General features: G+C 71.0%; 53 protein-coding genes and 1 pseudogene (2 of these 54 cut by a window edge). 21 read left to right on the top strand and 33 right to left on the bottom strand.

Annotated features, from left to right (window positions below; all coding sequences use genetic code 11):
* Nucleotides 1–205, bottom strand: the beginning of a protein-coding gene (locus ABZ833_RS03440) for a YbaK/EbsC family protein (protein ID WP_361040391.1). It extends 290 nt beyond the left edge of the window; the window shows 205 of its 495 coding nt (coding positions 1–205); its start codon is at nt 203–205; its stop codon lies off the left edge, out of view.
* Nucleotides 206–228: 23 nt separating this feature from the next.
* Nucleotides 229–957 carry a lysophospholipid acyltransferase family protein gene (locus ABZ833_RS03435; protein ID WP_361040388.1) on the bottom strand — a complete coding sequence of 243 codons (729 nt, stop codon included), beginning with the start codon at nt 955–957 and terminating at the stop codon, nt 229–231.
* A 318-nt stretch (nt 958–1,275) separates the two neighbouring features.
* Here ABZ833_RS03435 and ABZ833_RS03430 point away from each other — a divergent pair, with 318 nt between their 5' ends.
* Entirely contained in the window at nt 1,276–1,695 is a 420-nt protein-coding gene (locus tag ABZ833_RS03430) for an SSI family serine proteinase inhibitor (RefSeq protein WP_361040386.1), read from the top strand.
* Nucleotides 1,696–1,752: 57 nt separating this feature from the next.
* Here ABZ833_RS03430 and ABZ833_RS03425 read toward each other — a convergent pair whose 3' ends face one another.
* The 5 genes from ABZ833_RS03425 to ABZ833_RS03405 all read right to left on the bottom strand — a co-directional run bounded on the left by ABZ833_RS03425 (nt 1,753) and on the right by ABZ833_RS03405 (nt 6,242).
* Nucleotides 1,753–1,914, bottom strand: a complete 162-nt coding sequence (locus tag ABZ833_RS03425; RefSeq protein WP_190078913.1) for a hypothetical protein — start codon at nt 1,912–1,914, stop codon at nt 1,753–1,755.
* 85 nt (nt 1,915–1,999) lie between these two features.
* The gene (locus tag ABZ833_RS03420; protein WP_361040384.1) at nt 2,000–2,950 is read right to left on the bottom strand and encodes a cytochrome c oxidase assembly protein; all 951 of its coding nucleotides are present in this window, start codon (nt 2,948–2,950) and stop codon (nt 2,000–2,002) included.
* 115 nt (nt 2,951–3,065) lie between these two features.
* On the bottom strand, nt 3,066–4,091 hold the full coding sequence (locus ABZ833_RS03415) for a 6-phosphofructokinase (RefSeq protein WP_361040382.1): 1,026 nt from the start codon (nt 4,089–4,091) through the stop codon (nt 3,066–3,068).
* Nucleotides 4,092–4,234: 143 nt separating this feature from the next.
* Nucleotides 4,235–4,963, bottom strand: coding sequence for a glutamine amidotransferase (locus tag ABZ833_RS03410; RefSeq protein WP_361040380.1), 729 nt, complete (start codon nt 4,961–4,963; stop codon nt 4,235–4,237).
* Between the two features lie 40 nt (nt 4,964–5,003).
* Nucleotides 5,004–6,242, bottom strand: a complete 1,239-nt coding sequence (locus ABZ833_RS03405; protein ID WP_344519320.1) for a MurT ligase domain-containing protein — start codon at nt 6,240–6,242, stop codon at nt 5,004–5,006.
* Between the two features lie 142 nt (nt 6,243–6,384).
* Between ABZ833_RS03405 and def the strand changes: the two genes are divergently transcribed.
* A complete protein-coding gene (def, locus tag ABZ833_RS03400) occupies nt 6,385–6,924 on the top strand; it encodes a peptide deformylase (protein WP_361040377.1) in 540 nt (179 codons plus the stop codon).
* A gap of 21 nt (nt 6,925–6,945) precedes the next feature.
* On the opposite strand, the gene ABZ833_RS03395 is transcribed toward def, so the two are convergent.
* Nucleotides 6,946–7,593, bottom strand: a complete 648-nt coding sequence (locus ABZ833_RS03395) for a TetR family transcriptional regulator (protein WP_361040374.1) — start codon at nt 7,591–7,593, stop codon at nt 6,946–6,948.
* A gap of 167 nt (nt 7,594–7,760) precedes the next feature.
* Here ABZ833_RS03395 and ABZ833_RS03390 point away from each other — a divergent pair, with 167 nt between their 5' ends.
* The 4 genes from ABZ833_RS03390 (at nt 7,761) to ABZ833_RS03375 (ending at nt 11,574) form a co-directional block, all read left to right on the top strand.
* A complete protein-coding gene (locus ABZ833_RS03390; protein WP_249585947.1) occupies nt 7,761–8,987 on the top strand; it encodes an acyl-CoA dehydrogenase family protein in 1,227 nt (408 codons plus the stop codon).
* A gap of 145 nt (nt 8,988–9,132) precedes the next feature.
* Nucleotides 9,133–9,576 (top strand): MarR family transcriptional regulator, encoded by a 444-nt coding sequence (locus ABZ833_RS03385; RefSeq protein ID WP_361040372.1) that lies wholly within the window; start codon nt 9,133–9,135, stop codon nt 9,574–9,576.
* The gene (locus ABZ833_RS03380) at nt 9,573–10,970 is read left to right on the top strand and encodes an MFS transporter (RefSeq protein WP_361040369.1); all 1,398 of its coding nucleotides are present in this window, start codon (nt 9,573–9,575) and stop codon (nt 10,968–10,970) included. Before ABZ833_RS03385 ends, ABZ833_RS03380 begins: the two co-directional genes overlap by 4 nt.
* Nucleotides 10,971–11,025: 55 nt before the next feature.
* Complete coding sequence (locus tag ABZ833_RS03375) at nt 11,026–11,574, top strand: isochorismatase family protein (protein ID WP_361040367.1); 549 nt, start codon at nt 11,026–11,028, stop codon at nt 11,572–11,574.
* A gap of 63 nt (nt 11,575–11,637) precedes the next feature.
* Here ABZ833_RS03375 and ABZ833_RS03370 read toward each other — a convergent pair whose 3' ends face one another.
* The 4 genes from ABZ833_RS03370 to ABZ833_RS03355 form a co-directional block, all read right to left on the bottom strand.
* Nucleotides 11,638–12,426, bottom strand: a complete 789-nt coding sequence (locus tag ABZ833_RS03370; protein WP_361040365.1) for a GNAT family N-acetyltransferase — start codon at nt 12,424–12,426, stop codon at nt 11,638–11,640.
* 123 nt (nt 12,427–12,549) lie between these two features.
* On the bottom strand, nt 12,550–13,590 hold the full coding sequence (locus ABZ833_RS03365; protein WP_361040362.1) for a PhlD: 1,041 nt from the start codon (nt 13,588–13,590) through the stop codon (nt 12,550–12,552).
* 114 nt (nt 13,591–13,704) lie between these two features.
* Entirely contained in the window at nt 13,705–14,526 is an 822-nt protein-coding gene (locus ABZ833_RS03360; protein ID WP_361040359.1) for a helix-turn-helix domain-containing protein, read from the bottom strand.
* 456 nt (nt 14,527–14,982) lie between these two features.
* Entirely contained in the window at nt 14,983–15,870 is an 888-nt protein-coding gene (locus ABZ833_RS03355) for a Gfo/Idh/MocA family oxidoreductase (RefSeq protein WP_361040357.1), read from the bottom strand.
* 222 nt (nt 15,871–16,092) lie between these two features.
* Here ABZ833_RS03355 and ABZ833_RS03350 point away from each other — a divergent pair, with 222 nt between their 5' ends.
* The 3 genes from ABZ833_RS03350 to ABZ833_RS03340 all read left to right on the top strand — a co-directional run bounded on the left by ABZ833_RS03350 (nt 16,093) and on the right by ABZ833_RS03340 (nt 18,782).
* Nucleotides 16,093–17,580 (top strand): MFS transporter, encoded by a 1,488-nt coding sequence (locus ABZ833_RS03350; RefSeq protein ID WP_361040354.1) that lies wholly within the window; start codon nt 16,093–16,095, stop codon nt 17,578–17,580.
* Nucleotides 17,581–17,594: 14 nt separating this feature from the next.
* Nucleotides 17,595–18,200, top strand: coding sequence for a TetR family transcriptional regulator (locus ABZ833_RS03345; protein ID WP_361041330.1), 606 nt, complete (start codon nt 17,595–17,597; stop codon nt 18,198–18,200).
* Between the two features lie 135 nt (nt 18,201–18,335).
* Complete coding sequence (locus ABZ833_RS03340) at nt 18,336–18,782, top strand: cupin domain-containing protein (RefSeq protein ID WP_361040351.1); 447 nt, start codon at nt 18,336–18,338, stop codon at nt 18,780–18,782.
* Here the strand turns inward: ABZ833_RS03340 and ABZ833_RS03335 are convergent.
* Complete coding sequence (locus tag ABZ833_RS03335) at nt 18,755–19,717, bottom strand: DMT family transporter (protein WP_361040349.1); 963 nt, start codon at nt 19,715–19,717, stop codon at nt 18,755–18,757. The two genes, ABZ833_RS03340 and ABZ833_RS03335, sit on opposite strands and share 28 nt — an antisense overlap.
* A 180-nt stretch (nt 19,718–19,897) precedes the next feature.
* Between ABZ833_RS03335 and ABZ833_RS03330 the strand changes: the two genes are divergently transcribed.
* Both ABZ833_RS03330 and asnB read left to right on the top strand, forming a co-directional pair.
* Entirely contained in the window at nt 19,898–20,473 is a 576-nt protein-coding gene (locus ABZ833_RS03330) for a helix-turn-helix domain-containing protein (RefSeq protein ID WP_361041327.1), read from the top strand.
* Nucleotides 20,474–20,649: 176 nt separating this feature from the next.
* Nucleotides 20,650–22,491 (top strand): asparagine synthase (glutamine-hydrolyzing), encoded by a 1,842-nt coding sequence (asnB, locus tag ABZ833_RS03325; protein WP_361040346.1) that lies wholly within the window; start codon nt 20,650–20,652, stop codon nt 22,489–22,491.
* Between the two features lie 3 nt (nt 22,492–22,494).
* On the opposite strand, the gene ABZ833_RS03320 is transcribed toward asnB, so the two are convergent.
* Nucleotides 22,495–22,824: a hypothetical protein gene (locus ABZ833_RS03320; protein WP_361040343.1), complete on the bottom strand. Its 330-nt coding sequence runs from the start codon at nt 22,822–22,824 to the stop codon at nt 22,495–22,497.
* 347 nt (nt 22,825–23,171) lie between these two features.
* Here ABZ833_RS03320 and ABZ833_RS03315 point away from each other — a divergent pair, with 347 nt between their 5' ends.
* Nucleotides 23,172–23,975, top strand: coding sequence for an ABC transporter ATP-binding protein (locus ABZ833_RS03315; RefSeq protein ID WP_361040341.1), 804 nt, complete (start codon nt 23,172–23,174; stop codon nt 23,973–23,975).
* A gap of 3 nt (nt 23,976–23,978) precedes the next feature.
* The gene (locus ABZ833_RS03310) at nt 23,979–25,316 is read left to right on the top strand and encodes an FtsX-like permease family protein (RefSeq protein WP_361040339.1); all 1,338 of its coding nucleotides are present in this window, start codon (nt 23,979–23,981) and stop codon (nt 25,314–25,316) included.
* Between the two features lie 10 nt (nt 25,317–25,326).
* Here ABZ833_RS03310 and ABZ833_RS03305 read toward each other — a convergent pair whose 3' ends face one another.
* The 3 genes from ABZ833_RS03305 to ABZ833_RS03295 are packed head-to-tail and all read right to left on the bottom strand — an operon-like array spanning nt 25,327 to nt 27,640.
* Entirely contained in the window at nt 25,327–25,995 is a 669-nt protein-coding gene (locus ABZ833_RS03305; protein WP_361040337.1) for an SUMF1/EgtB/PvdO family nonheme iron enzyme, read from the bottom strand.
* A complete protein-coding gene (locus ABZ833_RS03300; protein ID WP_361041325.1) occupies nt 25,992–27,227 on the bottom strand; it encodes a sigma-70 family RNA polymerase sigma factor in 1,236 nt (411 codons plus the stop codon). Before ABZ833_RS03300 ends, ABZ833_RS03305 begins: the two co-directional genes overlap by 4 nt.
* Nucleotides 27,224–27,640, bottom strand: a complete 417-nt coding sequence (locus ABZ833_RS03295) for a YciI family protein (RefSeq protein ID WP_361040334.1) — start codon at nt 27,638–27,640, stop codon at nt 27,224–27,226. The genes ABZ833_RS03300 and ABZ833_RS03295 overlap by 4 nt, the downstream gene beginning before the upstream one ends.
* A 199-nt stretch (nt 27,641–27,839) precedes the next feature.
* Here ABZ833_RS03295 and ABZ833_RS03290 point away from each other — a divergent pair, with 199 nt between their 5' ends.
* The gene (locus ABZ833_RS03290; protein WP_361040332.1) at nt 27,840–28,646 is read left to right on the top strand and encodes an isocitrate lyase/phosphoenolpyruvate mutase family protein; all 807 of its coding nucleotides are present in this window, start codon (nt 27,840–27,842) and stop codon (nt 28,644–28,646) included.
* A gap of 4 nt (nt 28,647–28,650) precedes the next feature.
* Here the strand turns inward: ABZ833_RS03290 and ABZ833_RS03285 are convergent, their stop codons facing one another.
* Together ABZ833_RS03285 and lpdA are read right to left on the bottom strand one after the other, a co-directional pair.
* Nucleotides 28,651–30,828 carry an MMPL family transporter gene (locus ABZ833_RS03285; protein ID WP_361040329.1) on the bottom strand — a complete coding sequence of 726 codons (2,178 nt, stop codon included), beginning with the start codon at nt 30,826–30,828 and terminating at the stop codon, nt 28,651–28,653.
* 175 nt (nt 30,829–31,003) lie between these two features.
* Entirely contained in the window at nt 31,004–32,407 is a 1,404-nt protein-coding gene (lpdA, locus tag ABZ833_RS03280; protein WP_361040326.1) for a dihydrolipoyl dehydrogenase, read from the bottom strand.
* A gap of 254 nt (nt 32,408–32,661) precedes the next feature.
* Between lpdA and ABZ833_RS03275 the strand changes: the two genes are divergently transcribed.
* From ABZ833_RS03275 to ABZ833_RS03265, 3 genes are all read left to right on the top strand, one after another.
* On the top strand, nt 32,662–33,510 hold the full coding sequence (locus tag ABZ833_RS03275) for an SAM-dependent methyltransferase (protein ID WP_361040324.1): 849 nt from the start codon (nt 32,662–32,664) through the stop codon (nt 33,508–33,510).
* A gap of 153 nt (nt 33,511–33,663) precedes the next feature.
* Nucleotides 33,664–34,623: a TauD/TfdA family dioxygenase gene (locus tag ABZ833_RS03270; RefSeq protein WP_361040321.1), complete on the top strand. Its 960-nt coding sequence runs from the start codon at nt 33,664–33,666 to the stop codon at nt 34,621–34,623.
* 30 nt (nt 34,624–34,653) lie between these two features.
* On the top strand, nt 34,654–35,886 hold the full coding sequence (locus tag ABZ833_RS03265) for an epoxide hydrolase (protein ID WP_361040319.1): 1,233 nt from the start codon (nt 34,654–34,656) through the stop codon (nt 35,884–35,886).
* Between the two features lie 26 nt (nt 35,887–35,912).
* On the opposite strand, the gene ABZ833_RS03260 is transcribed toward ABZ833_RS03265, so the two are convergent.
* The 6 genes from ABZ833_RS03260 to ABZ833_RS03235 form a co-directional block, all read right to left on the bottom strand.
* Nucleotides 35,913–36,470 (bottom strand): GNAT family N-acetyltransferase, encoded by a 558-nt coding sequence (locus tag ABZ833_RS03260; RefSeq protein WP_361040317.1) that lies wholly within the window; start codon nt 36,468–36,470, stop codon nt 35,913–35,915.
* Entirely contained in the window at nt 36,467–37,702 is a 1,236-nt protein-coding gene (locus tag ABZ833_RS03255) for an RNA polymerase sigma factor (protein ID WP_361040314.1), read from the bottom strand. Before ABZ833_RS03255 ends, ABZ833_RS03260 begins: the two co-directional genes overlap by 4 nt.
* The gene (locus ABZ833_RS03250) at nt 37,702–38,052 is read right to left on the bottom strand and encodes a YciI family protein (RefSeq protein ID WP_361040311.1); all 351 of its coding nucleotides are present in this window, start codon (nt 38,050–38,052) and stop codon (nt 37,702–37,704) included. The genes ABZ833_RS03255 and ABZ833_RS03250 overlap by 1 nt, the downstream gene beginning before the upstream one ends.
* Before the next feature lie 134 nt (nt 38,053–38,186).
* Complete coding sequence (locus ABZ833_RS03245) at nt 38,187–39,092, bottom strand: aminoglycoside phosphotransferase family protein (RefSeq protein WP_361040308.1); 906 nt, start codon at nt 39,090–39,092, stop codon at nt 38,187–38,189.
* Between the two features lie 158 nt (nt 39,093–39,250).
* Complete coding sequence (locus ABZ833_RS03240; RefSeq protein WP_361041322.1) at nt 39,251–39,640, bottom strand: subtilase-type protease inhibitor; 390 nt, start codon at nt 39,638–39,640, stop codon at nt 39,251–39,253.
* A 422-nt stretch (nt 39,641–40,062) separates the two neighbouring features.
* Nucleotides 40,063–42,501, bottom strand: a complete 2,439-nt coding sequence (locus ABZ833_RS03235; RefSeq protein ID WP_361040305.1) for a polysaccharide lyase 8 family protein — start codon at nt 42,499–42,501, stop codon at nt 40,063–40,065.
* Between the two features lie 137 nt (nt 42,502–42,638).
* Between ABZ833_RS03235 and ABZ833_RS03230 the strand changes: the two genes are divergently transcribed.
* The gene (locus ABZ833_RS03230; RefSeq protein ID WP_361040302.1) at nt 42,639–43,322 is read left to right on the top strand and encodes an alpha/beta hydrolase; all 684 of its coding nucleotides are present in this window, start codon (nt 42,639–42,641) and stop codon (nt 43,320–43,322) included.
* 94 nt (nt 43,323–43,416) lie between these two features.
* On the opposite strand, the gene ABZ833_RS03225 is transcribed toward ABZ833_RS03230, so the two are convergent.
* Complete coding sequence (locus tag ABZ833_RS03225; protein WP_361040299.1) at nt 43,417–44,244, bottom strand: hypothetical protein; 828 nt, start codon at nt 44,242–44,244, stop codon at nt 43,417–43,419.
* 275 nt (nt 44,245–44,519) lie between these two features.
* A pseudogene (locus ABZ833_RS03220) lies at nt 44,520–45,302 on the bottom strand (slipin family protein); the annotation flags it as partial.
* Nucleotides 45,303–45,443: 141 nt separating this feature from the next.
* Here ABZ833_RS03220 and ABZ833_RS03215 point away from each other — a divergent pair.
* Nucleotides 45,444–46,172 (top strand): class I SAM-dependent methyltransferase, encoded by a 729-nt coding sequence (locus ABZ833_RS03215; protein WP_361040296.1) that lies wholly within the window; start codon nt 45,444–45,446, stop codon nt 46,170–46,172.
* A 63-nt stretch (nt 46,173–46,235) separates the two neighbouring features.
* Here ABZ833_RS03215 and ABZ833_RS03210 read toward each other — a convergent pair whose 3' ends face one another.
* Nucleotides 46,236–47,174, bottom strand: coding sequence for a helix-turn-helix domain-containing protein (locus ABZ833_RS03210; protein ID WP_361040294.1), 939 nt, complete (start codon nt 47,172–47,174; stop codon nt 46,236–46,238).
* A gap of 295 nt (nt 47,175–47,469) precedes the next feature.
* Between ABZ833_RS03210 and ABZ833_RS03205 the strand changes: the two genes are divergently transcribed.
* Entirely contained in the window at nt 47,470–47,979 is a 510-nt protein-coding gene (locus ABZ833_RS03205) for a hypothetical protein (protein ID WP_361040292.1), read from the top strand.
* 129 nt (nt 47,980–48,108) lie between these two features.
* Nucleotides 48,109–49,107: a D-2-hydroxyacid dehydrogenase gene (locus ABZ833_RS03200; RefSeq protein WP_361040290.1), complete on the top strand. Its 999-nt coding sequence runs from the start codon at nt 48,109–48,111 to the stop codon at nt 49,105–49,107.
* 35 nt (nt 49,108–49,142) lie between these two features.
* Here the strand turns inward: ABZ833_RS03200 and ABZ833_RS03195 are convergent, their stop codons facing one another.
* The 5 genes in view from ABZ833_RS03195 to ABZ833_RS03175 are tightly spaced (each overlapping or abutting the next) and all read right to left on the bottom strand, a layout consistent with a single transcriptional unit that may run on beyond the window.
* Nucleotides 49,143–50,345, bottom strand: coding sequence for a type III PLP-dependent enzyme (locus ABZ833_RS03195; RefSeq protein ID WP_361040287.1), 1,203 nt, complete (start codon nt 50,343–50,345; stop codon nt 49,143–49,145).
* Nucleotides 50,342–52,159, bottom strand: a complete 1,818-nt coding sequence (locus ABZ833_RS03190) for an IucA/IucC family protein (RefSeq protein ID WP_361040285.1) — start codon at nt 52,157–52,159, stop codon at nt 50,342–50,344. The genes ABZ833_RS03195 and ABZ833_RS03190 overlap by 4 nt, the downstream gene beginning before the upstream one ends.
* On the bottom strand, nt 52,159–53,385 hold the full coding sequence (locus tag ABZ833_RS03185) for an MFS transporter (protein WP_361041319.1): 1,227 nt from the start codon (nt 53,383–53,385) through the stop codon (nt 52,159–52,161). The genes ABZ833_RS03190 and ABZ833_RS03185 overlap by 1 nt, the downstream gene beginning before the upstream one ends.
* Complete coding sequence (locus ABZ833_RS03180; protein WP_361040282.1) at nt 53,385–55,496, bottom strand: IucA/IucC family siderophore biosynthesis protein; 2,112 nt, start codon at nt 55,494–55,496, stop codon at nt 53,385–53,387. The genes ABZ833_RS03185 and ABZ833_RS03180 overlap by 1 nt, the downstream gene beginning before the upstream one ends.
* Nucleotides 55,493–55,544, bottom strand: partial view of an ATP-grasp domain-containing protein gene (locus ABZ833_RS03175; protein WP_361040279.1) — the end only. It continues 1,172 nt past the right edge of the window; 52 of the gene's 1,224 nt are visible here — the last part of the coding sequence; its start codon lies beyond the right edge, outside the window; its stop codon occupies nt 55,493–55,495. Before ABZ833_RS03175 ends, ABZ833_RS03180 begins: the two co-directional genes overlap by 4 nt.

Below are 55,544 nucleotides of genomic sequence, written 5' to 3'. Positions count from 1 at the left end.
GCACCACCGCGAGGACGTACCGCTTCGTCTTCTTGCCGATCTTCACCATCACCACGATGCACTTGGCGGCCTGCTGGAGCGTGTTGCCCCGCAGCGCGCTCACCGCCTCCGTGGCGCCCTCTTCCTCGTGCTCGATGACGCGGTACGCCGCGCCCCGCTCCTCGAGCAGCCCGATCAGCTTGGTGTACAGGTTGTGTTCGCTCATGTGCAGGACCGTACGTCAGGACGTCAACTCAGCGGCATCCGGGGGAATTTCCGCCTGCTCGCGGCTGCGGCCCGCTCGGCCTCCTCCGCCTTCACGACAGCGGCGTACTTGTCGACGTACTCCTGCCCCGAGAGCCCGAGGATCGCGTACATGATCTCGTCCGTGACCGCGCGCAGGACCGCCTTCTCGTTCTCCATGCCCGCGTAGCGCGAGAAGTCCAGCGGTGCGCCGAAGCGGATGGACACCTTCTGGAAGTTCGGCATCTTCTGTCCCGGCGGCTGCGCCTCGAACGTGCCGATCATCGCGCACGGGATCACCGGCACCTGCGCCTTGAGCGCCATCGCGGCGACGCCGACCTTCCCCTTGTAGAGGCGGCCGTCGTGCGAGCGCGTGCCCTCCGGATAGATGCCGAGCAGCTCCCCCTTGCGCAGCACGCCGAGCCCCTCGCGGATCGCGGCCTGGCCCGCCTCCTTGCCGGTGCGGTCCACCGGGATCTGCCCGGCGCTGTGGAAGAACGCGGCCGTGAGACGGCCTCTGACGCCGGGGCCCGTGAAGTACTCGGCCTTCGCCAGGAAGGTGATCCGCCGCTTGATGATGGCGGGCATCAGGAAGTGGTCCGAGAACGAGAGGTGATTGCCCGCCACGATCGCCGCGCCGGATTCCGGAATGTGCTCGAGCCCCTCGATGCGCGGCCGGAACATGAGCCGCAGCAGCGGCCCCAGGACGACGTACTTGAGCAGGTAGTAGAACACCCGTTGCTCCTTGACGTAGGTGGACCGGCCTGGGTGCTGCGTCGTCGCAGGTCACGGGTCCTCGCGCAGCGGTCAGTTTAGGTGCGACATCCCTAAGGGAGAAGGGAGCGAAGCCGGGTGGACCCGGTCCCTCGGCCGACGGGAACGGCGGACAGGACGCCATCCGGGCCCCGCTCCGGCCTCGTACGGGTGAGCGCCCGGCGTGTCGACCGGGCGGGCGGCGCGTGCGGGGGGTGGCCTGGCGTCTCTTTGACGCAGTCCGACGCAGCTCTCCACGCAGCTCTCCGACGCAGCACGTCACCGTCCCAGGAGGTCCCCATGAGGTCTCGTCCCACGTCCCGCCTGCGCCCGGTCGCGGCCACCGCCGTCGCGCTGATCTCCCTGGCCGCGGCCGCGCCCGCCCACGCGGCCGAGGGGACGGCTCCCCCCGCCCGGTCGAGCGGCATCTTCCTCACCGTCACCGGTCAGGACAACGCCTGGGTCCGCGGGGTGCTGCTGGACTGCGTGACCCGGCAGCCCGGACACCATCCGCACGCGGCAAAGGCCTGCGCGGCGATCGACAAGGCGCGCGGCGACTTCGACGCCCTGCCCGCGAAGTCGGGGATCTGCACCAAGCAGTACGCCCCGGTCACCGTGAGCGCGACGGGGGTCCACCGCGGCAAGCCGGTCAGCTGGAACAAGACATACGGCAACGCCTGCGAGATGGGGTACGCGATGGGCGCCGTCTTCCGCTTCTGACAGGCTTTCGCCTCGGACGGGCCCGACGCGGTCCCCGGTGTCCCCGCGCGGCGCCCCTCAGGGGGTGCTGCGCGAAAGCACCATCGCCAGTGTGAGCATCCCGATGACGACCCAGCCGAACCACAGCCAGCCGTTGCTTCCGAGCGCGACCGTGTACGCGGTCACCGCGACCAAGCCTCCGATGGTGAATACACCCATCGTCTTCGTAGAATCAGGCATCGCCCTGCCTCCTCCCGGCAGCCCCGACGCCTCGACGCCAAGACCGCGGCCTGAGACCATCCTCGCCTGCGAAGACCCTTTGCCGCTAGCGGCCGCGCGCGGCCAGTGATGCCAGATAGGCGTTGTACGCCTCCAGCTCCTTGTCGCCGTCACGGTCCGCGGCCCGGTCCGTACGCCGTGCCTGGCGCTGTTCGGAGCGGTACCACTGGAAGAGCAGCGCGAGCAGCACGAGCACCGAAGGCACCTCGCTGAACGCCCAGGCGATGCCGCCGGCGGCGGTCTGATCGGCGAGTGCGTCGATGCCCAGGGAGGCGGGCGGGTTCTTGTACGTGCCCACCATCGGCTCGGATGCCATCATCAGCGCGATGCCGAAGAACGCGTGGAAGGGCATGCCCGCGAACAGCTCCAGCATCCGCATGATGTAGCCGGGCCGGTGCGGGCCCGGGTCGACGCCCATGATCGGCCAGAAGAAGACGAGGCCGACCGCGAGGAAGTGCACCATCATCCCGATGTGGCCCGCCTTGGACCCCATCAGGGTGTCGAAGATCGGCGTGAAGTACAGCGCGTACAGGCTCGCGATGAACAGCGGGATGGTGAACGCGGGGTGCGTGATGATCCGCATGTAGCGGCTCTGCAGGATCCACAGCAGCCACTCGCGCGGGCCCTTGTGGCCGCGGGCCGCGACCGGCAGCGCGCGCAGCGCGAGGGTGATGGGGGCGCCCATCAGGATCAGGATCGGCGAGAGCATGCTGATGACCATGTGCTGCACCATGTGCACGCTGAACATGACCATGCCGTAGTCGTTCAGCTTGGTGCACATCACGAGCAGGATGGTCAGGACGCCCGCCACGAAGGAGATGGTGCGGCCGACCGGCCACTTGTCACCGCGCCGTACGAGCCGGACCACGCCCCAGCCGTAGAGCGCGAGCGCCACCAGGCAGCTGATCAGGAAGAAGGGGTCGGCCGAGAGCTCGAGCCCGCGCCCCAGCGTGAACGGCGGCAGATCCATGTTCATGCCGTGCCCGCTGTGATCCATCCACTGGCTCCTGATTCGTGCGGTTGTGCGCTGTGTGTCCGCACCAGACTAGAACGGCCCCCGGACGCCGACGCGTCCGGGGGCCGTTCCTTGAGCCGTGAAACAGAGTCTGTCTCTAGAGGACGCACTCCGCCTCGGCGTAGCGCTCTTCCGGCACCGTCTTCAGCGTCTCGACGGCCTCGGCCAGCGGCACCATCGTGATGTCCGTGCCGCGCAGCGCCGTCATCTTGCCGAACTCGCCGCGGTGCACGGCCTCCACGGCGTGCCAGCCGAAGCGGGTGGCGAGCACACGGTCGTACGCGGTGGGGGTGCCGCCGCGCTGGACGTGCCCGAGGATCACCGGGCGCGCTTCCTTGCCCAGGCGCTGCTCCAGCTCGCCGGAGAGCCGCGTGGCGATGCCCGCGAACCGCTCGTGGCCGTACATGTCCTTGGCGCCCTCGTCGAACTCCATCGTGCCCTCACGGGGCTTGGCGCCCTCGGCGGCCACGACGATCGCGAACTTCTTGCCCGCCGAGAACCGTTCGCCGACCTTCTGCGCCAGTTCCTCGATGTCGAAGGGACGCTCCGGCACGACGATCGCGTGCGCGCCCGCGGCCATGCCCGAGTGCAGCGCGATCCAGCCGGTGTGCCGGCCCATGACCTCGACGATCAGGACCCGCTGGTGCGACTCGGCGGTCGTCTTGAGGCGGTCGAGGGCCTCGGTCGCCACGCCGACCGCGGTGTCGAAGCCGAAGGTGACGTCGGTGACCGCGATGTCGTTGTCGATCGTCTTGGGCACCCCGACGATCGGCAGACCCGCGTCCGACAGGAGCCGGGCGGCCTTCAGGGTGCCTTCGCCGCCGATCGGGATGACCGCGTCGAGGCCCAGGTCGGCGAGGTGGCCCTTGGCCCGCTCGACGCCGTCGCGCAGATGCGCGGGCTGGACCCGGGACGAGCCCAGAATCGTTCCGCCACGCGCCAGAATGCCGCCCACCGCGTCCAGGTCGAGCTTGCGGTAGTCGCATTCGAGCAGACCACGCCAGCCGTCGTGGAAGCCGATGACCTCGTCGCCGTGGTCGACGACGGCGCGGTGCACGACCGAACGGATGACGGCATTCAGACCGGGGCAGTCGCCGCCGGAGGTGAGGACACCAATGCGCATAGCCCGGGAAACCTTTGCAACGTGGGCCGAAGTCCGGACCACGTCGTCCGGCTGGAACCCCGCCACCCTATAGGCGGGAGGGGGCGGGGCCGCATCGGGCGTCCGACTGCTGGACTGTGCCGCTCACCTGTGCGGCACGGGCTTCAGGCGGGCTGCTGCGCCGCGTTCATGCGCTCGGCGCGCAGCGCCTCGTACCAACGGTCGTCCGTCGGCGGCAGCGCGTTCACGTCGAGGGCCAGCTTCAGGAGCAGGTCCGCGATCAGCGGGTTGCGGGCGAGGACGGGGCCGTGCATGTACGTGCCGAAGACGGTGCCGTTGTACGCGCCCTCGGTGCCGTCACCCGTGCCGTTGCCCCGGCCCAGCGTGACGCGGGCGAAGGGGCGCGCGGACGGGCCGATGTGCGTGATGCCCTGGTGGTTCTCGAAGCCGGTCAGCGGGGGCAGGCCCAGCTGCGGGTCGATGTCGCCCAGGACGTCGCCGACGCACCGGTCGCCCTCGCCGCGGGTGGAGATCACGTCGAGCAGGCCGAGGCCCGGCTCGCGCTGGCCGAGGTCGTTGATGAACTCGTTGCCCAGGATCTGGTAGCCCGCGCACACCGAGAAGACGATCGCGCCGTTGCCGACGGCCCGCTGCAGACCGCCGTCGCGGCGAAGCCGCTCGGCCGCCAGGCGCTGCGGGCGGTCCTCGCCGCCGCCGATCAGGTAGATGTCGCCGGAGGTGGGCACCGGCTGGTCGCTGCGCACGTCGTAGCGCTCGACCTGGAGGCCGCGCTGGTGGGCGCGGCGCTCCACGACCAGGGCGTTGCCCTGGTCTCCGTACGTGCTGAGCAGGTCGGGGTAGACCCACACCAGCCGCAGGCTGTTGTCGCTCATGCTCATTCGTCCCTACGAGGGTCTAGAGGGTCCGGTGGTCTCAGTTGCCGACGCGGCGGCGCAGGTCCTGGAACGCGGTGTAGTTCGCGATCGTCTCGATCCGTCCGGGCGGCGCGAGCTGCACGGCCTCGTCGAGGGACTCGCAGACCCGGAAGTCCAGGCCCGCGACCTCAAGACGCACGGCGAGGTCCAGCTTGCGGTCGCCGAGCACGAAGATCGGGTGACCGGCGAGGCGGGTGTAGTCGACGTCCCACAGCCAGGAGGTGTCGGTGCCGTCGGCGCCACGGGCGTTCACGGAGAGCACCACCGGCGTGGGCGGCGGGTCGATCAGCGAGAACGTCTCGAGCCAGCCCGCGGGGTTCTTCGCGAGCAGCAGCCGCAGGTCGCGGCCCTGGAACTGCACGACGTCATAGCGTCCCGCGACGGCCTGCACCTGGTACATCCGCTCCAGGGCGACCTGCGGCGGCACGCCGAAGACGGCGGCGACGGCGGCTGACGTGGTCGCGTTCGCCTTGTTCGCCCGGCCCGGCAGCTGCAGATGGATCGGCCAGGCCGATCCGTGCGGGTCCAGGACGTGGTCACCGGAGAGCACCCAGCTGGGCGCGGGGCGGCGGAAGCCGCACTCGCCGCAGAACCAGTCGTCCCCGGGGCGCTGCATCACACCGCCGCAGGAGGGGCACGACCAGGCGTCGTCCTTCCACTCCTGGCCCGCGGCCACCCACACCACGTTCGGCGACGAGGAAGCCGCCCAGACGACCAGCGGGTCGTCCGCGTTCGCGATCACGACCGCCTTGGATCCCGCCAGGCCCTCGCGCCAGTTCTCCGCCATCATGCGGGTCTCCGCGGCACGGTCCAGCTGGTCGCGCGAGAGGTTGAGCAGCGCGATCGCCTTCGGCTCCACATCACGGGCGACACCGGCGAGGTACTTCTCGTCGACCTCGATCACGCCGAACCTGGCGTCCGAACCGCCCGCGAGGGCCGAGGTGATTCCCGCCGGCATGTTCGCGCCAAGCGCGTTCGACACCACGGGCCCACTGGCGCGCAGCGCCTCGGCGAGCAGCCGGGTCGTGGTCGTCTTGCCGTTCGTGGCGGAGACGAGCACCACGTCCAGGTGCGTGGCAAGACGCCCGAGCAGGTCGGGGTCGAGCTTGAGTGAAACGCGGCCGCCGATCACCGATCCGCTGCCGCGGCCCGCCGCGCGCGACACCGCCGCGGCCGCCTTGCCCGCCGTCACGGCCAGCTTGGCCCGCGGCGACAGCGGGTCCGTGTTGCCTGCCATCAGTTCTGGATCCTCCTTGCGTACGGCGCCGCGTCTGCCCCCGGCAACGCGATGAACCTCAGCCTATCGAGATCCATTGTCAAGGCCGAACCGCGGCACCACCCCGACCCCGGGGCTTTCCAAGGACCGTACCCTTGCGGCCATGCGAAGCGGCTCGATCCCGGGCGCCTCAGGGCGCGTACGACCCCTGACCCTGCTCGGTGATCCCGTGCTGCACAAGGCCTGTGAGGAGGTCACCGACTTCGGTCCCGAACTGGCCCGGCTCATCGAGGACATGTACGCCACGATGTACGCCGCCCAGGGAGTGGGCCTGGCGGCCAACCAGATCGGCGTGAACCGGCGGGTCTTCGTGTACGACTGCCCGGACGACGACGATGTGCGCCACCTCGGGTACGTGGTGAACCCGCGCCTGGTGGAGGCGGACGGCATCATCGTGCGCGGCCCGGAGGGCTGTCTCTCGCTGCCGGGCCTCGAAGCGAGCACCCCGCGCTTCGACCATGCCGTGGTGCAGGGGGTCGACGCGCTCGGTGAGCCGGTGCGGGTGCACGGCACGGGCTGGTTCGCGCGCTGCCTCCAGCACGAGTGCGACCACCTGGAGGGCGGCGTGTACACCGATCACGTCACGGGCTGGCGGCGGCGCAGGGTGCTGCGGGCCGCCGCCAAGGCGCCCTGGAACGGCTGACCTTCGGCGGCCCGCCGGTCCTCAGAAGCCGGGGCCGCCGATGCGGTTGCCCGCCGCGGCGAGCCGCCCCCACAGCAGGTCGGCCAGGCTGCTGACCAACTCCGCGCGCGGGCACGGCCGTTCGCCGAGCCACCAGTCGCCGGCCGCGTGCATCATGCCGACGATGCCGTGGCCCCACACGCGCGCGAGCTGCGCGCTGCCGGGGCCGAGGTCGACCCGCTCCTCGATGACCTGGGCGAGCTCCTCGCCCATGCGGCGAAGGACGGGGGCGGAGTGGAGCCCCACGTCGAAGCCGCCCTCACCGGGTGCGGAGCCGTCCGAGGGGTGCATGAGGAAGCGGTAGACCTGCGGGCGGGCCTCGATCGCCGCGAGGTAGGTGTCAAGGGTCTGCTCGACCCGCTCCCTGCGCTCGGCCGGGGCGTCCAGGGCGGCGCGCAGCGATTCGAGGAGTGCGTCGGTGTGCCGCTTGGCGAGCGCGGCGTACAGTCCGCCCTTGTCGCCGAAGTGCCGGTAGAGGATCGGCTTGGTGATGCCCGCCTCGGCGGCGATGGCGTTCATCGAGGCGCCGGGCCCGTCACGAAGCACCACCCGGTCCGCGGCCTCGAGCAGCTCGCGCCGCCGGCGCTCGGCAGACCGCTGCTGATCGGTCTGCTGTGTGGTGGTCTCCATAGCGTTTCTCTCCCCGCCCGTGCGATTGCGCCCCGCACGCGCAACGTAACACCCCGCGCGGTGCGCCCATCGAACGGGCGGCCGGGAGTTGACATCGGCTACCGGCCGGTAACAGACTCCAGTTACCGCAAGTAACGTACGTCTTCACCGCAGGTCCTGGAGGGGTCATGGCCGAGTTCACCATGGAGCTCAACGACGAACAGAAGGAGGTCCGGGACTGGCTCCACGGGTTCGCCGCTGATGTGATCCGTCCGGCGGCCGCCGAGTGGGACGAGCGCGAGGAGACCCCGTGGCCGATCATCCAGGAGGCCTCGAAGCTGGGGATCTACTCCCTGGACTTCTACGCCCAGCAGTTCTTCGACCCCACCGGCCTCGGCATCCCGATGGCGACCGAGGAGATCTTCTGGGGTGACGCGGGCATCGGCCTGTCCATCATGGGCACGGGCCTGGCCGCCGTGGGCGTCCTCGCCAACGGCACCGAAGAGCAGATCGGCACCTGGATCCCGCAGATGTACGGCGACGTGAACGACGTCAAGGTCGCCGCCTTCTGCTCCTCCGAGCCCGACGCGGGCTCCGACGTGGCGGCGATGCGCACCCGCGCCGTCTACGACGCGGCCAAGGACGAATGGGTCCTCAACGGCACGAAGACCTGGGCCACCAACGGCGGCATAGCCAACGTCCACGTCGTCGTCGCGGTCGTCGACGCGGAGCTCGGTTCCAAGGGTCACGCCTCCTTCATCGTCCCGCCGAACACCCCCGGCCTCTCCCAGGGCCAGAAGTTCAAGAAGCACGGCATCCGCGCCTCGCACACCGCCGAGGTCGTCCTGGAGGACGTCCGCGTTCCCGGTCACTGCCTGCTCGGCGGCAAGGAGAAGCTCGACGAGCGCCTCGCCCGCGCCCGTGAGCGCGCCAAGACCGGCGGCGAGCGCGTGAAGAACGCGGCGATGGCCACCTTCGAGGCGTCCCGCCCGGCCGTCGGCGCCATGGCCGTGGGCACGGCGCGTGCCGCGTACGAGGAGGCCCTCGAGTACGCCAAGACGCGTACGCAGTTCGGTCGCCCGATCATCGACAACCAGGGCATCGCCTTCCAGCTCGCCGACATGCGTACGCAGATCGACGCGGCCCGTCTGCTCGTCTGGCGCGCCTCGTGGATGGCGAGCACGGGCAAGAAGTTCGAGTCGGCCGAGGGCTCCATGTCGAAGCTGTACGCGAGCGAGGTCGCCAAGAAGGTCACCGCGCAGGCGGTGCAGATCCTGGGTGGCAACGGCTTCACGCGTGAGTACCCGGTGGAGCGCATGCACCGTGACGCCGCCATCTACACGATCTTCGAGGGCACGAGCGAGATCCAGCGTCTGGTGATCGCGCGTACGTTGTCGGGAATGCCGATCCGCTAACGCGCGGTCCGTACGTGAAGCATCCGCCCCTGTCGCTCCCGCGGCAGGGGCGGTTCTCGTGTGCGGCCCCTGGCGGCTCCCGCCCTCGGGAGAGATGGACAGGCAGACTTGCAAGGTAACCTGTCTATCTCGTACGGTGGCGCACATGAGCGCACCCTCTGACGACACGGATCCCGAGCGGATCGCCGCCGATCTGTCGAACGTCGTGCGGCGACTCGTGCGGCGCCTGCGCGGCGTGACACCGGCGACCGGACTCAGCCCCACGCAGCGTTCCGTGCTCGCCCGCCTCGACCACGCGGGCCCCGCCACCACCGCGAGCCTGGCCCGCGAGGAACTCGTCCGGCCCCAGTCCATGCGGCTGACCGTGGGCGCCCTGGAGGAGATGGGGCTCGTCGAGCGGGCCCCCGATCCCGACGACGGGCGGCAGTCCGTCGTCTCCGTGACCGATCAGGGGCATCGCACCCTCACCGAGATGCGGGCCGCCAAGCACGACTGGCTCTCGACGGTCCTCGCCGACGGACTCGACCCGGCGGAGCGCCGCCAACTGGCCGATGCCATCGTGCTGTTGGAGCGGTTGGTGCAGAAGTGAGGGCGGAGCAGGACGCCCCGGCCCGCCCGGCGGCGGGCGGGCGTCCCGCCTTCGGGGCACGGCTCACCGCGCCCCTCCTGCTCGGCTCGCTGCTCAACCCGCTCAACACCACGATGATCTCCACCGCCCTGGTGGCGATCGGGCACGACTTCGGGATCGGCGCCGCCGACACCGTCTGGCTCGTGTCCGTCCTCTACCTCGCGAGCGCCGTCTCCCAGCCGGTGCTAGGCAAACTCGCCGACACCATCGGGCCGCGCCGGGTCTTCCTCGGCGGGCTCGTGGTCGTCGTCGCCTCCGGGCTCGTCGGCACGCTCGCCCCGGGCTTCGGCTGGCTGCTCGTCTCCCGGCTGCTCCTGGGCATCGGCACCTCCGCCGCCTACCCCGCCGCCATGGCCGTCCTGCGCGACGAATCACGCAGGCTCGGCAGCCCGACCCCGCGCACCGTCCTCGGCAGGCTCTCCTTCGCCGCGCTCGGCAGCGCGGCCATCGGACCGACGCTCGGCGGGCTCCTCGTCGCGACCGCCGGATGGCGCGGCATCTTCGCCGTCAACGTCCCCGTCGCACTCCTCGCGTACGGCGCGGCGCTGCGCTGGATACCCGCGGACCCGCCGCGCGGGCAACGGGCGGGAAAGAGCGCGGCGGGCGGCCTCGACCCGCTCGGCACCCTGCTCTTCACCGGGGCGCTGACCTGCCTCGTCTTCTTCCTGCTCGACCTGGCGCACCCCCTGTGGTGGCTGCTCGCCCCCGTGGCGGCGCTCTCCGCCGTGCTGACCTGGTGGCAGCTGCGCCACCCGCACCCCTTCATCGACCTGCGCATGCTCGGCCGCAACCACGCCCTGGCCCGCACCTATCTGCGGCACGGCCTGAGCTACCTCGTCGTGTACTGCGTGATGTACGGCTTCACCCAGTGGCTGGAGGAGGCGCGCGGCCTCTCGTCCCTCCACACCGGGCTCGTCATGCTCCCCATGTCCCTTGCCGCGCTGGCCTGTTCGCTGCTCGGCGCCCGCACGAAGGGCATCCGCGCGCCGCTGGGCATCGCCTCCGTCCTCCTTGTCGTGGGCGGCGCGCTGCTCTTCTTCACCTCGGGCACCACACCGCTCGCGGTGCTCCTCCTGGCCGGCGCCTGCTTCGGCATCCCGCAGGGCCTGATGGGCACCAGCAACCAAGCGGCCGTGCAGAGTTTCGCCCCGGCCGACGCGATCGGCTCCGCCGCCGGGCTGCAGCGCACGGCCCAGTACATCGGCGCCATCGCCGCGTCCGGCCTGATCGGCCTCGCCTACGGGCAGCGGGCCGACGACGCCGGACTGCACCTGATGGCCGCCGTGGGCGCCGTCCTCGCGCTCGCCCTGGTCGCCCTGACCTTCACGGACCGGGCCCTGCGCGCCCGCCCCTGACCAACTCCCCACTCCCGACTCCCGGCCCCACCCACGCAAGAGAGAGATCCGCACCATGACTGCCACCACCCTGGACCCCACCACGGCCCTCGTCCTCGTCGACCTCCAGAAGGGCATCACCGCCCTGCCCACGGCCCACCCCGCCGCACAGATCGTCGAACGGTCCGCCCGCCTCGCCGACGCCTTCCGCGAGCGCGGTCTGCCCGTCGTCCTGGTCCGGGTCACCGGCGGCGCCCCCGGCCGCACCGAAGGCCCCGCCCGCGGCGGCGACGTGCCAGCGGACTGGGCGGACCTGGTCCCCGAACTCGGCCGCCGGGACAGCGACATCGTCGTCACCAAGCAGCAGTGGGGCGCCTTCTACGGCACCGACCTCGACCTCCAGTTGCGCCGCCGCGGCGTCACCCAGGTCGTGGTCGCCGGTATCGCCACGAGCATCGGTGTCGAGTCGACGGCCCGCGCGGCACACGAGCACGGCTACCACGTCACGGTCGCCGTCGACGCGGTGACCGACATGGACGCCGACGCGCACGCCAACAGCGTGGAGAAGATCTTCCCGAGGCTCGGCGAGACCGACACGGCGGAGGCGATCGCGAAGCTGCTGTAGGCGGCTTTACGGCGCGTACACGTCGCTAAGGAACGTGCACGACGCTACGGCGCGTACGCATTTCTACGGCGCATACACATACGGCGTCGTCACACTCAGCGGCACGAACCCGAGGCGCTCGAGGATCGGGCGGCTGTCGTCCGTGGCGTCCACCTGGAGGTAGCGGAAGCCGCGTTCCGCGGCGATGCGGGCGCGGTGGGCGATCAGGGCCCGGTAGATGCCCTTGCCCCGCCACTGTGGCGCGGTGCCGCCGCCCCAGAGGCCGGCGAAGTCGGTGCCCGGGCAGAACTCCATCCGCGCCGAGCTGACCGGTTCGTCGCCCGCCATCGCGACCACCGCGACGATGGTGTCCGGGGTCTCGGTCAGCTGGGTCAGGACCCGCTTGGCGAGGCGTTCGCCGAGTCCCGAGCCGTCCTCGCCGAACGCCACATCGTGGGCGTCCGCCATCAGTTGCACACCGGACGCGTCCGTCACCGGGAGCAGACGTACCCCTTCGGGCAGTACGGGCTCCGTGGGCAGGTCGGCGACCTCGGCCACCAGGACGGTCTCCGGCGGCTCGGGGACGAAGCCCGCGGCCCGGAGGCGGTCGGCGAGGTCGGTGGGGCGGTCGTGGGAGTGCAGCTTCCACTCGAACTCGCGGCCGAGAGCGGTGTAGTGGCGCACCTGCTCGGCGATGACGGCATCCGCCGTGGTCGCGTCGACGTCCGCCCAGTGGACGCCGTTCCAGTCGTGTTCCGCGCCGGTCTGCCGGACGACGGCCCCGGCTCGTTCGACGCGCGCGCCGGGACTGTCCGTGTGGGCGTCGCGCCGGAGCTGCCGGTCGTACGCCGCGAGTACCGCTTCGTGGTCCATGCGGGCACTTCAGCAGCGACTGCGGGGCGCGGCAACCGAATTAGCACTGGTGGCGCTCTGGTCCGCGCGGATGAGGGGGCACGTGGGCGAGCCCATGGCCATGGTGGGTGGGGAAGCTTCTGGTCACGCCTGCCAGTGACAGCGCAGCGCCGCGGTGGCGAAGCCGGGCCCGAAGGCGACCATGATGCCGCTGGCGCCGTCGGCGGGGGGAGCGGCGTGGGTGCGCTCGAGGACCCTCAGGACGCTGACACCGCCGAGGTTGCCCTCGTCGGCGAGGGTGTCGGTGGCGTGGCGGGAATCGTGCGGGGTGAGGCCGAGGGCGGCGGCGGTGTCGGAGATGATGCGGGGGCTGCCGGGGTGGATGACCGCGAAGTCGGGCTTCTGGGCGCCGTGCCAGTCCAGGACAGCGGGCAGCACGTCATCGGCGGCGGTGAGGGCCTTCTTGGTGGAGTCGAAGTGGAATCCGTCGGTGGCGATCCGTCCCTGGTAGCGGTCGAGGCTGTCCGGCAGGACGTACTCGAGGCTGTCGTGGATCGCGATTCCGGGCTCTGATGGTTCGCTGGTGAGAACAGTCGCGGCTGCGGCATCGCCGAACAGCGCCTTGTAGATCATCGATTCGATCGTGGTGTCAGCATGGTTGTAGACAGTGGAGATGACCTCCGCGGCAACCACCAGAACCTTGCTGCCAGGACGGGCGGTCACGAGGTCGGCGGCGCGGAGCAGGGCCTGGGCGCCCCCGGCGCAGGCCAGGGTCGTCAGCGCGATTCGGCGGACCGTGGGGCGCAGTCCCAGCCGGGCGACGAGGTGTACGTCGAGGTTCGGCACGGCCCAGCCGGTGACATGCGCGGTGACGATCGCGTCGATGTCCTGCGCCACCAACCCGGCGGTGTCGAGGGCCGCGTGGGCCGCGCGTTCTGCCATGGTGACGGCGTCCTGGAAGGCGGTCTCGGCCCGCGCGCTGATGTCGGATCTGCCCGTGATGACGGGGGAGTCGATGGGGCGCGTGAAATAGCGAGTGTGAACACCGCAGTTGCCCACGACACGGAGTATCGCGGCTAGCCGAGGGTGGTCGGGGTGGTGCACACGTATATCGTCCGCGATCTCGGCGGTGGTGACCTTGTGATCACCGAACACGGTCTGGGGTCTTGACGCATAGGCGGGCACGAGGTGACTCCCACTTGGCTGGTTCGGATGTGGGGGGCGTGCGGCACAACGTACTTCACCGCGCTGAACTGGTCCCCCTCCGGCAACCGGAGTCTTCGAGGATGTGCTGTGTCGTCAGCGAGCCCTCAACATGGGAGCGCGCGTGTGGGCACGCTTCTCGCCGGGGTGGAACACCATGATGATCAGCCGGGCGCCGGGCGCCGTCATGGGCTGCGCCGCGCACATGGTCAGCCAGCCGGGCCCTTGTTGGGCATGGTGCAGGGGACGCTCGTCGCCGTCCGGGTGCGAGAAGAAGTCGCTGGCTCCATAGAGGGGAGCGGCCTCAGGGTCTTCGAGGACTTCCTTCTCTATCTGGCGCAGGACTTCGTCGTCCGGTTGCGCCGCGAGCGCGGCACGCAGCTGGGGCAGGACCATGGGTGCCCAAGCCGTGTGCCAGTTCGTCAAGGTCTGGCGCCCGACCGAGTCGAGGAGCATCCAGCGCATCGTGTTGCCGGGCACGTTCCCGCGGGGGAACAGCTCGGCGAAAGGCTTGTTGTAAGCGAGCATGTCCCACGACGAGTCAGTGACGTATGCCATGTGCCCGATGCTCTCGACGGCCTCCTGCCACACCCCGGGGATCTCCTTGCCCGACGATGCGTGGAGCGGCCCTGGAGGCTCTTGCAGCAGCGCGAACCGGCAGAGCGACACCCACTCCTGCTCGTTGATCCCGAACAGCAGCGCTACGTCCCGCAACAGCGAGACAGGCGGATTGGGGTAACTGCCCGACTCCAGACGGTGATACGTCCCGATGGCGCGGTGCAGCAGCTGGTCGACCTGGTGCTGGGAGAGGCCGCGGGCCCGTCGCCCCTGGCCCGTGGGGCGGCTGAAGCCGTGCGATTCGGGGGCAATGAGGGCGCGTCGTTCGCGGAGCAGAGCGCGGAGCGCCGTCTTGTTCATGGTGGGTAATCCCTCTTGGTACACGCCGAGTTGAGCATCAGCAGTCTAAATATTCTCACCAGCTTTGGTAGTAAAGATTGCCCGAAGAAAAACGATCAGTCGATGCTGCATCATGGACGGAGCGGGACCACCGACCTGCGAGTTCCATCGTCGGTGGGCACGCGGACACAAGTGTGGGGCATCTTGACCGGGGAGCTTGAAATTGGCTGAAATTCCTCGGCGTTGGGTACCCCCTAGGCCCATTGGGTCGCTGCGGGAAGAGTATGGATCGGTTGTTCGTATTCCGATGTGTGTGGTCGGAAACGTCGCACTCGGGACGTACGACGCATGACTTCCCGCATCGGTTCCTGGGTCCACTGGCTGCGGCCGGTGCCGTCACTCGCCATTACGTAGCGGCCACGGTACCGGCCGCCCGCGGTTGTCCCGGGCGGTTCGGCCAGGTGGTGGGTCATCGGCTCATCCAGCCGGAAGCTGCTCCTCGGCCTGGGCCAGGATCTCCGTCACGCGCAGTCCGAAGCGCACGTCGCAGGCGTGCGGCTGTCCGGACCGCACCGAATCGACGAGCGCGCCGACCGCCGAGCCGAACGCGTCGAGCGCCCCGCCCCCCGACGGCATCAGCGCAATTCCCGCCTCGCCGCGCAGCTCCACCGTCACCCCCGAAGCCTTGGCCGGCGTGGTCAGGCTCAGTGTCGCCGTGCTCGAAGCCCCGCCGCTGTGCCGCAGGATCAGATGGACCAGATCCGCCTGGCCGGCCGCGGCCGTCACGTCCGTGACATCGCCGAGCACCGGCATCAGGACGGACAGGGCGTGCGGGCCGACGTCCCACAGGCCACCCCGCTGCGCCCGCCACGGCGAGGAGAACGGGCTGGTCCCGTCCGGTGAGTAGAACGAGCCGTACCAGTCGGCGCGCCCCGTGAACCAGCCCTCCGTCGCCGCCTGCTCCGACACCCAGGCCGACGTCGGCCCCGCGAAGCGCAGCGTGAAGAAGACCACGGACGCCACCTGGGCCGCCTCGGCCGCTGCCGCGAGGTCATGTGCCGCGGCCACCGTCGTCGCCACCGGCTTGTCCAGGAGCAGATGACAGCCCGCCGCCGCGGCCCGTGCGGCCAGCGGCGCCTGCACGTCCGGCGGCACGGCGAACGCCACGGCGTCGCTCGCGGCGAACAGCTCGTCCACGTCCGCGTAAGCCGTGGTCCCGTGCGCGGTGGCCAGAGCGTCCGCCGCGTCGGGCCGGCGACCCCATGCGCCGCTGAACTCCACGTCCGGGTGCGCGGCGAGCGCCGGAGCGTGCGTGGACGAGGCCCAGGGGCCCGTGCCGACCAGTCCAATTCGCAACATCTTCATGGGCCGCATTATGGCTGACTCCATACCGTCGCGGGCCGCGACGGCCAGTGCCCACAAGGCGGTTGGCCGCTCTTCGCTGTTGTGTCCACATCGCGGATGGCTTGATTTCGTATCCGAACTCAGCGGCAGTGAAAGCCCATTCACCCGCTATGGTGAATTCTCATTCACTTCGTTTCGTCCGTCATTCGCTTCTCTGCACTTCGTGTCCGCGCTGGAGTGATCATGAAGCTCGTCCCGATTTCTTCCGCAGATAGCGCAGGCATATGCGCCCGCCTGACGGTCCCGGTCCTGGCCTTCGGCGGCATTCTCATGGCGATCACGCAGACGGTGGTCGTGCCGCTGCTCCCCGATCTGCCCCGCCTGACGGGCAGTTCACCGGGCGCGGTGTCCTGGCTGGTCACCGCCACGCTCCTGGCCGGCGCCGTTCTCACGCCCGTGCTGGGCCGGGCGGGCGACATGTACGGCAAGCGTCGGGTGCTGCTCGCCGCGCTCGGCCTGATGACCGTGGGCTCGACGCTGTGCGCGCTCACCTCCGACATCCGGCTGCTGATCGCGGCCCGCGCGCTGCAGGGGGCCGCGGCGGCCGTCGTACCGCTGTCGATCAGCATCCTGCGGGACGAACTCCCGCCGGAGCGCACCGGATCGGCGGTGGCGCTGATGAGCTCGACGGTCGGGATCGGGGCGGCGCTCGGCCTGCCGCTCGCCGCGCTGATCGTGCAGTACGCGGACTGGCACGCCATGTTCTGGGCCACGAGCGCGCTGGGCGCCATCGGACTCGCCCTCGCCTGGTGGACCGTACGCGAGTCGCCCGTCCGCTCGCCCGGGCGCTTCGACACGTGGGGTGCGCTGGGTCTGGCCGCGGGTCTGGTCTGCCTTCTGCTCGCGGTGTCGCAGGGCGGTCAGTGGGGGTGGGGCAGCGCGCCCGTGCTCGGCCTGTTCGGCGGTGCCGTCGTCGTCCTCGCCGTGTGGTGCCGACAGCAGCTCCGGTCGAAGCAGCCCCTGGTGGATCTGCGTCTGGCCGCCGGACGGCGCGTGGCGCTGCCGCACGTGGCGGCGCTGCTCGCCGGGTTCGCCTTCTACGCCAACTCGCTGGTCACCGCCCAGCTGGTGCAGGCGCCCGTCGCCAGCGGCTACGGCCTTGGCCTTTCGATCGTGGCGACCGGGCTCTGCCTGCTGCCCAACGGCGTGATCATGCTGGTGCTCTCGCCCGTGTCGGCCCGCGTGTCCACCGCGTACGGCGCCCGCGTGACGCTGGCCATCGGGGCGGGCGTCATCGCGCTCGGCTATGTCGTGCGCATCGTCGACAGCCGTCACCTGTGGGTGATCATACTGGGGGCGGCCGTGGTCTCGGTGGGCACGACGTTCGCGTACTCGGCGCTGCCCACCCTGATCCTGCGGGCGGTGCCCCTCGCGCAGACCGCGTCGGCGAACGGTGTGAACGTCCTGATGCGCACGATCGGGCAGAGCGTGTGCAGCGCGGCGGTCGCCGCCGTGCTCGTGCGGCACACCACCGTGCTCGACGGGGTGCATGTGCCGACCCTGCCCGGCTACCGGCTGGCCTTCGCCATGGCCGGAACCGTCGCACTCGTCGCCTGTGCCGCGGCCGTCGCCATACCCTCGGACCCATCGCCGGACGACCCCGCAGCGGACCGCCGGCCGGCCAGGACCCCTGCACGAGACGGCCCTGGAAGGAAGAAGCTGACGCCGTGAACATCTCTGACGCCATGACCGCAGCGGCCTCCGGCGCGGCACCGGAACCCGGGGCGTGTGCCACGGGACCCGCCCGCCGCGACGCCGAGGCGACGAAGGCCGCCATCATCCGCGCCGCCCGCTACCTCCTCGCCCGGCACGCGCACGCCGACATCACGCTCAAGGCGGTGGCCGAACGGGCCGGTGTGAGCCCGCCGTTGATCCTCAAGTACTTCGGCAACAAGGACGCGCTCTTCGCCCGCATCATGTCCTTCGAGGCCGACGCCGATGCCCTGCTCGACGCGCCCCTCGCCGCACTGGGCCACCACATGGTCCACCACCTGCTGACCGGCCAGGCGGAGCACGGCGCCGACCCCATCCTGCGGATCGTCTTCGCCCCGCTCCACCGTGAACAGGGCGACACCCTGCGCACCAACTTCCGTACGCAGGTGGTGGAGCGGCTCCGCGAGCGCCTCGAAGGGCCGGACGCGGGCGTGCGCGCGGAGCTCGCGGTGGGCACGCTGCTCGGTCTGGGCGTGATGTACGGAATAGCCCGCGGACCGCACGTGCGCGGCACGCCGATCGACGAGATCACCGAGCGGTACGCGCCCACCGTGCAGGCCTTCCTCACCCCTCCGTGAGGACCCCTCCGTGAGGAACCCCCGTGAGGACGACGTCCGCCGCGCGCCTCCTCGCCACGCTCCGGGTGCGCCCGCTCGTCGACGTACAGTCCCTGGAGGCGAGGAATCCGACGACCTCCGGAACGGAGAGCACGCATGAGTGACGCGACTGAACGCCCGGCCCTGGCGCGCGAGTTGGGCATGGAGCCGCACCCTGAAGGGGGCTGGTTCGTCGAGACCTGGGTGTCGGACCACTCCTTCACGCCCCGGGGCTACCCCGGTCTGCGGTCCGCGGCCACCGCCATCTACTTCCTGCTCTGCCCGGGAGAGGAGTCCCGCTGGCACGTGGTGCGCTCCGGCGAGATCTGGCTCTGGCACCGCGGCGGTCCGCTGGACCTGCGTCTGGGAGGTGACGGCGAACTCCCCAAGGAGGGCGCGGCGCCCATGCGGCTGGGCCCGGGGGTCGAGCACGGCGAGCGCCCGCAGATCCTGGTGCCGGGCGGTGTGTGGCAGGCGGCGCGCCCGGCCGGTGACGATCCCGTCCTGGTGAGCTGCGTCGTCGCGCCCGGCTTCGACTACGCGGACTTCCGGCTGGCGGACTGACGCGGCGCGGCCGGGGCTGCTTGCGCGGTCGTGGACGCGTCCCGAGGCGAGCACACCACCGTGGCCGCCGGTTCCTTCCCCCGGTGCACGACGGCGACCGCCGCGAGCCCGACCGCGAGGCCCAACGCCGTCTGTACGCCGAAGGGTTCGCCGAACATCAGGGCGCCCCACAGCGCCGTCACCGGAGCCATCAGGAACATGAGCGTGTTGACCTGCGTGACCCCGGAGCGCCGCAGGATCAGCCAGTAGAGCCCGTACCCGCCGAAGGTGGAGAGCGTCACCAGCCAGCTGATCGCCACCCAGAACGACGCCTCCGCCGGCGGCACCGCGGCGCCCGCGCCCACGGCCAGCGCCGTGAAGATGACGGCGCTGGTCACGCAGTGGACCGTCATGGAGACCGCCGGGGCGACCTGACGGGGGGAGCGGCGGTCCAGGAAGGTCGCCGCGACCAGCGAGAACATCCCGAGGAACGGCACCAGATAGGCCCACCAGGGAGCGTCCGTGCCGCCCGTGGCGTCCGCCGCGGTCACGATGACGACCCCGGTCACACCGAGCCCGAGGCCCACCCACTGCGTGCGCGAGACGTACTGGCCGAGCAGCGGCCCGGCCAGGGCGCCCGCCACCAGCGGCTGGGTGCCGTCGATCAGGGCGGTGGTGCCGCTGGAGACGCCGAGCTGTATCGCGTAGTACACGGTGAGCAGATAGCCGCTCTGTGACAGTGCCCCGACCGCCGCCTGCCGCAGCGCGTCGCGTGCCGTGAGCCCGCGCCAGGACGCCCGCGCCACCGTGAGGGCGACGAGGGCGAGCACGAGGGCCAGCGGCAGGAAGCGCCACATCAGGACCGTCACCGCGGAGGCGCTGCCGGCGCCCAGTTTGGCCCCGATGAAGCCGGAGCTCCAGGTCAGTACGAACGCGATCGAGAGCAGGACGTTCATGGCGTTCCTCCGATGGCGGCTGAGGTCCCGACAGTGCCGTCGGGAGCGGACGGCGGAGTAAACAGATCTGTCTACTCCCTTCGACTATACAGATCGGTTTACTATGGAGGTATGGGTGACAGGGTGAGTGAGATCGCGAAGGCCGCCACGGGCTCCGGAAGCGCGCCGCGGAGGATCGCCATGACGCCGGGTGCGCGGCGCGCACTGGACGCCGCGAGCGCGCTGTTCTACGACCGCGGCATCCATGCCGTCGGCGTGGACCTCATCGCCGCCGAGGCCGGGGTCACCAAGAAGACGCTGTACGACCGGTTCGGCTCCAAGGAGCAGATCGTCGTCGAGTACCTGGCGGCGCGTGACGAGCGCTGGCAGGCCTTCCTCGCTCCGTACGTCGAGGCCGCGGCCACCCCGCGGGCCAGGATCCTGGCCGTTTTCGACGCCTCGCGCGACTGGGCCGAAGCGAACAGCGTCAAGGGGTGCAGCATGGTCAACGCGCACGCCGAGATCAGCGACTCCGCGCACCCCGCGTATCAGGTCATCACCGGCCAGAAGGCCTGGATGCTCGCCCTGTTCACCGGCCTCGCCCGCGACGTCGCTCCCCGGGGAGCGACGAGGCTCGGCCGGACGCTCATGCTGCTGCACGAGGGCGCCCTGGTCGCGCACGGTCTGCGCATCTTCCCGGACGCGATCGGCCGGGCCCGCGACGACGCGGCGGCGCTGCTGCGTGACGCTCGCCGCGCTGCCCCCAATGCCGAGTAAAAGTGCAGGTGAGAGCCCCTTTGGGGAACTCTTTGCCGTTGGCCGGAATCCGCCGTTCCGTGTTACCGGCTCATTGACCGTACGCAGTCGTGAGGCACACGCTTGCCATATAGCTGCTGTCTACACCTAGTTCGTCGGGTGGAAGCGCAGAGGCAGCGTGAAGCAGGAGGTAGCGCATGTGTGGCATTACTGGCTGGGTCTCCTTCGACCGTGATCTGCGGTCCGTCTCCGGCACCTTGGACGCGATGACCGAGACGATGTCCTGCCGCGGCCCCGACGACCGCGGCACCTGGATCGAGGGCCCCGCCGGACTCGGGCACCGCAGGCTCGCCATCATCGACCTGCCCGGCGGGCGCCAGCCCATGACCGCGCGCATGCCGCGCGGCACCGTCGCCCTCGTCTACTCGGGGGAGACCTACAACTACACCGAACTGCGCCGCGAACTGACCGGGCGCGGCCACCGGTTCACCACCGACTCCGACACCGAAGTCGTCCTGCGCGGCTATCTGGAGTGGGGCGAGGCGGTCGCCGAACGGCTCAACGGCATGTACGCGTTCGCGGTGTGGGACGGCAGGGACGACAAGCTCGTCATGATCCGTGACCGGATGGGCATCAAGCCCTTCTACTACTACGAGACCCCGGACGGCGTCCTCTTCGGCTCCGAGCCCAAGGCGATCCTCGCCAATCCGCTGGCCCGCGCCCGGGTGACCGCCGACGGTCTGCGGGAGCTCTTCACCTTCGTCAAGACGCCCGGCCACGCCGTGTGGGACGGCATGCACGAGGTGGAGCCCGGCACCGTCGTGACCGTCGACCGCTCCGGTCCGCGCCGGCACGTCTACTGGCGGCTCGAGACCCGGCCGCACCCCGACGGCCGGGATGAGTCCATCGCCAAGGTGCGCGAGCTCCTCGACGACATCGTGCGCCGCCAGCTCGTCTCGGACGTGCCGCGTTGCACGCTGCTCTCCGGCGGCCTCGACTCCTCGGCGATGACCGCGATCGCCGCGCGTCAACTCGGCGAAGCGGGCGAGACCGTACGCAGCTTCGCCGTCGACTTCGTCGGCCAGAGCGAGAACTTCGTCGCCGACGCGCTGCGCTCCACCCCGGACACGCCCTATGTGCACGACGTGGCCAAGGCCGCCGGCACCGATCACCGCGACATCGTCCTGGACTCGCACGCCCTCGCCGACCCCGAGGTCAGGGCCAAGATGATCCGCGCCCGCGACCTGCCCATGGGCTTCGGCGACATGGACGCCTCGCTCTACCTCCTCTTCCGGGCCATCCGGGAACACTCGACGGTCGCGCTCTCCGGGGAGTCGGCGGACGAAGTCTTCGGCGGCTACCTCCAGTTCTTCGACGAAGAGGCGCGCGACGCCGACACCTTCCCCTGGCTGGTGAAGTTCGCCGAGCACTTCGGCGACGACGCGGACGTCCTGCGCCCGGACCTGACCGCGGCCCTCGACCTTCCCTCGTACATCCAGAAGAGTTACGACACGGCGGTCGCCGGCATCCAGCGCCTCGGCGGCGAGAGCGACTTCGAGTACCGGATGCGGAAGATCTCCCATCTGCACCTGACCCGGTTCGTGCGCGTCCTGCTCGACCGCAAGGACCGCGCGAGCATGGCCGTCGGCCTGGAGGTGCGGGTGCCGTTCTGCGACCACCGCCTTGTCGAGTACGTCTACAACGCGCCGTGGTCCCTCAAGTCCTTCGACGGCAGGGAGAAGAGCCTCCTGCGGGAGGCGACCGCGGACGTCCTGCCGCGCTCCGTGTACGACCGTGTGAAGAGCCCCTATCCCTCCACGCAGGACCCCAAGTACGCGACCGCCCTCCAGGAGCACGTCAAGGACCTCCTGGCCAAGCCCGGCCACCCGGTCTTCGATCTGGTCGACCGTGACCGGGTGGCGCGGGCCGCGGGACGCGACGTACCGCAGATCACCCAGGCGTCCCGGCGTGGCCTCGAACGCACGCTGGACCTGGCGCTCTGGCTCGACCTGTACAAGCCGGAGATCACCTTGACCTGAGCGTCACTGCCCCGAGCAGCTGCGGACCGTCGGCTGCGGTGGCACCCGCTCCTCGTCCGGGGCGGGCTCCACCGCGGTCGCGAGCGTGTCCAGGAAGCGCTGGAGCGCGGGTGCGCCACCGGGGCCCAGGCTCCGGCGGACGGGCGGCACGGCAGCCGGTGCGCCGGAGCCGCGCCGGGCGCCGGTGGTGGGGCAGGGGAGTTCCGTGGCGTCGACGGTCACGGCCCGGCGTATGAACTCATCGACCGGGAGGCCGAGTTGGTCCGCGTTGCGCTGGACCGCTTCGTACTCGTCGGGTGTGAACAAGACCTGCACAGGCTTGGCACCGTCCATGAACGCATGATGCCGTCCGGGGGGTGCGCCGCGCGGTGCGGTTGGCATATTCGCGCTCGAAGGCGTGAAACGGAACGGGATGGACATGTCCGGTCGGAAATAGAGGTAGGCCCCGACCGGACGGGGGAATCGCGATCGGGACCTACGTACTGTTCAACGGTGAACCAATAGCTTGTGTTCCCAGGTCGGACCCTTGTTCCTGTGAGCTGCATTACGTGCCGGTCGGTGTCGGGGGGTGTACTTACCGCCACCTCGATCTCGGGTCGTACGCCCAATGTGCCGGGCCCCGGCCGTCCGTAACTTCTGAGGCATGGCGCACCAGGCGCCCGCACGGAAGGGACGTGGCCATGTTTCGTCGTACGAGCAGAGCCGGATCCGCCAGGAGCGCCGAGGCCTTGCGGCTGGTCAAGGTCAGCAAGACCTACGGAGCCGACGAGAGCGCCGTGACCGCGCTCGACGGCGTGACGCTGAGCCTGCCCGCGGGGAGCTTCACCGCGGTGATGGGCCCCTCCGGGTCCGGCAAGTCGACCCTGCTGCAGTGCGCGGCGGGACTCGACAGGCCCGACTCCGGCATCGTCGTGGTGGACGGCGAGGAGATGACGGGCGGCAGCGAGGCCGAGCTGACCAAGTTCCGGCGGCAGCGCATCGGCTTCGTCTTCCAGCAGTACAACCTGCTGCCCACCCTCACCGTCGCCCAGAACACGACGCTTCCCCTGAAGCTCGCGCGCCGCAGGATCGACCGGGACAGGGCCCGCGCCGTCCTCACCCAGGTCGGCCTCGGCGACCGTCTCGGGCACCGCCCCGACCAGCTCTCCGGCGGCCAGCGCCAGCGCGTGGCCATCGCGCGGGCCCTGGTCACCGAGCCGAGCGTGATCTTCGCCGACGAGCCGACCGGCGCCCTGGACACCCGCAGCGCGCGGGACGTCCTGCGGCTGCTCCAGGAGACCGTGCGCGTGCACGGCGGAACGGTGGTGATGGTCACCCACGACCCGGTCGCCGCCTCCTACGCCGACTCCGTGCTGTTCCTCGCGGACGGCCGCCTCGCGGGACACCTGGAGTCCCCGACCGTCGACGCCGTCGCCGAGCGCCTCGCACACCTGGGCGACGCCGTGGCCGGCGCGCGCTCCGACACGATGCCGCTGGGGGTCTGAGCCATGTTCACACTCGCCCTGCGCTCCGTCCGGCAGCGCCCCGGACGCTTCATCGCCACCCTGCTCTCGGCCTTCCTCGGCGCGGCGATCATCATGACGTTCCACTCGATGCACGACACCGCGGGCGCCCGGGGCGTCGACGACGTCAGCGCGGACACTCTCACCACGGCGGCGAGCGTGGTCGGCGGCTACGGAGCACTCCTGGTGTTCTTCGCCATCGCCTCCACCCTGACCGTGAACGTACGCCAGCGCGGCGAGGAGATCGGCCTGCTGCGCAGCACCGGTGCCACTCCGGCGCAGATCAAGCGGATGGTCGTCGGCGAGGCCGCGGTCGTCGCCCTGACCGGGGCGCTGCTCGCCGTCGGCCCCGGGATGCTCGGCGGCCGGGCGCTGCTCGGACTGTTCAAGGACGGCGGGCAGGTCGCCGACGGCGTGGACTTCTCCTTCGGGCCGATCGCCCTCATGTCCGGGATCGGCATCACGCTGCTCGCCTCGGTGGGCGCCGCGTTCCTCGCGGTGCGCCGCGCGACCAGGGCGGCCGCCGGTGCGCCCCGACGCCGGGGCAGGCTGCGGAACATGGCTGCCTACGGCGCCGTGGTGGCCGGTGCGGCGTCCGTGCTCTCCACCTTCGCCTTCGACGCGACGGCGCCCGCCCTGATGGCGACCCCCGCCTACGGCGCCATCCTGCTCTCCGTCGGCTTCGCGCTGCTCTCGCCCAGGCTGCTGCGGGCGCTGCTCGACGTCCTCGCCGGACCGCTGGAGGCGATCGCCGGGCCGAGCGGCTATCTGACCGTGCGCACCATGCGGCGGCGGGCCGACGAGCTCGCCGGTGTGCTGATGCCGCTTGTGCTCTTCACGGGGATGGCGACCGCGACGCTCTACATCCAGGCCGTCGAGAGCGACGCGATCAAGGCGTCGGGTCTTACCAAGTCCGTCGAGGACAAGAACCTGGAGACACTGAACTTCACCGTCGTCGGCATCATCGTGGTCTTCTCCTGCATCATGCTGATCAACAGCCTGTACGCCGCGACCTCCTACCGGAGCCGCGAGTTCGGCCAGCAGCGCCTTGCCGGGGCCACTCCCGGACAGGTGCTCGGACTGGTCGGCGTCGAGAGTCTGGTCCTCACCGCGACCGGCGTGTTCCTCGGAACGGTGGCCGGGCTCGCCGGCATCCTGCCGTTCAGCTCCGTGCGGGCCGACGCGCTCCTGCCCGACCAGGGAATCGGCATCTGGCTCGCGATCGTCGCCGTCGCCACCGCGGCCACGATGATCACCAGCATCGGCACGGCGCGCCGGACGCTGCGCACCCCGGCGGTGGAGGCGGTGACCCTGGCCGCGTGACGGCTCCGGTTCAGGCGGCGGGGGAGCGCGCGACGCGGAACCCCACGTCGTCGATCCGGAACGTCGGGTGGCTGCGGCGCCGCACCGAGGCCCGGCAGCTCCAGTGCTCGTCGAACCAGCCACCGCCACGGAGCAGCCGATACGTGCCGTACACCTCGGGGTCGTAGAGGTCCCAGCACCACTCCCAGACATTGCCCAGCATGTCGTGCAGACCCCACGCGTTGGCCTGCTTGCCGCCCACTTCGTGGATCCGTCCGGAGCCGTTGCCGCCGTGCCAGGCGATCTCGTCGAGCGGCCCATACCGCGCACCGGCCGTACCGGCCCGGCACGCGTGCTCCCACTCGGCCTCGGTCGGCAGCCGGTAGCCGTCGGCGGACACGTCCCACTCGGCGCCTTCGCCATCGGCGGGGAGACGGTAGGCGGGTGCCAGCCCCTCACGCAGGGACAGGGCGTTGCAGAACCGGACCGCGTCCAGCCAGGAGACGCCCTCGACGGGCAGCCGGTCGCCGTGCGCGGTGCTCGGCCGCTCGCCGGTGACCTGCGCGTACAGCTCCTGGGTGACGGGGAACGCAGCGAGTTCGTGGGCCGCGACCTCCACCGGCCAACTGCGCTGTGTCCGCCGGTCCGACAGCGTCACCTGACCGCCCGGGACGCTGATCATCTTGCTCTCCGTGCTCATGTCGACGACAGGCGAGCCGCACGCATCTGCAGGTAGCGGGTCTCGGGGATGCTCAGCGTACGCTTGGCCGCCAACTGGTAGGCCGCCTGGGCCGCTTCGGTGTCGCCCGCCCGCTCCAGGAGATGGGCGCGCACGGCGTCGAGCCGGTGATGGCCCGCCAACCGGTCCTCCAGAGAAGCGACTTCGGCGAGACCGGCCCGCGGCCCGTGCACCATGGCGAAGGCCACGGCCCGGCTGAGTTCGGCCATGGGGTCGCGAGTGCGGCGTACGAGGATGTCGTACAGGCCCAGGATCTGCGGCCAGTCGGTGTGGTCGGCGCGCGCCGCCTCGTCGTGCAGCGCGGCGATCGCCGCCTGCAACTGGTAGGCGCCCGCGGAGCCTTGGGACAGGGCCTTCTCGACCAGCGCGCAGCCCTCCTCGATCGCGCGCCGGTCCCAGCGCGAGCGGTCCTGTTCGTCGAGCGGGATGAGCTCCCCGTGGGGGCCGGTGCGGGCCGCGCTGCGGGCCTCGGTGAGCAGCATGAGCGCGAGAAGGCCGGTCACCGCGCCCTCCTCGGGCAGCAGGGTGCGCACGGCCCGGGTGAGCCGGATCGCCTCGCGCGCCAGGTCGGAGCGGTGCAGGGCGCTGCCCGATGTCGCCGTGTAACCCTCGTTGAAGATGAGGTAGAGCACCTGAAGGACGGCCGCGAGCCGCTGATCACGGTCCTCGGGGCCCGGCTGCCGGAAGGGCACCCCCTTGACCTTGGCCTTCGCCCTGCTGATCCGCTGCGCCATCGTCGCCTCGGGCACGAGATGGGCGCGGGCGATCTCGGCCGTGGTCAGACCGCCGACCGCGCGCAGCGTCAGCGCGACCTGAGCGGCCGCACTCAGCCCCGGATGGCAGCACAGGAAGAGCAGCGTCAGGGTGTCGTCGTCGGAGGGCGCGCGGCTCTCGCCCGGCGCGGGTGCCGTGAAGGTGTCCCGGGGCGACAGCTGGGCGGCCTCCTCCTCACGTTTGCGCCGCGCCTCGTCACTGCGCAGCTGATCCGTCAGCCGCCGCGAAGCGACCCTGATCAGCCAGCCGCGAGGGTTGTCGGGAACGCCCTGCTCGGCCCACTGCCGGGCCGCGGCGAGCAGCGCCTCCTGCACGGCGTCCTCGGCCTCGCCGAAGTGTCCGTACCGGCGCACGAGCGCGCCGAGGACCTGCGGCGCGTGCAGGCGCAGCAGGTCCTCGACCGAGGCTTCGCTGTTCAGGACGCGTCGTCGGGGACACCCATGATGGGGCGGATCACGACGGGGTAGTTGGGCGCGCCCTCGGGGATCGGGCACTGCTGGATGCGATTGGCGATCTCCGTGACCCGGTCGAGGCTCGCGCAGTCGAGGACCCAGTACCCGGCGAGCACTTCCTTCGTCTCGCCGTAGGGACCGTCCGTGATGACCGGGCGGCCGTCCTTGTCCACGTCGACCAGGCGGGTCTGCGCGGGCTCGGCCAGGCCCTGACCGTCGACGATCTCGCCGGACTCGGCCAGATCGTCGTTGAGCGCGCCCATGAAGGCGAACATCGCCTGCAGGTCCTTCTCGCTCCAGGCCGGGCTGGTCGCGTTCCCCTTGCCGCTCTGCGCCTCGTAGTCCGCCTGCGTTCCCTGAACCATCACCAGATACTTCATGATGTCGCTCCTCCGCTGTGCGGTGGTCACCCCTTGTGGGCAACTCTCACAGGGGACGTCGGAGCGGACGACCCGTTCTCGACATTACGCCGGAACAATTTTCCTGCCCTGTCGGAAGGGCCGGACGGCCGCCGCCCCGCCCGTCGCCCACCAGGACGTTTCGGTGGTCGCCGAATCGACGCGCGGCTACGGTCCGGGCATGACGTACGCACAGCGAGCCGACCAGTTCCGCGCCCTGCACCGCACCGGCGAACCCCTGCTGCTGCCCAACGCCTGGGACCACGCCTCCGCCGCCGCGCTCGCCCACGGCGGCTTCCCGGCGATCGGCACGACCAGCCTCGGTGTGGCGGCAGCCGCCGGCAAGGCGGACGCCATGGGCGGCACACGGGAGGAGACCCTGCGCCTGGCCCGCGGCCTGGCCCGGCTGCCCGCGCTGATCACCGTGGACATCGAGGGCGGCTTCGGCGAGCGGCCCCAGGAGGTCGCGGCCCTCGCCGCGGAACTGGTCAGGGCGGGTGTCGTGGGCGTGAACATCGAGGACGGGCGCCCGGACGGGACGCTGGCCGACACGGCTGTGACGTGCGAGCTGATCCGTGCCGTCAAGGAGACGGCCCCCGATCTCTTCGTCAACGCGCGCACGGACACCTACTGGCTGCACGCCGGGGGAGAGGGGGAGACCGAGCGCCGGGCCGACGCCTATCGGCAGGCGGGCGCCGACGGCCTGTTCGTCCCCGGGCTCCAGGACGAGAAGGTCATCGCGGGTCTTGTCGAGGGGATGGCCGATGTACCGCTGAACATTCTCTTCGCGTCCGGCGCCCTCACCTACCGGCGTCTGGCGGAGCTCGGCGTGCGCCGCGTGAGCAGCGGCTCGCTGCTCTTCCGTGCCGCCCTGCACGGAGCCGTCGAGGCGGCGCGCTCGATCGCCGGGGGTCTCGCCGTGCCGGACGGCATGCCCTCGTACGCGGACGCCCAGGCGCTCTCCGCGGCGTACGGCAAGGGCGACTAGGCGGCTAGGGGCGCACCCCGTCCGCGTCCGACTCGCCGCCCGCGTCCGACCTTTCGCCCTCTCCGTGGCGCGCGCCCCCGCCGTTGCGCTTCTCGTCCCCGTGGCCCGGCCACCACGCCGCGTGCCCGATGAGGGCCGTCAGTGCGGGCGTGAAGATCATCGCCATGACGAAGGCGGCGATGAGGATGCCGAAGGAGAGGGAGAAGCCCATCTGGGAGAGCGTCGAGTTGCCCGCGAGCATCAGCGTCGCGAACGTGCCCGCCAGGATCACGCCCGCCGAGCCGATCGTCGGGCCCGAGTGGCGCACCGCCGTGCCCGCCGCGTCGTGCGGGGTGCGGCCCTCGCGGGCCTCCTCGCGCAGGCGCGACACCATCAGGATGTTGTAGTCCGTGCCGAGGGCGACCACGAACAGATACATGATCACCGGCAGCATGAACATCAACCCCGGCTGGCTGCCGATCTGTTGGAACAGCAGTGAGGTCGCGCCCAGGGTCGCGCCGAAGCCGAGGGCGACGGACAGCATCAGGTACCAGGGCGCCACCAGGCTCCGCAGCAGCAGGCCGAGGATGACCATGATGGCCAGCGCCGCCACCGGGAAGACCACCGAGTAGTCGCGGTCCACCGCCTTGTTGATGTCGACGTACACCGCCGTCGTCCCGCCGACGAGTGCCTCGGTGCCGGGCGGGGCGTCCTCGTGGGCGGTCGGGCGCAGGCGGTCCTTGACGGTCTCCAGGGCCTTGTCGGACGCGGGCGGGTCCGAGAGCACCACGGAGAACGACGCCGTGGAGCGGTCCGTGCTCAGACGGGGAGCGGAGACCTCGCCCACGCCCTGGATGTCGTCCAGCTGTCCCCGGAAGGCGGCCGTGCGCGCCGCGGGGAGCGGTCCGTCGTCCGTCGACGTGAGGTAGACGAAGGTCGGGTCGGTGGTGCCCGCGGGGAAGCCCTTCTGGAGGTCCTTCAGGGCGACCATCGACTCCTTGTCCTTGGGCAGCGAGGAGCCCGCCAGGTCGAAGTTGGCCCGGTATCCGAGCGCGCCGAGCGTGAGCGCGCCCATGAACAGCGCCGACACCAGGGCCCATACGGCGGGCTTGCGGGCGATGGCCTTGCCGAGCCGCGCGAATCCGGTGCCCTGCGGCTCCCGCTGCCACGACTTGGAGGGCCAGAACACCTTGGTGCCGAGCAGCGAGACGACGGCGGGGACCAGCGTGAGCCCGGCGAGCAGCGTCACGAAGACCGCGATGGCCAGGGCCGGGCCCATCGACCGCAGCATCCCGAGCGAGGAGAGCGTGAGCGCGGCGAACGCGACGATGACGGCGCCCGCCGCCGAGGTGATCGCCTCCCCGACCCGCTCGACGGCGTGCACCATGGCGCCCTTGGGATCCTCGCCCGCCCGCAGGGCCTCCCGGTAGCGGAAGAGCAGGAACAGGATGTAGTCCGTGCCGACGCCGAACAGGACGACGGTGAGGAGTTCCTGGATGGAGGAGTCGGCCTTCATGTCGAAGGCCTTGTTCGCGGAGGCGATCAGACCGGTCGCCATCGGCGAGATGAGGCCGATCAGGACCACGGGGAGCAGCGCGATGATCGGGCTCCGGAAGATCACCAGGAGCAGCACGATGATGATCACGATCGTGCCGACCCCGACGAGCAGTCCGGCCCGCTCCGAGGCGTCGCTCTCGTCCAGCGCCTGCGCGGCGGAGCCGGTGATCCCGGCCGAGAGGTCCGTGCCCTTCAGCTCGGGCTTGAGGTCGGACCGCAGGTCTTCGACCGCGTCCTGCTGTGCGGTGTCCTCGGGGTTGGTGATCTTCGGCATCGCGACGACCGACGTCTGCACCAGCTTGTTCGGCGAGACCGCCCCTGGCACGACCGCCTGCACCTCGGGGATCTTCTTGGCCTGGAGATCCTTGGAGATGCGGGCGACGTCCGCGGAGTCGGCGGCCGTCAGCTTTCCGCCGTCGGAGCGCTGGAAGACGATGATCGCGCCGACGTTCTGCTGTTTGGGGAACTCCGCTTCCTGCACGTCCGCCGCGCGGATGGACTCGTAATGGTCCGGCAGGAAGCTTGCCTCGTCGCTGCTGGAGGTGAGTTTCGGCGCCAGGGAGATCACGGCACCGGCCGCCACGACCCACGCCAGGATGATCCACCACGGGCGACGGACCACGAATCGGCCCAGGCCAGAGAACATGCTGCTGCCTCTCCTCGCCCCCGAGGCGTAGCGATGCGTTCTGACCAAGGATCTTCCGGACCGGGCGGCCCCGCCACTTGAGCCGTTCGGCGCAACGGCGGGGCGCGCCCTGGGAGGCCCGAGGGGGCGCGCCCGGAGGACCCGAGGGGGCGCGTCCGGGCGGGCCCGGCTGCCGTCAGAAGTTGATCATGTGTCCGGCCAGGCCGTGCACCGCTTCCTTGACCGCCTCGCCGAGCGTCGGGTGCGCGTGCACGTTGCGCGCGACCTCGTGCACCGTCAGGTCCCACTGCTGGGCCAGGGTCAGCTCGGGGAGCAGCTCCGTGACGTCCGGGCCGATCAGGTGGGCGCCGATGATCTCGCCGTACTGCGCGTCGCTGATGATCTTGACGAAGCCGACGGTGTCGCCGAGGCCGTGTGCCTTGCCGTTCGCCATGAACGGGAACTTCGCGACCTTGACGTCGAAGCCCTTCTCCTTCGCCTGCGCCTCCGTCCAGCCGAAGCTGGCGATCTGCGGCTGGGAGTAGGTGGCCCGCGGGATCATCGGGTAGTCGAGCTCCATCGTCTCGGCGCCCGCGATCGTCTCGGCGGCCACGACACCCATGGACTCGGCGGTGTGCGCGAGCATCAGCTTCGCGGTGACGTCACCGATGGCGTAGATGTGCGGCACGTTCGTCCGCCCGTGCCCGTCGATGTCGATGGCGCCGCGCTCGGTCACCGCCACGCCCGTCGCCTCCAGGCCGAAGCCCGTGACGTTCGGCGCGAAGCCGATGGCCTGCAAGACCTTGTCCGCCTCCAGGACCTCCTGCTTGCCGTCCTTGCCGGTCACGGTGACCTTGACCTTGGCGCCGGACTCGTCGATCGACTCGACGCGGGTGGAGGTCTTCACGTCGATGCCGAGCTTGCGGTACTGCTTGGCCAGCTCCGTCGAGACGTCCGCGTCCTCCAGGGGCGCGATGCGGTCGAGGAACTCGACGATCGTGACCTTCACGCCGTAGTTGTGCAGGACATAGGCGAACTCGATGCCGATGGCGCCGGCGCCCGCGATCACGATCGACTCCGGCACGCTGTCCGCGAGGATCTGCTCCTCGTACGTCACGACGCGCTCGGAGCGCCGCGTGCCGGGCAGCAGCTTCGGCGTCGCGCCCGTGGCGATGATGCAGTTCTCGAACGTGATCGTGTCCGTGGTGCCGTCCGACTTGGCGACCTGGAGCGTGTTCGCGTCGAGGAACGTGCCCCGGCCGTCGAACTCCGTGATCTTGTTCTTCTTCATCAGGAAGTGGACGCCCTTGACGCGGCCGTCCGCGACCGTGCGGCTGCGGTTGAACGCCTCGCCGTAGTCGAAGGACACGTTCCCGTCGACCTTGATGCCGTACGTCTTCTGCTCGTGCGTGAACAGATGGGCCAGCTCGGCGTTGCGCAGCAGTGCCTTGGTCGGGATACAGCCGACGTTGAGGCAGACACCTCCCCAGTACTTCTCCTCGACGACCGCTACCCGCTTGCCCAGCTGGGCGGCGCGGATGGCGGCCACATAGCCGCCGGGTCCTGCTCCGAGCACGACGACGTCGAAGCGGTCTTCCATGGGGAGGTCCTCTCTGGTGGTACGTATCCGGTGGTACGTGACTCGCGCACGTCCGATCATGCGGCATCCGGCCGCGTCGCGGGCGGTCGGGTGGCCGATGTCATGCCACCCGCCCCGGGCCAAGGGCTCAACCGCCGCCGCGGGCCGGTGGGTTGACGCTCCATACCGGATTCACCCGGCCGAAGGTCACGGGATAGTGTCGCCGCGACGGAGCAGAAACCCATGTTCCCTCTGGGAGAGGTGGAGAACGCGCTGTGACCGCAGACGAGCAGACCGGGATCACATCCATACCCTTCGACGTGCCGACGTCGGCGCGCGCCTACGGCTGGATGCTCGGCGGCAAGGACAACTACGCGGTCGACCGCGACTTCCTGCTGCAGACGCTGCCCGACTTCCCCGAGTGCGTCGACATCGCCAGGCAGAACCGCGAGTTCCTCTTCCGCGTCGTGCGCCATCTGACCCGGGCCGGGATCCGCCAGTTCATCGACATGGGCTGCGGCCTGCCGACCGACGACAACGTCCACCAGGTCGCCAAGCGCTTCGCACCCGACACCCGCGTCGTCTACGTGGACATCGACCCGATCGTCCTCGCGCACGGCAGGGCGCTGCTCGCCGACGACTCCACCACCACCGTCATCCACGGTGACATGCGTGACCAGGACGCCGTCCTCGGCCACCCGGACGTGACGCGCCTCATCGACTTCGACGAGCCGGTCGCGGTGCTCTTCCTGTCGGTGGTGCACCACCTGACCGACGCCGACAACCCCCGCCGCGTACTGCGCACGATCATCGACCGCGCGGCCCCCGGCAGCTACCTGGGCCTCTCGCAGGTCGTCGCCGACGACCCGCACCGCGGCGCCGCGATGAGCGCGCACATCTCCGGCGGCGGTGTCCCCTGGCAGACGCGCACCCCCGCCGAGCTCGACGCGCTCCTGGACGGCCTGGAGCCGGTCGAGCCCGGCCTGGTGAACCTGGTCGACTGGCGCCCGGACGCCGACCAGCCCCCGCTCGCCCCGGTCCACGAGGATCTGGCCCCCTACCTGGGCGCCACCGAGCAGAGCAAGGGCATCTACGAGTACGGGGGTTTGCTCCGCAAGGCATAGCCATACACAATGGCGTGCATGATCCAGCACCTGACCGCCGCCGTGAGGACCTTCGGGGTTCCGTGGCGGCGCGGGTGCGAGCGATCGGGTCGCTAGCTGCCCGGGGATCCGTCTCCGTACCGCCACCCGTTCACTCACCACCGAAGGATCACCATGGCTGTGGTTTCCCCTGCCGTCCCCTCCGCTGCTCCTGCCGTCCCGCCCGCGCTGCGTGACGCCCGCGTCCCCGCCGACGGCATGTACGAAGGCCGCCGCACCCTGCGCCGCGTACCCGAAGGCTGGGAAGAGCGCCCCTACGACCTGATCGACGTCGTCCCCCAGGGCCGCCTCATCGGCGCCGAGATCCGCGGCGTCGACCTCGCGCAGCCGCTCACCCCCGCACTGCGCGAGGAGTTGAATCGCGCCCTCCTGGAGTGGAAGGTGCTCTTCTTCCGGGGCGCGGGGATCACCTCCGAGCAGCAGCGCGCCTTCGCCCTCAACTGGGGCGACCTGGAGACCAATCCGCTGCTCGCGCGCGGCTCGGCCGACGACGTCGTCCGCTTCGACAAGGGCGGCAGCGCCACCCCCACGTACGAGAACGTCTGGCACGCCGACGTCACCTTCCGCGAGCGGCCCGCGCTCGGCGCCGTCCTGCAACTGCGCGAGGTCCCGCCGGTGGGCGGCGACACCATGTGGGCGGACATGGCGGCCGCGTACGACAACCTCCCCGACGAGGTGAAGGCACGCATCGAAGGGGCCCAGGCGGTGCACGACTTCATCCCCGGCTTCGCCCGCTTCTACGGACCCGAGAAGCTGATCCCGCTCCAGGAGCAGTTCCCGCCGGTCACGCACCCCGTGGTGCGCAGGCACCCGGAGACCGGGCGGCGGATGCTCTTCGTGAACACCTCCTTCACCACGCACATCGTGGGCATGGAGCGCGCGGAGAGCGACCGGCTGCTGAGCTATCTGGTGCGCCAGGCGCAGGTCCCCGAGTACCAGGTGCGGTTCCACTGGCAGGCCGGTGACGTCGCCTTCTGGGACAACCGCTCCACCCAGCACTACGCGGTCGACGACTACGCCCCGCACCGTCGCGTGGCCGAACGTGTCGCGATCGCGGGCGACCGCCCGTACTGACCCCCGCCCTCGGAAGGAACCCGATTCCTGATGTCAGCCGCAGCGCGCTTCCCGTTGACTCCCGAGCCCATCCACGTCCCCGACGCGGTGCTCGACGACCTCAGGGCGCGGCTGCGGCTGACGCGGTGGCCCGACGACGTGGGCAATGACGACGGGTACTACGGCGTCCGCCGCGGCTACCTCCAGGAACTGGCCGAGTACTGGCTCCATCACTACGACTGGCGCAAGGCCGAAGCGGCCATCAACTCCTATGAGCACTACCGGGTGAGCATCGACGGCGTGCCGGTGCACTTCATGCGCAGGCCCGGCGTCGGCCCCGCCCCCACCCCGCTCGTCCTCACGCACGGCTGGCCCTGGACCTTCTGGCACTGGTCCAAGGTCGTCGACCCGCTCGCCGACCCCGCCGCGTTCGGCGGCGACCCGGCGGACGCGTTCGACGTCATCGTCCCCTCCCTGCCCGGCTTCGGTTTCTCCACGCCGCTGCCGGACCACCCCGACATGAACTTCTGGAAGGTCGCCGACCTCTGGCACACCCTGATGACCGACACGCTCGGCCACGAGAAGTACGCCGCCGCGGGATGTGACATCGGCGCCCTCGTCACCGGTCAGCTCGGCCACAAGTACGCCGACGAGCTGCACGGCATCCACATCGGCTCCGGCCAGAAGCTCACCATGTTCAACGGCGACCGGGGCTGGGACCTCAGCGGCGGACAGCCGATCCCGGAAGGGCTGCCCGAGCCCGCGCACCGGCAACTCCTGTCCCTGGAACGTCGGTTCGCCGCCCACCTGGCCGTGCACGTCCTCGGCCCCAGCACCCTGTCCTACGGGCTCAGCGACTCACCGGTCGGGCTGCTCGCCTGGATCCTGGAGCGCTGGGACAAGTGGAGCGACAACCGGGGCGATGTGGAGAGCGTCTTCTCCAAGGACGATCTGCTCACGCACGCCATGATTTTCTGGGTGAACAACGCCATCGGAACGTCGGTGCGCTACTACGCGAACGCCAACCGCTACCCCTGGACGCCCTCCCACGACCGCAGGCCGGCCATCGAGGCCCCCACCGGCATCACCTTCGTCGGCCACGAGAACCCGCCCGGAGTCACCACCACCGAGCAGCGGATCCAGAGCTGGCTCGCCGGTGACCGTGCCGACTGGTACCACCACGTCAACCTCGCCGCGCACGAGAGCGGCGGTCACTTCATCCCGTGGGAGATCCCCGAGGGCTGGGTGGGCGACCTGCGCCGTACGTTCCGCGACCGGCGCTGAGCGAGACAGGGCACGGCCGGATCCGCTCAACGCTCCAGCATCCGCTGCCACTTGACCTCGCCGTCCTGCCACTCGTCCGTGGGGGAGAGCCCCGCGGCGGTGGCGACGGCGGCCGAAGCCAGGTGGTCCGGGTGGACATGGGCGACGACGCCGCGCACGGCCCGCTGCCCCGCGAGCCAGTCGACGAGGCCGCGGGCAGCCTCCACCGCGATGCCCCGCCCCTGCCAGGGAGTTCCCACGACCCAGGCGATCTCCGCGACCAGCGCGCTGTCGCTGCTGTCGCTGCCGTCGGCGGCGGGACCGACCGTGGCCTGCACCGTCCCGGCCAGGCAGTCCTCGCCGCGCAGCCGCAGCACCCAGTTGCACCAGGAGACCGCCGGGTCGGGGGAGCCCGCGGTCATCCGCAGGTAGCGGGCGCGCAGGGCCTGTGGATCGTCCGGAGAACCGCCGATGAAGGTGTGCAGGGCGGGGTCGGCGAGGACATCGGCCATCTCGTCCGCGTGCTCGACCCGGAGAGGTACGAGGACGAGGCGGGCGGTGCGGATCTCCTGGGCGTGGATCGCGGTCAAGGACGACTCCCTCATCTCTCCTCCTGGCGGCGGCCGAGCAGGAAGTCCCGCTCGGCGGCGTTCTCGGTGCGGGCCAGCGCGGCGTCGTACGCCCGTGCCGCCTCATCGGTGCGGCCGAGGCGTCGCAACAGGTCCGCGCGGATGGCATGGAACACGTGGTAGCTGTCGAGAGCCAGCTCGTCGACCAGGGGCAACGCCGCGCCGGGCCCCTTGACCTCGGCCACCGCCACCGCGCGGTTGAGGGCGGCGACCGGGCTCGGGGCCACGGCAAGGAGCTGGTCGTACAGCTGGAGGATCTGGCCCCAGTCCGTGGCGGACGCGGTCGGCGCGTCGCTGTGCACGGCGTTGATCGCGGCCTGGATCTGGTACGGCCCGGGGCTGCCGCGGCGCAGGCAGCGGCGGACGAGCGCCTGGCCCTCGTCGATCAGCGCGCGGTCCCACCGGCCGCGGTCCTGCTCGGCGAGGAGGACGAGCCCGCCGTCGGCGGTGGTCCTGGCGGCCCGCCGCGACTCGGAGAGCAGCATGAGCGCGAGCAGGCCCAGGGCCTCGGGCTCGTCGGGCATCAGCTCGGTCAGGAGCCGTCCCAGGCGGATGGCCTCCGCGCAGAGGTCGTCGCGGACGAGCGCGTCACCCGCGCTGGCCGTGTGCCCCTCGTTGAAGACGAGATAGACGACGGCGAGGACCGCGCGAAGCCGTTCCGGCAGATCGGCGTCGCCGGGGATCCGGTACGGGATGTGCGCGTCGCGGATCTTCCCCTTGGCCCGCACGATCCGCTGGGCCATCGTCGGCTCCGGCACCAGGAAGGCGCGGGCGATCTCCGTGGTGGTCAGACCGCCCAGGAGACGCAGGGTGAGGGCCACCCGCGCCGCGGGGGCGAGCGCCGGATGGCAGCAGGTGAAGATCAGACGCAGCCGGTCGTCGCGCACGGGTCCCTCCACGGCCGGTGGCTCCTGGGCATGCAGCAGCGCGGCCTGCGCATGCCGGTCCTCGCGGGACGCCTCCCTGCGTAGGCGGTCGATCGCGCGGTTGCGGGCGGTGGTGATGATCCAGCCCGCGGGGCTCGGCGGCAGACCGGTGGAGGGCCACCGCTGCACCGCCGTGGTGAACGCCTCCTGGACCGCCTCCTCGGCGATGTCGATGTCGCCGAAGACGCGGACCAGGACGGCCACCGCGCGCCCGTACTCCGCACGGAAGACCCGCTCGATGCTCCCCGCCGTGACCGTGACCTCCGGGGGACCCGCTGCCACTAGCAGGATCCGTGCTGCAGCGGCCTGACCTCGATGGGCAGGGTGATCGCGCGGGCCAGCTTGCGGCCCCATGCGAGCGCCTCGTCCAGATCGGCCGCCCGGATGACGGTGAAGCCGCCGAGATGCTCCTTGCCCTCGACGTACGGGCCGTCGGTCGTGAGCACCTCGTTGTCCTTGAGGCGCACCACGGTCGCCGTGCTCGGCGGGAAGAGGCCCCCGGCGAACACCCAGGCGCCCGCCTCCCTGAGCTCGGCGTTCACCGCTTCGACGTCGCGCATGATGGGCTCGAGGAACTCCGGATCCGGCACGCCGCCGTCGGGCTGGTAGATGCTGAGCAGGTACTGGTTCATGGTCGTCGCTCCTTGGCGGATCGTCCCTGGGGCCGGCCCTGTGCCGCCCTCTCACTGTCCATACGAACGGCAATCGGCCGGATCGACAGGGGGAGGCGAAAGATCCGCCGAACATTCTCGCCGGGCGTTCTCGGCTAATGATCGGTGATGATCGCGTCGAGGTGCCGCAGCGCCGCCTCCACCCGCGCCGGATCGTCGAAGAACGGGTCGTCCGGGACGGGCAGCGAGCCCGCGAGGGCGATCCCGCGGCCCCGCGCCCACGTCGCGTCATCGACGTCGACCGCCGCGCGGAAGGCGCCCCGGGCCTCGTCCGGCAGGAACAGCCACGCGGGCAGCAGGTCGACCGCGGGGTCGCCCACGGCCAGCGTCCCGAAGTCGATGACGGCGCTCAGGCGGCCGCCGACGGACAGCAGATTGCCGGTCGCCAGGTCGCCGTGGACCCACGAGGGCGGGCCGTCCCAGGCGGGTGCCGCGAGGGCCTCGTCCCACACGGCGGTCACCGCGTCACTGTCGACGAGCCCCGCCACCTTCAGCTTCGCGATCTTGGAGCGTACGAGGGAGTCGGCGAACAAGGAGTCGCACTCGGTGCCCACGCGTTCCCCGCGGAAGGCATTGCTGAGCCGGGGGCCCGGACCGCCCGTGGGGTCGATGCCCCGCAGGGCGGTGACGAATCCGGCGAGGTCGGCCGCCGCCCGGAGCGGATCCGTGAGGGAGCCGGTGGTCGCGGTGTCGCCCTCCAGCCACCGGTAGACGGACCAGGGGAAGGGGTAGCCCTCGCCGGGTTCGCCCCTGCCCAGCGGCTCGGAGACGGCGAGCGGCAGCTGCGGGGCGAGCCACGGCAGCCACCGCTGCTCGGCCTCCACCTGACCGACCCACCTGCGGTGGCGCGGCAGCCGTACGGACATGTCGTCGCCGAGCCGGTACGTCGCGTTGTCCATGCCGGACAGCGGGACCGGCGCGAGCGGCAGGTCCGCCCACCGGGGGAACTGCGCTGCGAGCAAGCGGCGGACCAGGTCCGTGTCGATGATCGGATCACTCATGGGCAACTCCCCGCGCACGAACTGCGCCTTGGACGACGCTGGGGCGTCGTCCAAGGCGCAGTGGTGGATGTCGAGGCCTCATCCCACCGTCACGAGAGAGGCCACGTCCACCCAATTACCGTCGGCTGCGCGAAGGAAGACCGCACGGCAGGCGGAGCTCAGAACGCGAGGGCCGCGCCTCCCGCGAGGCCCGCCCGCATCTCGCAGCTGTTGCCGAACGTCTGGGACCACGCGACTCGTCTGCCCTGCCACACGCCGTCGACCGCGACCACGACGGGCTTCCACTCCTTCGTGCAGGCCATGCCGGGTGACGTGCCGACCAGCTGAGCGAACTGACCGTCGACCGAGCGCAGTTCGGCGCAGGCGGCGGACGGCGTGGGGTGGGTTCCGGAGGCCTTGGGCAGACAGTTCAGGGTCACGGCGCGTTCCATGATCGCGGTGTCCGCCTCTTCGCCCTGGCCGACGGCGAGGACCAGCGACGAGGGCGCGTAGAGGCCGGCGGCGGCGGCCTTGGGCTGGGCCTGCGCCGTGCCAGAGGTTCCGGACATCACGCAGGCGGCCACGACAGCGGTGGCGCCCACCGTCTTGAGGAAGAAACGCACGTCAACTCTCCTTTGATGCGGGTGTGTTGCTGGTTGCAGACGGGAGTCTTGCCGGTGCGGAGAGTGAGTTCCAAACGCATGGTCGATTTCCGGATGCATGTGTCCGCTGAGCGGTCACCGCATGACCGTTCGGGCAGCTCAGGGCGGGCGAGAGGGATGCGGAACGTCACGCGAAGGGTGTCCAACATGTGGACCGGAAGCGATGGTGCAAGTCAGAACAACTGTCTGACCTGCGGAAACAGTTGATTTGATTTTCTACCGGAATCGATGGTCGACCGGAAAGCATCGGTGCTAAGGGCTCAGGCCGGACCGCCGCAACGCAAAGCGGACCGCCGCAGCGCAAGGCGGCGCGCCGCGGCGGCCACGCCTCAGCCGAGCGTGACGCTGATCCGCTGACTGGCGCCCTTCGTGCCGCTGAGGTCCCCGAACGTCAGCTTCAGGGAGGCGCCGGTGACCGCCGACGTGACCGTGGCGGGCTTGGCCGTCACCGCGGACACGGCGCGGTTCCAGGTGAGGGTCAGGGAGGTCTGCGCGCGCATCGGGTCGCTGACGCAGATGACGGCCGTGCCGTCGCTCTTCTCGCTGATCTGCACGGAACAGGGCGCGCTCGCGGTGAGCTTGCCCACCGTGCCGCCGAACCAGAAGTTGACCCCGGTGAAGCCGAGCGAGGGGACCGAAACACCTTGCTGGTTGTCGGAGTTGGCGAGGATCTGGAGCCATCCGGTGTCCGCCGACCGGGCCGCTGTCTGCGCCGCGCTCGCCCCCGGCATCAGGGCGTAGGCGTACGTCCCGTTCGTCGGTGCGGTGCCGTGGTCGACGTACATCGTGAGGTACTTGCGGGCGATCGCCGTCGTCGCGCCGCCCTTGTTGATGTCGCTCCACTTGCCGCTGCGCTCCTCGCGCAGTGCCTTCACCGTCGCGCCGCCGGGGAAGACATAGCCGCCGTGGCCCCCGATGTGCGCCCATTTGGCGCCGGTGAGGGTCGCGGACCAGGGGGAGCCGGTCGGCTTGGCCGCGCCGTCCACCTGGAACGAGGTGGTGCCCGTCGGGCCGAGGTTGCGGTTCTCGACGGTCGTCTCGACCGCCGCGCCGTCCGTGCAGACGATGCCCGCTCCCAGACAGACGATCGCGTCGTCCAGGCAGAACCACGACTTCTTCGCGCGCAGGGTGCTCTGCAGTCCCTTCAGGTACTGCCCGATGGAGGCCCGTTGGCCGTCGCTCGCCCCGCCCACCCACTTCACGTCCGGCATCGAAGCGCCCCAGTCGCCGCCCGCCGCGTCCGCGAGCGCCTTGCGCGATGCCGTGACGCCGGGCAGCCGGTACGGGTCGACCGTGGGCCAGAAGGCGTCGCTGTACTGCCCGTTGGCGTAGGTGTCGCCCCACCAGTAGAGCATTCCGGAGCCGGTGTGCCAGCCGCGCAGATTCTCGCCGTTGCCCGTCTCGTAGTACGTGATGCGGGGATCGGCCATGCTGATCGAAGCGGCCCAGCCGGGGCGCCGGTGCGTCGCGCGGGCCATGTTCGGGAAGAGCCGGTGGCCGGTGGGCTCGGCGATCGCGGTCACCGACGTGTCGCTCTCAACCCCTTGCAGGCGGGCCAGACTTGTCAGGCCGAGCGAGGCGTCGCTCAGCGGCGGACTGTAGTAGTCGCGCCGCATCCAGCCCTTGACCAGGCCGCGCCACCGCGCGTTCTCGGCCGCGCTCGCGCCCTGACCGAGGAGTACGACGGCGGACATGATGGGGTGGCCGCGCCGGTGGTCGTCGGCCTGGATCCTCTTGGCGTCGGACGTGGCCAGACCGCGGCTGATGGCACGGCCCGCCACGCCGTCCATGACGAGGCCGTTGTAGATGAACGGAGCCCACGCCTTCTCCACGGCGTCGAAGATGATCTGCTTCTTGGCGTCCGTGACCTCCCAGCTCGATCCGCGCAGCAGGGAGAAGAGCATGCCGAGGCCGCCGAGCATCACCGATCCGTACGACCCCGTGTAGGGCACGGTGGTGTGCTGGATGAACGAGCCGTCGGTGTAGAGGCCGTCGCCGGTGGTCACGTACGGGAAGACGGGGGACAGGGCGTCCCTGGCCAGCGCGATCTTCGCGGAGCTCGCGCCGACGACACCGCGCAGCGCGAGCACGCGGCACAGGTCGACGCGGTTCGCGCCGGTGCTCGTCCCGGTGTAGCTGCCTACCGCGGAGTCAGGCACGAAGTGGTCCACGGCCTTGCAGTAGTTGGCCACTTGGGTCTCCGACAGCTGGTCGTACATCAGGACGCAGACGTCGAGGAGGTTCTGCGGGGCGCCTATCTGCCAGCTGTACCAGTTGCCGAACCGCGCCTGGTTCTCGTTGTAGACCTGCGTGTAGAGGTGGTCGAGGCCGGTGAGGATGTCGGCCTTGAGGCCCGCGTCGCCGGTCAGGCCCGTGCCCTCCTGCCGGTAGGCCTGCGCCATGGTGTTGAGTCGGCTGTAACCGGTTACTACGTTCGCCGAGTAGCCGTACGACTCCTGGTCGGTGTCCGGATCGGGGTCGGCGTACGAGGCGTCCGGCCACAGGGACCCTGTGGCGGGGGCCATGGTGGCGCGCAATTCCCGCGCCGTGGTGCCGAGTTCGGCCAGGCGGCTCTTGAAGGGCTCGGCCGTGGGGGAGAAGCCCTCTCCGAGTATCAAGGTGCGCCACTTGGTGCGCAGTGCTTCGTACGCGTCCGCGGCGACCGCTGCTTCTGCCTCGTCCGAGGGCAGCAGACCCGAGGCCGTCAGGGCGAGCGCGGAGCCGCCGGTGGTGAGCAGGAAGGCGCGGCGGGACCAGGGAGAGTGCATGGGGTCTCCGATGGTGAGGGGGAGAGGGAGGGGGAGAAGTGGGAGGTGCGCGCGGGGGGCGAGAGGAGTAAGCGCTTTCTAGCATGGGTCCAGGCCACTGCTCAATGGGTCGCGCAACGCGCTGTAGCGTCAGGGGTATGAACGATCACGCAGTGGTGGATGTGGGCGACGTACGCCTGGCCTATCGGACCTGGGGCGACTCGTACGGAGCGCCCGTCGTGCTGCTGCACGGGCTCGGCGGTTCCTCGGCGACCTGGGAGCAGGTCGGGCAGGTGCTCGGCCAGGAGTGGCGCGTGTACGCGCTCGATCTGCGCGGGCACGGCGAGAGCGACTGGCCGGACGAGTACTCGGTCGAGCTGATGCGGGACGACGTGCTCGGCTTCCTCGACGAGCTCGGCCTCGACCGCGTCGGCGTCGTGGGCCACTCCATGGGCGGGGTCGTGGCGTACCTCCTCGCGCAGGAGCACCCGGACCGCGTCGAGCGCCTCGTCCTGGAGGAGACCCCGCCGCCCTACCCGCGCGACATGATCGAGGACCCGCGCCCCGAGGGGGCCCTCGACTTCGACTGGCCCGTGTCCCCCGCGGTCCGCGCACAGATCTTCGACCCGGACCCGGAGTGGGCCGAGCGGCTCGGCGAGATCGTCGCACCGACGCTGATCGTGGCGGGCGGCCCGGACAGCAGCATGCCGCAGGGGCGCATCCCCGACATGGCATCGGAGATCCCCGACTCCCGGCTGATCACGATCCCGGTCGGGCACTCGGTGCACGAGGCGAGCCCGCAGCAGTTCGCCGAGCAGGTCAGCGAGTTCTTCACCAGCTGAGCCGGGCTGAGCCGGGCTGGACTGAGCTGAGCCGGGCCGGGGCAAAGGGTGCGGGGCGTGGTCGGACCACGCCCCGCAGCACGTCCGTCGGTGGTTACGCCGGGCGCGGCCGTGACTGGTAGAGGCGGGTGTAGTAGCGGCCGTCCGCCTCCAGGCCTGTGGGGTCGTCACCGGCTTTGAGTACCTGGTCCACGGCGCTGCTCTGCTCGCCGGGATCGCTGAACAGCCGCTGCGGGTAGGTCCTTTCGGGATCGGTCTCGGTGGCGAGGCCATGGGCGTCCAGGACGGTCAGGATCTCCGTGAACGGCACCGTGCGCAGGACGAACGCACTCACCCACACCGGTACGCGCGTCGCGTCGAGGAGCGCGCCGAAGGTGTGGTGGGTGATGTAGCCGATGCCTCCGGTGACCGTGATCAGGCCGACGCGCCCCACCGCGCGGCGCAGCTCGTCGCTGGGCGGGTGACGCTCCAGGTTCTCCGCATAGGCCTCGTCGAGCAGGCCCACCTCCAGGGCGTAGCGCGTCGCGTTCTCGGCCGTATCGAGGCCGATGACAGGTACCGCGTCCTCCCGCCGCCGCGAGGCGTAGAACTCCTTGTCGGACTCGATGAGTTCACCCCGGGTGAGCGCGGCGGCCTCGTCGCTCGTGTAGTGCGCGTACAGCTCCTCCAGCGTGAGGTCGTGATTGAGCAGCGCCGCGTTGATCCCGTAGGAGCAGCAGAGGTCGAGGACCGTGACGGGGAGCCCGGTGCCGCGCACCGCGGACCGCTGGGCGAGCGTGCGCCGGAAGACGTCCTGAGCCTGGTGCGGTATCTCGTACTGCAAAGGGGCCAGCGTACGGAAGTAGGCGCGGGGGTCAGGCTGGTTGTAGATGTCGTCGAACCGGGTCTTGCCTGCCGCGGTGGTGGTTCGGGCACCGGTCATGAGGCATGCCTCCTCGTGCTGAGTGGCGGGTCTACGGCCGCGATACGTCTACCTGACCCATGGCTCAACCCGATAGACCTCCTGGCGGTAACCGGCCACGACGGCGGCCACGAGTCCCTGAAGCCGCTCCGGCCCGTCCTCCGTGCACGCTGGTCAAAGCCCGATGCTCCGCTGTTGTCCAAGAACCCCTCCGAAGCTGGTTTAAGCCCGAACGGCTGGGACCAGGCCTATGCCGCGGTCGGTCGTTCCGGGATCGGCTTCGCCGCGGGGGCGGGTGGTGCGGGCGCAGGCGGCTGGGCCTGCTGGGCCTTCTCCAGGAAGCGCAACAGCTCCACGGGGAAGGGCAGTACGAGCGTCGAGTTCTTCTCGGCGGCCACGGCAACCACCGTCTGCAGGAGCCTCAGTTGGAGCGCCGCGGGCTCGTCCGCCATCTCGTGCGCGGCCTGGGCCAGCTTCTTGGAGGCCTGCAGCTCGGCGTCCGCGTTGATCACGCGGGCCCGCCGTTCACGGTCGGCCTCGGCCTGCCGGGCCATGGACCGTTTCATCGTCTCCGGGAGCGACACGTCCTTGATCTCGACCCGGTCGATCTGCACGCCCCAGCCGAGGGCGGGCGAGTCGATCATCAACTCCAGGCCTTGATTGAGCTTTTCCCGGTTGGAGAGCAGATCGTCGAGATCGCTCTTGCCGATGATCGACCGGAGTGACGTCTGGGCCATCTGCGAGACAGCGAAGCGGTAGTCCTCGACCTTGATCACCGCGTCGGCGGCGTCGATGACCTTGAAGTAGATGACCGCGTCCACGCGCACCGTGACGTTGTCCCGGGTGATGCCGTCCTGTGCCGGGACCGGCATCGTCACGATCTGCATGTTCACCTTGTGCAACCGGTCCATGCCGGGCACCACCATGGTGAAACCCGGCTCGCGGATGTTCTCCCGCAGCCGGCCGAGACGGAGCACCACGCCCCGTTCGTACTGCTTGACCACGCGGGCCGCCGACACCACGTACACAAACCCGGCAGCCGCGACCGCGGCCCCTGCTGTGAGCAGCTCTTCGACCATGACGACCCCCTATCTTCCGAGTCGCCCGTCATTACAAAGATATGCCCAGGTTTGTCCGGGGTCGAGCCCCTGTTCTGTCCGGGGCCGAGCCCCTGTCTGCCCTTCCGCTGAACCGCCCCTCCGCTGACTAGGGTGGGGACGGTGTTCACCTCTCAGGGCCCCACATTCCGCGAACTGACCATGCAGGCTCTCTCCTCCATCGAGGACGGCTACGACCTGCTGGCCCCCAAGTTCGACCACACCCCGTTCCGTACTCCCGACCGGATGCTCGACGCGGTCGCGGACACGCTGCGTGGTCTCGGGCCGTTCGACGCGGGCCTCGATGTCTGCTGCGGGACCGGCGCGGGCGTCGAGACGCTGCTGCCGCTGTGCCGCGAGCGGGTCACCGGCGTCGACTTCAGCGCCGGGATGCTGGCCAGGGCGGAGGCCGCGGTCGCCCGTGGGGACGGCGGGCCCGCGGTGGAGTGGGTGCGGGCCGACGCGCGTGCCCTGCCCTTCGCCGAGGGCTTCGATCTGGCGGTCAGCTTCGGGGCGTTCGGACACTTCCTGCCCGCCGAGAGGCCCCGGCTCTTCGCGCAGGTCCACGGAGCGCTGAAGCCCGGCGGCGCATTCGCCTTTCCGATCGGCGCGCCGCAGCCGATGACCTCGCCGCTGTACTGGGCGCTGCTCGGCTTCGACGGGGTGATGCGGGTGCGGAACCTGCTGTGGCGTCCGCCGTTCGTCATGTACTACCGGACGTTTCCGCTGCGGGGTGTCCTCGATGACCTGCGCCGGGCCGGGTTCACGGTGCGGCTGCACCCGCTGGAGGAGTTCGGCCGCCGGGGCGACGGCAGCCCGCACTGGTGCCTCGTCGAGGCGCGGAAGGCCTGAGCGCCACCACGGGCCCCTGCCTCCGGCTCTGCCGCTGCGCCTGGCTCTGGCGCTGCGCAGGGCTCACTGGAACGCCTTGCGGTAGGCCTGCGGGCTGACACCGGCCACGCGCTTGAAGCGGTCGCGGAAGGCGGTGGGCGAGCCGAAGCCGACCTGGACGGCGATGCGCTCGACGGTGTGGCCCGTCGTTTCGAGCAGGTGCTGCGCCTGCCGGATGCGCGTGCGGTGCAGCCACCGCAGCGGCGTACTGCCCGTCTGCTCCCGGAAGCGGCGCAGCAGGGTGCGGGTGCTCATGCCCGCATGGCCCGCGATGTCCTCCAGGGTGAGCTCGCGTCCGGCGTTCTCCTCCAGCCAGTGCAGGAGCGGTTCGAGCTCCGATCCCTGCGGTGTGGGCGGCGCTTCGGAGACGATGAACTGGGCCTGGCCGCCCTCGCGTTCCAGTGGCATCACCGAGAGGCGGGCCGCGTCCGCGGCGACGGCGGAGCCGTAGTCCCGGCGGATCAGGTGCAGACACAGGTCGAGCCCGGCGGCGGCGCCCGCGGACGTCAGGATCTGGCCGTTGTCGACGTAGAGCACGTCCGGGTCGACGTCGATGTCGGGATGGCGCTCGGCGAGCCCGGCCGCGGCCGCCCAGTGCGTGGTGGCGCGGAGCCCGGACAGGAGGCCTGCCGCGGCGAGCGTGAAGGTGCCCGCGCAGATGGAGGCGATCCGTGTGCCGTCGGCCGCCGCGTCCCGCAGCGCGTCGAGCACCGCGTCGGGGACCGGCCGGGACACGTCTGCGACGCCCGGCACGATGACCGTGTCCGCGTCCGCGAGCCCCTCCAGGCCCCATGGCGACCGGAGCGTGAAAAGACCGGCGTCGATCTCCGGCGCGGCGGCGCACACCCGCACCCGGTAGCCGGCCCGCCCGCCCGGCAGCCGGGTACGGCTGAAGACCTCGATGGGGGTGGACAGGTCGAACGGGATGACGTCGTCCGGCGCCAGGACGGCCACGGTATGCATGGCGGCAACGTACGACAGAGCCGCCATCCCGCCAAGCGTGTGTGCAGGGGGTGCGGCCTTCACGTACCTGTTGGGGCGGTCGAGAAGCAGGCAAGGGAGGCGATGGCGGTATCTCTGCGAAGCGTGTCACTAATGCCACTGTCGGCGGCCGGAGGCGCTGACTAATCTCGGCGACCGGGGCCCGTTCGGGAGCCGTCAGACCTCCGCAGTGCTCCGCCGACTTCCGCAGTTCTCCGCAGTTCTCCGCAGTTCTTCGTCGTTCTTCGTCGTTCTCCGAATCCCGAGGGCTCCCGCTGTGACCAAGTTCTTCCTGACGCTCCATGTGCTGGCAGCCATTCTCGCCGTCGGCCCGGTCACCGTCGCCGCCAGCATGTTCCCCCCTGCCCTGCGTCGTGCCCAGGCCGACCCGCAGGACGCGGCGGCCGTCGCGTCCTTGCGGCTGCTGCAGCGCATCTGCTCGGTCTACGCGTTCGTCGGCGTCGCCGTCCCCATCACCGGGTTCGCGACCGGAGGCAGCCTGGGCGTGCTCGGCAGCGCCTGGCTGATCGCCTCGATCATCCTCACGATGGCCGCGGCCGTGGTGCTCATCATCCTCGTCCTGCCGCGTCAGGAGGCGGCACTCGAAGCGGTGACCGGGAAGGGTGGCGACGGCATGGGCGGTCAACCGGCCGATGGGGCGGGCGTGGTGGCCGTGGGGGAGCGCACTGGGTCCCAACTGGCCATGTACACAGGAGTGTTCAATCTCCTCTGGGCCACCGTCACCGTCCTCATGATCATCAGGCCCGGCTCCACGACCGGGGCCTGATCCCTTCTACGACCTTCCTCGGCCGACCGGCAGCTCCCGACAGATCGCTGTTGACCCCCGTGGAGCGGAACCCCTAAGTTCGGTGAACGTGCGTTCACCAGCACTTTCCTTACCACGGGGGTATCAGGAATGGTCCGTGCACCACACGCTCCGCAGGCCTTCGACCGGGCCGACCTGCCACCGGACGCCGGGCTGTATGTGGAGCTCGCGCTCGACGCCGCCGAACAGGAGCGGCTGCGCGCCGTCGCGCCGGGCCCGGTCTGGTTCGCCGAACCGGACTCCGGATCCATCGACGACGCGCGTGTCCTCGCCGAGTCCCACATCGCCCTCGGCAATCCGAGGCCGGACTGGGTGGAGAAGGCGCCGCAGCTGCGCTGGCTGCAGCTCGCGTCCGTCGGCGTCGACCGTTACGTCGGCTTCGACTGGCCGGCCCTGGGGCAGCGCCTCACCGTCACCAACCTCGGCGGGCTCTTCGCCGACCCCGTCGCGGAGACCTGCCTCGCGGGCATCCTCGCGCTCTACCGCGGCGTCGACGTGCTGGCGGGACTCCGCACCAGGGAGACCTGGTCGAAGCTCGACGTCCGGCCCGGACTGCGGCTCCTGGGCGGCGCGAGCGTCCTCATCCTGGGCAAAGGGTCCATCGCCCTGCGCCTCGCCGAACTGCTCGCGCCCTTCGGCTGCTCCGTCGCGCACTTCGCACGGGGTGACGGCGACATCCGTACCCGGCAGCAACTCGACGCCAGGCTCCCCGAGTTCGACATCGTCGTGGGGCTCCTTCCGGACACGGCCGGGACAGCCGACCTCATTGACCGGCGGCGCATCGACGGGCTGCGCCCCGGCGCGGTCTTCGTGAACGCCGGCCGCGGCACCCTCGCGGACGAGGACGCCCTGGTCGCCGCCCTCGCGTCCGGCCGCCTCGGCGGCGCGGTGCTCGACGTCACCCGCGAGGAGCCGCTGCCCGCCGGGCACCCCCTGTGGAGCTGCCCGAACGTCATCCTCACCCAGCACACCGCGGGCGGCTCGCGCGACGAGACGGAGCGCGTCATCGACCTGTTCGCCGACAACTGGCAGCGGCTCGCCGGCGGAGAGCCGCTGCACAATGTCGTGCGGTGGTCCCAGGGTTACTAGGGCGAGGGCGAGGGCCGGGCGCTCACCGCCGACCGTCAGAGGAAGTGGAAGCCCGGCCTCGGGTGCATCAGGAAGTCGTGGTGCGAGATGTTCCACGCGTACGCACCCGCCATCGCGAACACCACCCTGTCCCCGGCCCGCAGCCCCGCCACCGGAACCTGCCGTGACAGGACGTCCTTCGGGGTGCACAACTGCCCCGCGAAGGTCACCCGGTCCTGAAGCGCCGCCGACCGCGGCCAGGGATGCGGCCACGGCTCGCGGGCCGGGAGCACGGTGCAGGGCTGGTCGTGTCCCTTGGCCGCGGGGGTGCGCAGATGGTGGGTGCCGCCGCGCACCACCGCGAACTCCTCGCAGTGGCTCTGCTTCACGTCCAGGACCTCGGTCGCGTACCAGCCGCAGTACGCGGTGAGCGACCGCCCCGGCTCGATGCGGAGCGTCAGTTCGGGGTGCGCGGCACAGAGCCCGGCGAGGCCGTCCCCGTACTCGGCCCAGTCGAAGTGCGCGCCGGGCTGCGCGTAGTCCACGCTCATGCCGCCGCCGACGTTCACCTCCGCGAGGCGGATGCCGTGCCGCCGGGCGAGCGCCTGCGACCAGGTCACGATGGACTCGGCGACCGCCAGCTGCCGTGGTGCGTCGAGTCCGCTGGCCAGATGGGCGTGCACGCCGAGCAGGCGCAGCTGGGGGAGGCTGCCGTCGGTGAACCGAGCGACCACGGAGTCCGCCTCGGCCGGATCGATGCCGAACGGAGTGGGCCGTCCGCCCATCGCCAGCGAACTCCCCGCCAGGGATGCGGCGTTGAGGTCGAGGTTGAACCGGAGCAGGACACCGACGCGGGCGTGCGGCGCGACGCGGGCGGCGACCGCGGCCAGCATCCCCAGCTCGTACGCGCTCTCCACATGGAAGCGATCCACGCCGAGCTCAAGCGCGGCCGTGATCTCGTCGGGCGTCTTGCCGGGTCCGCCGAAGGCCAGCGGATGCCCCGTCACGGCCTTGGCCACATGGGAGAGTTCACCGCCCGACGACACCTCGTAGCCGTCGACGTGCGGCCCGAGCGCGGTGAGGATCTCCGGCTCCGGATTGGCCTTGGCGGCGTAGTAGAGCTCGACCTGCGGGGGGAGCGCGGCGCGCACGGCGGCGGCATGCGCGGCAAGCGCCGACAGGTCGTAGAGATAGGCGGGCAGTTCCTCCGGAGCGAGGCCGAGGGCGCGCTCACGTACGGCGGGAGTGGGGGCGGTCATTCGGCGGTGCTCCAAGGTGCGTCGGTGCGGGTACCCAGGTCCCGTACGTGCTCGGCGAGCGGAAAGGGCGAGGTGAGGCGGACATACCCCGCGTCCCGGTCGGCCTTGCGCTCCCAGCGGGTGAGCAGATTGGCCTTGGCGGGCAGCGGCACCCCGGCGAGCAGGGCGCTGAGCCGGGGCGGGCAGCCGTGCGCGTCGGCGAACTCCTGCACGGTGGCGCGCACTTGGGACCACAGCGCGGGCTCGGTGTGCGGGTGGAGGTCGGCGAGGGCCGCGAGCAGCTCGGCGACGTGGTTGACCAGGAGGCAGTAGACGACGCGGTCCCAGCCGCGCTGTGCGTCGTACGTCATCGGGGCCGCGACCTCGGGCGGGAGGGCGGCCAGGGTCTTGGCGTGCCGCTCGGGGAGCAGCTTGGTGCCCTCCAGGTCGCGGAAGAGCACCTGGGCGGGCATGCCGTCGTCGTCGACGCAGACGAGGACGTTCTGGAGATGCGGTTCGAGCACCAGGCCGTGGTCGAAGTACGCGGCGAGCACCGGGGGCAGCAGGAGCCGCAGATAGGTCCGCCACCACTCGAGGGCCCGCTGCGGCCCCGCGCCTTCGAGCAGGCGGGAGATGTGGCCGGGGCCCGTCGGATACTCGTCGGCGACGGCCGCGGCGAGCAGCGGCGTCGTACCGGGAAGGAGCCGTCCGGCCAGGCCTTCGCGCACGATGACGCCGAAGCCCTCCAGGAGGGCCAGGTCGGGAGCGCCGTCGGGCCCCGGGAGCGCAAGGCTGCGGTAGGCGGGCTCGCGGAGCACGGCGCTGCCAGGGAAGCGGGCGGCCAGGTCGTCCAGGGCTCCTTCGAGTACGCGGGTGAGCGCGACGGCGCCCGACAGTTCATAACTGGCGTTCTTGCGCAGGCAGTTGGTGATGCGGACGTTCAGGCTGAACTTCAGGAAGGTGTCACCGCCGTACAGCGTGCGCACGGAGGCGGTGGCCGCGAAGGGGGAGCCGCAGGGGCCCAGGTCGATGACGTCCTTGCGGTCCAGGGCGGCACGAAGCCCGGGGTGCTCCCGCAGCAGGTCGTACTGCCAGGGGTGCACGGGGAGGAGGCGGTAGCCGTCCGGCACGGTCCCGAGGCGGTCGAGCGGGGCCGTGGCGTCCGGCCGCGCCGTCTCCTCGGCGACGAGGTGGTCCCGTACGGCGAGATGGCGCAGCGGGAAGGCCGCCGCCGTCTCGGGGGCGTACGCGGACCAGTCGGTGAGGTCGCCGCCGCGGGCCTTGGGGGTGGGATGGAAGCGGTGGCCGAACAGCAGGGACTGCTCGGAGGCGAGGTAGTCCGCGAGCCACTTCGGGGCGTTCTCCGCGGCGGGCGCCGGACGGTCGGCGGCGAGCGCGGCGCTGACGCCTTGGTGGCTGGAGGCGATCTGCTCCAGGAACTCCTCGTTGCGCACGCCCGTACGGAGCGAGAGCTCGGCGTGCGTGTACTCGGCCAGGCGCTGCCAGTCCACCTCCACCCAGGCGCCGTCGCGCTGTTCGGTCACCGGGCCGGTGAAACGGTGGGCGCCCAGGAGGGAAGCGCGGCGCAGCGCGACGCGCAGGAGGACCCCGCGGCGCGGCAGCCGGAGCAGGAGGTCGCCGTCGACGACGGCGGTCTGGTGCTCGGGCCCCGAGACCTCGCGAAGGAGGCAGTTGAGGAGGGTGTGCGTCACCGCCTGGTCGGCGCTGGGCAGGCGGGTGGGTGCGGCGCCGGCGACGGGGGCGCCTGCGATGAGGGCGGCGGACTGGGCGGGCGCCCAGGACGGGGCGGAGAACGTGCCGGTCGGCAAGGACATCAACGGCTCCAGCGGATGCGGGGCGAGCGGCGGAACAGGGCGGGAAGAGTGGCGGCGGCCAGGGCGATCAGGGCGATCGCGGTGCCGGTCAGGAGGGGTGCGGGCAGGCCGATGAGGCTGTTGCCGGCCGCTGCCGCGAGACCGGCGGCGACCGCGCCCCCTTTGGAGACGAGCTCCAGCGTGCCGAACATTCCGCCGGGCGGTCTGCCGTGGGCGCACTCGGCGGCCAGCACGGACAGGCTGACCAGGCCGAGCGTGAGGCCCGCCCCGAGCAGCAGCCGAACGCCGGTGAACGCGGCGAGCGAATCGGCGGCGCCGTGCCCGGCGAGACCGAGCGCGACCAGACCGAACCCGGCGGCGATCCCCTGCATGGGGCGGCGCTCGACGGCCTGGTGCACCCGCAGTGCGAACAGGAGATAGCACAGGTGCGGCAGGGCGAACAGCGCGCCGGACACGACAGGGGAGACGCCGGGTATTCGGTCCTCGACCAGAGCGATCAGGTAGGGGAAGGAGATGACGGTGCAGAAGACGAAGGCGAACTCGAAGGCGTAGAGCGCCCTGAGCGGCGCGAGCGGGGCGGTGGCGTCCGGTGCCTCGGCCGGCGTGGCTGCGGAGAGATCCGCCGTGGGCTCGGGGAGGGCGGCGAGCATCGCCGCCGCGGCCAGCGGCAGGACGGCGAGCAGCGCGTACTGGCGGTGCGGCGAGACCCAGGGGGCGAGCGAGCCGACCAGGATCGGCGCGAGGACGAGCGCTGCCCGCGCGGCACCCTGCATCAAGGTGAGCGCCTTGGACAGGCCCGAACCGGTCAGTGCGGCGGCGAGGTATCCGTTGGACGCGGCGAACGTGCCGCCCAGGACGCCTTGCAGGACCAGCGCCGTGACGAACGCGCCGAGGGAGTCGGCCCAGCCTGCGAGCAAGAAGGAGACGGCGAGGCCGAGTTGGGCCCGCAGAAGCAGCCGTTTTCGGCCGAAGCGGTCGGCGGCCCGGCCCCACAGGGGCGCGCCGAGCGCGCCGAAGACGGTCGGGACGACGTACAGGAGTCCGGCCCAGCGAGCGCTCGCGTCGCCGAGATCCGGGAGGATCGCGGTGAGATACGGGGGCAGGCCGAGCGCGGCGAAGGACGCGACGAAGTAGCAGGCGGCGACGGCGTGCACCTGGCGACGCCCGAATCCCGCGCCCACGGACGGGCCCTCCGAAAGCGCGTGCGCCGACGATGCGGTGGCCATCATGAAGTCCCCGTCATCCGCAGGTAATTGGGCCCTGTCGTGTAGTGCTTGTTGATGTCGGCGGCTCCGGAGCGATCCTTGGAGAGCAGGGTGCCCGCGGTGACCATCGCCTTGACGGGCAGCTCCGCCGCGTCCAGGACGTGCGTCCGCAGGAGCGCGCCCGGTTCGCCGGGGCCCGTGCCGAGCCGGTCCACGGCCTCGGCGAGCCGGTCGCGCACGAGCCGGAGCAGCCGCCCCAGCGGGGCGTGGCCGTGCCGGGCGAGACCGAAGGCGTAGGAGCCCGCGCAGAGGTGGAGGGTGATGGTGGTGAACACGTCGAGCACGGGCAGATCACCGTCGACGAAGATCCGCGCATCATCGAACACGCCGTATTCCGCTGCCTGTTGCCCCATGGCATCGCGCAGCCGGGTGAGGTTGATGCGCGGTCCGTCGTTGTCCTTGAACAGCAGCCGCAGCCGGGTCCGGCGGTCCGCTCCCTGGTCGATCACCAGCGAGATGTTCTGCTGGTGCGACTCCAGGGCGATCCCGTAGGTGAAGAGGGTGGTCTGCCAGTCGAAGAGGAGGGTGAGCGTGGCGTCCAGGAGGGCGAGGGGGTCGCCGCCGTAGAAGCGTTCGGCGATGTGGTCGATGATCAGCCGGTCATCACCGGGTGCCGGGCACAGGAGCGCGGCCATCGGCACGACGGCGGCGCCGTCGAGACCGGCGGGGTAGCGGCGCAGGAGCACGGCGAGGAGTTCGTGCCCGGCGTGCGCGAAGCGGGTCTCGTCCGCGTGCAAAACGACACCCTGGAACCGGGGCTCGCGGGCGATGACGGCTTCGACGAGCCGCTGGCCCGCGGCGCCGTCGACCAGGGTGCCCGGCTTGATGGTGCGCCGATTGCGCAGGCCCAAGGTGGCCGTGGCGAGCGGCAGTTTGAGGTGGTGCGTGGGGTGCGAGGTGAGGGCGACGGTGCGCATCGACAGGGTCGGTACGACGTCGGGTCCTGGCCGGTCGAGGAGCAGGGCCCGCGCTTCGAGCCCTGCCTCGCGCAGTGCGTCCCGCATAGTGCCGTCCGCGGTCAACGGGTGTACGGGGAGCACGAGATGGCTCCCTTCGAGCTCGGGAACGCCTGCCTCGCGGGGCGAAAGCCAGGCCTCGGTGCCGCCGCCGACGGTGACGGCCTCTCGGGGCAGGGCGAGCCGACGCAGCGCGAAGGCGGGGTGGAACTCGGGTGCGTAAGCGCGCAGTTGGGCGACGGAGAGTCCGGAGCGCCCGCGCGAGGTCGGATACACGGGATGATCCGCCCGCGCGGCGAGGGCGTCATGGCCGAGCCCGCCCGCGAGTCCGGTCCAGTCGGCGGGTTCGCTGCCGTACCGCCCGGTGAGCAGGGCGTTCGCCTCGTCCTTCGTCGCGACATGCAGCCGCATGGCGTCGAGTGCCTGCCCGCACTCCACGGCGAGCGCCTCGAACCCGCCGCGGTCGACGGGGTCGGCGAGGTCACGCAGGGCGGACAGGATGCTGCCGGTGTCGGTGAGTTCGGCTCCGTCGGACTCGCGGCGGAGCAGGGGGAGCCGGGCGGCGTACGTTGCCTGATAGCCGTCAGGGCGGACGGGCATCAGCAGGGCGTCGCCGGGCCCGAGCCCGGCGGAACCCACTCCGAGGGCACGCCCGGCCGACCGCGGATACGGATGCCCGGCGTCGTCGAGACCAGGCCGCGAGGCGGCGGCCCCGGCGGCGCATTCCGCTGCCACAGGGTCAGTTGGTGCCGCACCCGGCAGGCCGCCCTCTCTGCTCCCGCCCGCGTCGACGCCGTGCTCGGCGGCGGGAATCCCGGACGCGGCTGCGTCTTCCGTGGGGTCGCGTGGCGCGGGCATCCCTGGCGGGCCCCCAGTTGCCGCGGAGCCGCGTGGCGCGGGCATCCTGGGCGGGGCCCCAACTGCCGCGGAGCCATCCGGTGGCGTCACCGGCAGCCTCAGCCACAAGCCGTCCGGATGCCGCACCGTCTCGCTCCGGGTGCGCCACCCCACCACGTCCTCGCGCAGGAGCGCGCTCAGAACGCGTAACAGGAGCTCGCCCTCGACGCCCTCGGTGGTTGAACGATCCGCGCCCGTTCCGTCCGTCAGGCGCGTCACGGCGTGATCTCCCAGTGCTGCTCGGCGAGGAAGTCCGCCACGGCCCGG

The sequence above is a fragment of the Streptomyces sp. NPDC047525 genome (assembly GCF_040643025.1).
GTDB lineage: Bacteria > Actinomycetota > Actinomycetes > Streptomycetales > Streptomycetaceae > Streptomyces > Streptomyces durmitorensis.
This window is presented reverse-complemented; position numbering and strand designations above follow the sequence as displayed.

Bases quoted from the DNA above. Each gene is read 5' to 3' on its own strand.
- ABZ833_RS03290 (WP_361040332.1), top strand. From the start codon at position 27,840: ATGACGTACGCACAGCGAGCCGACCAGTTCCGCGCCCTGCACCGCACC.
- ABZ833_RS03385 (WP_361040372.1), top strand. From the start codon at position 9,133: ATGAGCGCACCCTCTGACGACACGGATCCCGAGCGGATCGCCGCCGAT.
- lpdA (WP_361040326.1), bottom strand. From the start codon at position 32,407: ATGGAAGACCGCTTCGACGTCGTCGTGCTCGGAGCAGGACCCGGCGGC.
- ABZ833_RS03390 (WP_249585947.1), top strand. From the start codon at position 7,761: ATGGCCGAGTTCACCATGGAGCTCAACGACGAACAGAAGGAGGTCCGG.
- ABZ833_RS03240 (WP_361041322.1), bottom strand. From the start codon at position 39,640: ATGTCCGGAACCTCTGGCACGGCGCAGGCCCAGCCCAAGGCCGCCGCC.
- ABZ833_RS03265 (WP_361040319.1), top strand. From the start codon at position 34,654: ATGTCAGCCGCAGCGCGCTTCCCGTTGACTCCCGAGCCCATCCACGTC.
- ABZ833_RS03345 (WP_361041330.1), top strand. From the start codon at position 17,595: ATGACCGCAGCGGCCTCCGGCGCGGCACCGGAACCCGGGGCGTGTGCC.
- ABZ833_RS03370 (WP_361040365.1), bottom strand. From the start codon at position 12,426: ATGGACCACGAAGCGGTACTCGCGGCGTACGACCGGCAGCTCCGGCGC.
- ABZ833_RS03335 (WP_361040349.1), bottom strand. From the start codon at position 19,717: ATGAACGTCCTGCTCTCGATCGCGTTCGTACTGACCTGGAGCTCCGGC.
- ABZ833_RS03420 (WP_361040384.1), bottom strand. From the start codon at position 2,950: ATGGATCACAGCGGGCACGGCATGAACATGGATCTGCCGCCGTTCACG.
- def (WP_361040377.1), top strand. From the start codon at position 6,385: ATGCGAAGCGGCTCGATCCCGGGCGCCTCAGGGCGCGTACGACCCCTG.
- ABZ833_RS03200 (WP_361040290.1), top strand. From the start codon at position 48,109: ATGGTCCGTGCACCACACGCTCCGCAGGCCTTCGACCGGGCCGACCTG.
- ABZ833_RS03305 (WP_361040337.1), bottom strand. From the start codon at position 25,995: ATGAGCACGGAGAGCAAGATGATCAGCGTCCCGGGCGGTCAGGTGACG.
- ABZ833_RS03405 (WP_344519320.1), bottom strand. From the start codon at position 6,242: ATGGCAGGCAACACGGACCCGCTGTCGCCGCGGGCCAAGCTGGCCGTG.
- ABZ833_RS03310 (WP_361040339.1), top strand. From the start codon at position 23,979: ATGTTCACACTCGCCCTGCGCTCCGTCCGGCAGCGCCCCGGACGCTTC.
- ABZ833_RS03230 (WP_361040302.1), top strand. From the start codon at position 42,639: ATGAACGATCACGCAGTGGTGGATGTGGGCGACGTACGCCTGGCCTAT.
- ABZ833_RS03210 (WP_361040294.1), bottom strand. From the start codon at position 47,174: ATGCATACCGTGGCCGTCCTGGCGCCGGACGACGTCATCCCGTTCGAC.
- ABZ833_RS03295 (WP_361040334.1), bottom strand. From the start codon at position 27,640: ATGAAGTATCTGGTGATGGTTCAGGGAACGCAGGCGGACTACGAGGCG.
- ABZ833_RS03185 (WP_361041319.1), bottom strand. From the start codon at position 53,385: ATGGCCACCGCATCGTCGGCGCACGCGCTTTCGGAGGGCCCGTCCGTG.
- ABZ833_RS03195 (WP_361040287.1), bottom strand. From the start codon at position 50,345: ATGACCGCCCCCACTCCCGCCGTACGTGAGCGCGCCCTCGGCCTCGCT.
- ABZ833_RS03270 (WP_361040321.1), top strand. From the start codon at position 33,664: ATGGCTGTGGTTTCCCCTGCCGTCCCCTCCGCTGCTCCTGCCGTCCCG.
- ABZ833_RS03260 (WP_361040317.1), bottom strand. From the start codon at position 36,470: ATGAGGGAGTCGTCCTTGACCGCGATCCACGCCCAGGAGATCCGCACC.
- ABZ833_RS03395 (WP_361040374.1), bottom strand. From the start codon at position 7,593: ATGGAGACCACCACACAGCAGACCGATCAGCAGCGGTCTGCCGAGCGC.
- ABZ833_RS03355 (WP_361040357.1), bottom strand. From the start codon at position 15,870: ATGAAGATGTTGCGAATTGGACTGGTCGGCACGGGCCCCTGGGCCTCG.
- ABZ833_RS03190 (WP_361040285.1), bottom strand. From the start codon at position 52,159: ATGTCCTTGCCGACCGGCACGTTCTCCGCCCCGTCCTGGGCGCCCGCC.
- asnB (WP_361040346.1), top strand. From the start codon at position 20,650: ATGTGTGGCATTACTGGCTGGGTCTCCTTCGACCGTGATCTGCGGTCC.
- ABZ833_RS03350 (WP_361040354.1), top strand. From the start codon at position 16,093: ATGAAGCTCGTCCCGATTTCTTCCGCAGATAGCGCAGGCATATGCGCC.
- ABZ833_RS03315 (WP_361040341.1), top strand. From the start codon at position 23,172: ATGTTTCGTCGTACGAGCAGAGCCGGATCCGCCAGGAGCGCCGAGGCC.
- ABZ833_RS03360 (WP_361040359.1), bottom strand. From the start codon at position 14,526: ATGAACAAGACGGCGCTCCGCGCTCTGCTCCGCGAACGACGCGCCCTC.
- ABZ833_RS03225 (WP_361040299.1), bottom strand. From the start codon at position 44,244: ATGACCGGTGCCCGAACCACCACCGCGGCAGGCAAGACCCGGTTCGAC.
- ABZ833_RS03375 (WP_361040367.1), top strand. From the start codon at position 11,026: ATGACTGCCACCACCCTGGACCCCACCACGGCCCTCGTCCTCGTCGAC.
- ABZ833_RS03330 (WP_361041327.1), top strand. From the start codon at position 19,898: ATGACGCCGGGTGCGCGGCGCGCACTGGACGCCGCGAGCGCGCTGTTC.
- ABZ833_RS03235 (WP_361040305.1), bottom strand. From the start codon at position 42,501: ATGCACTCTCCCTGGTCCCGCCGCGCCTTCCTGCTCACCACCGGCGGC.
- ABZ833_RS03415 (WP_361040382.1), bottom strand. From the start codon at position 4,091: ATGCGCATTGGTGTCCTCACCTCCGGCGGCGACTGCCCCGGTCTGAAT.
- ABZ833_RS03245 (WP_361040308.1), bottom strand. From the start codon at position 39,092: ATGAGTGATCCGATCATCGACACGGACCTGGTCCGCCGCTTGCTCGCA.
- ABZ833_RS03430 (WP_361040386.1), top strand. From the start codon at position 1,276: ATGAGGTCTCGTCCCACGTCCCGCCTGCGCCCGGTCGCGGCCACCGCC.
- ABZ833_RS03425 (WP_190078913.1), bottom strand. From the start codon at position 1,914: ATGCCTGATTCTACGAAGACGATGGGTGTATTCACCATCGGAGGCTTG.
- ABZ833_RS03340 (WP_361040351.1), top strand. From the start codon at position 18,336: ATGAGTGACGCGACTGAACGCCCGGCCCTGGCGCGCGAGTTGGGCATG.
- ABZ833_RS03250 (WP_361040311.1), bottom strand. From the start codon at position 38,052: ATGAACCAGTACCTGCTCAGCATCTACCAGCCCGACGGCGGCGTGCCG.
- ABZ833_RS03410 (WP_361040380.1), bottom strand. From the start codon at position 4,963: ATGAGCGACAACAGCCTGCGGCTGGTGTGGGTCTACCCCGACCTGCTC.
- ABZ833_RS03320 (WP_361040343.1), bottom strand. From the start codon at position 22,824: ATGGACGGTGCCAAGCCTGTGCAGGTCTTGTTCACACCCGACGAGTAC.
- ABZ833_RS03285 (WP_361040329.1), bottom strand. From the start codon at position 30,828: ATGTTCTCTGGCCTGGGCCGATTCGTGGTCCGTCGCCCGTGGTGGATC.